Source organism: Gilliamella sp. Occ4-3 (assembly GCF_001690675.1).
GTDB classification, from domain to species: Bacteria; Pseudomonadota; Gammaproteobacteria; order Enterobacterales; family Orbaceae; genus Gilliamella; species Gilliamella bombi.
The window spans coordinates 115,344-170,172 of the sequence record NZ_LZHR01000022.1; the positions used below are offsets into that span (position 1 = coordinate 115,344).

Sequence of the window (54,829 nt, forward strand, 5' to 3'; positions counted from 1 at the left end):
CAAAAAGCATTAAATACGAAGCTATTGAAATTCCTGCTTTATTAAATACCCACACAAATGGGCTAATTTCAGAATGAACCGTTCCATATGGATAAACAAGGGCTAAAACAGCAATAGCCAGAACATAAAATAGAATAATGCGAAAAGCAACACCAGTAATAATTTTGGGTAACACAGACTGTGGAGATTGCGCCTCACCAGCTGCACTACCAATTAATTCGACGCCTTGAAAGGAATAGGTCACGATAGTCATACAAACCAATATGGCTAAAAAACCATTAGGAAACCACCCTTTTTCGGTTTTAAATGTTGGTAAGATATGCGTTTCGCTATATTGGTGATTAAGTAAATAAATCCCCACCCCAATAAATGCAATAATCGCAAGAACCTTAATAGTTGAAAACCAATACTCACTTTCTCCAAATGCACGAACAGAGGTTAAATGCACTGAAGTAAGAACAATTAGAATTAATAGACTAAAAAGATAAATAGGAATCGAAGGGAAGGTTTGGTGAGCAATCATTGAAGCAGCGGTTAAATCTGCCGCCATAGATAGTACCCAACTAAGCCAATACAACCAACCGATGGTATAACTCCAAATCGGATTGGGTATAAACATCAACGCATAGTGTTGAAATGAACCTGCATGAGGAAATGCACAAGAAAGTTCACCTAAACATAACATTGTTGAAAGCATTATGCTTCCTGCCATTAAATAAGCAATAATTGTTCCTAATGGACCAACTGTGCTAAGTGGAGCTGCAATACCAATAAATAATCCAGTACCAATTGATCCACCTAATGAAATCATCAATAAATGACGATTTTTTAGGTTTTTCTTTAAATTACTACTGGGATAAGGGTTTTCTTGTGATTCAGATGTTGTCATATAAACCGCCTAGTAATTAATAAAAACTGCTGGTTACCCAGCAGTTAACACAAATTAATAAATAAACCGTTTTTCTACACCATTAGTTTGACAAGCCATTAGTAAAGCAGTGTAATCAAGCTCAAATCCAATAACATCGCCAACACGAAGTGTTTGAGTAACATCTTCAATATCAACCAAGGTATGATCACTGGTTTGACCCAATACAGTAATATCATCATTGATGGGTATACAGCTTTCTGCTGGCACATCTTGACGTCCAAAGGCAAGAAGTGCTCGTTTGCGTGTACCGCTATCAACAAAGGTTTTGCTGTTTAAAAAAGCATCTACACCTAATTCACCAACAGGAACTGTTGGTTTACTATTGAGTTCAATGATTTGCGCATATAATTTATAAATATTACTACATGCTTTATCAACGGGTTTATTTGAATGATGAAACTCGTCAAGATATTTCATATCCACATATTCAATACCAAACTCGTGTAAACCACCAATTCTCAAATGATTTAATCCTTCTGGCCAAATACCTTTATCCAATAAGTGGTAACTGGTACAATTACCGGCCGATAAATACTTTATTTTAATATTACAAACTTGCTCTACTTTACGCGCTATTTTTAAAAAGTCTACTCCATTTTTAACTGTAGGTAGTACAGTACCATAGCAATTAAAATTGGTGCCGAGCCCATAGAGCTCAACACCGGGTAAAGAAAGAATAAGTTTAACCGTATCAATGATTTCATCAATATGTTCAAACCAAATACCTTCGCGTAAATCCCCCATATCAACCATTAATAAAACTTGATGTACTTTTTGTTGTTTAACGGCTTCATCAGAAAGTGCCTGAATTACTGCTTTTTCGCTGTTTAAGCTAATATCAGCATATCTAACAACATCACTAATTTCACTTAAACAAGGGCTCCGTAATAAGCAGGTTTTACAATTTAAAGCATCTTTTAATTTCTTTAAATTGTATGTTCTTGATTCAGCAATCACATCAATACCGCCTTCAAGTACTGCTTTGGCCGTTTCAACACAACCATCAAAAACTTTATTAACAGCCATAACCTCAATACCGTGTTTAGCTAATAAATCTTTTTCAACACGAGCATTATTTCTTAATTTGCGTAAATCAATTTCTAATATAGGTTTGTACATAATTTTACTCCTCTATATATTATTACTACTGCAAACGGTTACGTTTTTGGGCTCGATAATAAATCCATTCAGCTAAACCAATGGCAAGTACTGCACCACCAACAATTTTAGCAATATATTCGACATACCCCCCCATATCTATTTGCGCAGGTGGAATAAACACTAATACCACAGCAAATAGAGTAGATAAGAAACCAAGTGCTGGTAACACAATTGGCAACACCTTACCCGGAATTTTAAAACTACGAGCAACATCTGGTTGAGTAATACGTAAACGATAATATGCAATAAACATCACTAAGTACGGAATAAAGTAACAAATTGTCGTTAACGCTGTTAACATCCAATATGCTGCTGCAATACTTGGCGACACAAAAGTTGAAAAACAAAGTACTGTAACAATAACAGCTTGAATAATTAACGCAAACGCTGGTGTTTTATATACTGGATGTAAACGACCGATGCGTTCTCCAAGCAAATTATCTTCTTTTGATGCTTCTTGTAGCATATAAATCGGACCAACTAACCATGAGTTTATTTGTCCTAATGCACCAAAAAACAAACAAATTGCCATTACTGGTAATAACCAAGGCATATGCAATTCTTTAGCTGCAGCTTCCATTGCTTGCATAACACCCGCTACGATATCAGTATCGGCTGCTGGTAATAAAGTATTAATAGCCCATGTTCCGACCATATAAATACCAACAATAACCACTGCTGAAACCAACATTGCTTTTGGAAAGTCTCGTTGTGGATCTCGTGTACGCCCTGCAATCATCGGAGCCACCTCAAGACCAGCAAATGCGAACATCATGCTAGATAGAAAAACAATAGTATCCCAACTACTTAAATCAGGTAACCAATCACTAACATGACTATAGCTTGTAGCCATAGGATGCCCTGTGAATAACCATACAACAGCTAATAGCACAATAATAGCGGCTGGAATAAACACACCAAGCCATGCACTCACACTATTAATAATCTTAGTCCATTGCATCCCTTTAATATTCATCAGTGTTAAAATCCAGAATACCACCATAGAGCCAACACCAATAAATACTTGATTTTGAGCTAACTCAGCGCTAAACATATACCCAATTGCAGTAAAACCAAATTGCAACATTAACGGGAAGAAAAGAACGCAAGAGAACAAAAAGCAAACAACAACTATCCAACCGATACGTTTACCAAATGCTTCTTTTACCCAAACAAAAATTCCACCATCTTTTGGCCAACCGGTTGAAAGTTCTCCACAAACCATAGCTAATGGGAAGAAAAGACAAAATGCAGCAAGTAACCAAAGTACCATTGCTGACGCCCCATAAGGAGCAACATTAGGAATTTGACGCAAACTTAGTATTGCAATGACATTCATAAAAACAATGTCTTTAATACCAAGTAGACTTGAATCTTTAGAATCACTCATAATAACCTCACTTTATCATATCTGGAGCATAAAATGCCCCAGATATTGATGATTAATATATGTCGTATCCAACCATATCTTCGTAAGTGTCCTCACGGCGAATCAATCTATCCTTGCCTTCTTTATCTATCATTACAACAGAAGTACGAGGACGATTGTTATAAACAGTTTGGCTTTCGATGGTATAAGCACCAGCATCAAGGAAAGCAACAATATCACCGATTTGAGTGTCTTTTGGCATTAAGAATTCTTCACCTTTAACACCGACATGGAAATAGTCACCACCATCACATAAAGGACCTGCCAATTTGATGTATTCATCATGTGTTTCATTGATTTTTGAAGCATTATAAACATAGAAGAACCAATCAAAATGTTGACTATCAGATAGCACACTATAACCAGCATCAACAAATTTCCACTCAACATGCTCTTCAATATTGCCATCTAAATCATAATTGGTTTTACGTTTTTCACAGGCAACTTCAGTTACAAGCACACCTGCTGAGCCTGTTACTTTACGGCCTGGCTCAATACAGATTTCAACATCAGTGCGCCATTTGTGTACTTCACTAATAACAGCATCAGCAAAATCTTGTGCAGTAATACCTGCATACATATTATCTTCTAATGGATTACCATTTTCTTCATCATATTTATAAGGAACAGGGATCCCCCCACCTACGTTGATTAAATCAAATTTAATACCAAGCACTTCTTCTAAGCGACGTGATTCATCAACTAAAACTTTCGTAGCTTTAGCAAAAGGCTCTGATTCTGGAACTTGATCACCAACGTGCATATGTAAACCGCGTAAATGAACATATGGCATTTCTAAAATACGACGACATGTTTCTTCTGCTTGTTCTAAATCGATACCTGATTTAGCATGATAAGCAGTGACTAATTCTGCGTGAGTTGCTGACGGAACATTTGGTTCAACACGCACACAAACATTTGCTACCTTTTTCAAACGTCTTGAAATCTCATCAATAATATCAAGCTCATATAAGCTATCTACGTTGATAATATACAGATCATTTTGAATAGCAAACTCTAAATCCACTGGCTTTTTAACAACACCATTAAACACAATTTGGCTACCAGAGAAACCGATATCTAAACATTTACGCACTTCAAACATTGAGTTCGCTTCGGCATAAATTCCTGCATCTTTAATCGCTTTAAGAACACCCATTACTGAACAAGTTTTTGATGCATAGAAAATTTTTGTTTTTGGATGAGCTTTAAATGCCTCTTTAATTTCTTGCACATTACGATCAATCTCCTTTTCAGAAAACACATAAAAAGGCGTTGGATATTTTTTGGCTAACTCTTCTAAATTAACACCATCAAAACAAAGTTTGCCACTTTCAGCGCTAAAACGACGATCTTTAGTTACAAGATCAGTGCGTAATTTGTTATAATTTGACATAATTTTGTCGGACATATAGCCTCCAGTTAATGATTACATAAAAAATAAGTAAAATGGCTTCTCACTTGTTGTGCAATCAGCATGCCAACTTTAAAAACAAAAATAATCAATATATTAACAAACAAAGCGCAAGTAAAAATTTAGTCATTTAGTATAAAATCAATTTTTATGACAAAAATTTGTCATTTTTATATGATAATTAACAGGCGTTTAAATTAAACAAAGCTAAATATAACAAATCACCCTAGTTCAAAAGGCACGAATATCATGACAATCGACCCTGAATTATTACAATCATTGGAAATATTTAAACATTTTTTTGATTTAATCCATCAACCAATGGCGATTATTGATAAAGAAGGCAAATATGTTTATTACAATCAGGAAAGTGCTGAACTTGATGGTTACCCTATAGAACAAGCTATAGGAAAACCAATGCTTAAAGTTTATCCCAAGATGCGAAAAGAAGACAGCACGATGTTGCAAGCCCTACAACATGGGAAAGAATATCAAAACAATTACCAAAGCTATTATAACCATGTAGGTAAACTTGTAGATTATATGCACACAACAGTTCCTCTTTATAATAAAAATCAAAAAATTATCGGCGCAATAGAAATAGGTCGAAATTTATCTACTGTTAGGCAATTACAAGACCAAGTATTCAAGCTCAATAGCAAGTTATATCAAAATAAAGAACAACCATTACCAGAAATTGTTTTTGTATCAAAAACAATGCAAGAGGTTATCGATCAAACTAACATCTTGGGAGCAAATGATGTTCCAGTATTAATAGTTGGCGAAACAGGAACAGGTAAAGAGCTATTTGCTCGTTTAATCCACCAAACAAGCCAACGCCGTGACAAAGCATTTATCTCGCTCAACTGTAGTGCACTACCAACCACACTGATTGAAAGCACCCTATTTGGTACGGTCAAAGGCGCATTTACGGGGGCTGAAAACCGACAAGGTTATTTAGAACTGGCTAACGGAGGCACATTATTCCTTGATGAATTAAATGCTATGCCTCTTGAAATGCAAAGTAAATTATTACGATTCTTACAAGAAAAAACCTACTGGCAATTAGGTGGTAATAAAGAAATGCATTCAGATGTTCGTATTGTTGCTGCCATGAATGAACCACCTACAGAACTATTAAAAACAGGAAAAATGAGAAGTGATCTGTTTTTTCGCTTAAACGTTGGTTTAATAAAACTCCCCGCTTTACGCGACAGAACAGAAGATATTCCAGTGTTAGCACGCTATTTTATTGATAAACATAAAAACGACGTCAATGTTGTAATTAGCGGTATCAGTGAACATGCACTACAACAATTAATATCAGCTCCTTGGCCCGGTAATGTCCGTATGCTTGAAAATACAATTGTCAGAAGTATGGTATTACAAAACGAACCGGGTGAATTACAGAATATTGTCCTTGATGAAGATCTATTCGATCTTAATAGTTCATCTTCTCAAAAAGATGATATCAATAAACCAGAAAATTTACCTATCAACACATCTACTGATGGAAACAACTTAATTGAACAAGTTGAAAACTATGAACGACAACTCATCATTAACGCATTAAATCAAGCCAACGGCAAAATTATAACGGCGGCAAAACTATTAAACATTTCACGCACAACGTTACAATACAAAGTAAAAAAATACCATATTCAAATGGGCGTAATTAATTAAACGATCGAGCACAAGCAAATGCACTGCTCCATGCCCATTGAAAATTATAGCCACCTAACCAACCTGACACATCAACAACCTCACCAATAAAATAGAGGTTGGGGTGTGTTTTAACTGCCATAGTTTTGGAAGACAACGCATCAGTACTTATACCACCAAGAGTCACCTCCGCAGTACGATAACCCTCAGTCCCATTTGGAGTAATATGCCAATGTGTTAAAGCATTATACAAGTCTTGCTGTTGTTTGGGATTAAGTTGCTTAACTATTATATCGTTTATCAAATTGAGCTGTATTAACACCTCAACAAGCCTTTTAGGTAAAACCTGTGCTAAACAATTTTTTATAGTTTGATTACGATTCTGCTCTAATAATGGTTTAAACGATGATTCGAATGTGAAATCAGGTAATAAATTAATAGTAATTGACTCTCCAGCCTGCCAATAGCTTGATATTTGCAAAATAGCTGGTCCTGAAATTCCTCGATGAGTAAATAATAGATTCTCCTTAAAACTAACTCTTTCATTAGAAACTTCAACAGCAACAGCAATACCTGACAAGGTTGATAATATATCAAGTAAAGGTTTATGTAACGTGAACGGTACTAATCCTGCTTTGACTGGTATCACTGGAATAGCCAATTTTTCGGCAATTTTATAACCAATTGAAGTCATGCCAAGGGCAGGCATCGATAAGCCTCCCGTAGCAATAATAAGATTATCACTATCAATAATGCCTTGAGAAGTATGTAATTTAAATCCTATTTTATCACTGCTAATATCTTCAACCTGAGTCTGCATCATAAAATGAACATGCCCTTTTTGACACTCGTTTAATAGCATATCAACAATATCTTGCGCTGAATTATCACAAAATAATTGCCCATGATCTTTTTCATGGTAAGCAATACCATACTGATTTACTAATTGGATAAAGTCCCACTGAGTAAATTGTTTCAAAGCTGATTTACAAAAATGAGGATTACAAGAAATATAATTACTAGGTTCAACCATTAAATTAGTAAAATTACATTTACCACCACCAGACATTAGAATTTTGCGTCCTAACTTTTTACCATTATCAATCACAGTAACATCATACCCTTTTTGCCCCAGTAAACCTGCGCAAAAAAGCCCAGCGGCGCCAGCACCCACAATCGTAATTTTAGTTTGCATTATTAATAGATCAAAAATAAAAGATAACAAATTATAACAGTATACAATTGTCACTCATAGTTATTGAATCAAATAACTTATTTTATACTCAAACACATAGTTACCTGAAACTTTTTAACAAGAAAGAAAAAGAACTTATATCCCATTTTCTAAAGCCAAATTTAAAAGCAACACCTTAACTTATAAAAAACAAAATAAATCATAAAAGTAAATACTACTATTAGCTTTATTAATGACGTTTATATAACTTATTAAAAGATCGACTTATAAATAATATTTATTAAGCCAGCATTCTTTTTATTTTTCATCCAATTATAAAGGTATGATTATGCAATTTTTATAAAAGGAGGGGAAATATATCAAAATAATCTTTATTACTTATTTAAACTTAATTAGTAGTAAAAAGCTTGTATTATTAAAATAATTAACTAATTGATTTTAATAATATATTGATAAACCAGCGACAACTATCACCGATTTATCATTTTTAATATCTTTAATAGTATTATTCTATCTTCTTATCCGCTCTTTTTTATTCGCATTTTATTAAAAAATAGATAAGCAGATATAGCAACAACAAAATTTCCTAGTGCAGCCAATATCGTTACAACATTAAGAGCAAAATAGTTAAATAAAATAAATCCTGTCAAAATTGCACCAATTGCCGCACCAAAAGTATTAATCGCATAAAGATGTCCTGTTGTTTGACCAATATTTTTCCAAAACTGTGCTATATAAGTAATTAAAATTGGAAGTGTTGCTCCCATCAAAAGGGCTGGAATAAGCACCAATAAGAAATTAACAATTGCAACAACAATTAAATTATAAACAATAAAGATATCACCGACAAATAAAATAAGTTGATAACTAATTATTCCAAATAAACCAATTCCAAATTCACTAAAACAAAAAAACTGTAGTGCTTTATTTGGGTATTTATCAACAATTTTTCCTCCTCCAAGAGCCCCTAAACCAAGTCCTAACATAAATGCCGATACAATAATTGCTACAGAATCAGCATCAGATCCAAAAGCCGAATAAAGAGCTCGTTGCCAAGCAACTTGATAAGTTAAGCCACTCATTCCAGAAATAAAAAATAGCGTGCTTAATAGTAGTGATTGTTTCTTACTTAACATAAAAGCGTCCTTAATTATTTGTCCAAATAACCATATTTATATTCAGTTATCATATTACTATCGGTGATAATTTCCGTATCTCGTCCTAAGTTATAAAGCTTTTCAACTTCATCTAGACTTAACAGTTTGGTTGCTAATGTTTTTTGGTAAGCACCGTTTTTAACTTGTTTAGACGCTTCATTAAACAATGGTTTGCCATCTAAAACCAACTTATCAAGGCGATTTTTAGCAACATTGTCATCAATGTTAATCTCTGAATCCGAGGCATAAATAAAGCCCATTGTACCCCAATAAGCATACTTAAATACCGATTGTGCCGTTTTTAATGTATCTAGCGAACGAGTACTATTAAATGCCAAAATACCATTAGGATTTAATGAATTATGTAATATATTCATCATTTCTTGCGATAATAGATTGGTTATTCCTGAACGCCAATGGTAAGTAGTATTCATAATAATTAAATCATACTTTTTATCACTATTTCGTTTAAGCCAACGTCGACCGTCATCAATATAGATATTAATTCGATGATCATCTAGTATTGGAGAAACAACTGGGTATTGTTTAATAATATCCAAGTAACCTTTATTAATTTCAATGGCGTCAATCGTTTCTAATGTAGGAAAACTTGATAAAGCACGCGTCCAAGCCCCACCACTAACCCCAATAACCAGCACTTTCTTAGGATTTGGATGAATTGCCGCTAATAAATAAAGCCGATTTAAGTCATTTATATCACTATCTGGATCTATATTTAAAATGCCATCATACATTCGATTTCCTACTACAATATTTTTCTGTCCATTCTTATTGTCATCGGCGATATGAATTACACCATAGCGATTTTCAATATAAGAATTGATAGATATGTCTTGTCCTAGGCTATCTCTGAAAATATAATCAGTGTGTTTATCTACAAAATAAAAGCAACTAATACCAAGTATAGCAAAGGCAGAAACAGAAACTGCCGATTTTTTAATTATCATCAAGCCACCTAATAAGATACAAACAATACCTATTAAAATAAACATTGATGAAATAGAAATATAATCAAGAAGAACTCCGCCAATTAATAAACTACCAAGCGTTGAGCCAATAATATTAAAAAAATAGACTTTAGAAACTGAAGCACCTACTTTTCCATTGCCAATATTCGTACCTAAATGGTGCACAATTGGAAATAATATTGCCTTTAAAGCTGCAACGACAAATATTAAAATACTACATATACGTATACATTGAGTTAAGCTATTTGGTTGATTTATGCTTTGAATAATAAATGGAATTAATATATCAATAAAACCAGCAAAAATTAAAACCATTCCTCCGGCCAATAGTAGGTTCGAATAGCGTGTACAAATTGCTTTACCTCGACTTGCACCAAAAGCAATACCTAATAGAAAAAAGAACAGTACAAGTGCAAAAGCATAGGGAGCACCACCTAACATAAAGCTAACGATTCTAAACCATAGCATTTCTTGACCTAAGCTCATCAATCCAACTAAAAGCGAAATGCACCAAGCAAAATATTTCATAGCGATTTTCCTACTCCTAACTAACTATTATTATTTAAGCTAATTATAGTTAATATATAATTAATTGCTAATATTTTAGACAATTATTCATTTTGCATCAAATACAACTAGATATAAACGTAATACAAACCGCCATTAGCTTTATTAATAACGCTATATTTGGAAGATTGACTTATAAATAATATTTATTTGACCAAAAACTAATTTTTGATTAACTTCACACGCAATATGGAATTAAAGCCTATTCCTTCTTAAATTATAAAACGATGAATTAGAGGCAATGATATGTTATATAACCAGCATCATGAAAAAGATAACTGTGGATTTGGTTTAATTGCTCACATTGAAGGACAACCAAGTCATAAAGTGGTGCGTACTGCAATTCACGGACTTGCCAGAATGCAACACCGTGGTGCCATTTTATCAGACGGTAAAACTGGCGATGGCTGTGGACTTTTATTACAAAAACCCGATCGATTTTTTAGATTAGTGGCACAAGATGCGGGCTGGCGTTTAGCAAGTAATTATGCCGTTGGTATGTTGTTTTTGAGCCAAGATGAAAAAGAAGCTCAAGTTAGCCGTGATATTGTCGAAGAAGAATTAGCCAATGAAACCTTATCTATTTTAGGTTGGCGTGAGGTACCAATTGATAAAAGTGTGCTTGGTGAAATTGCCCTATCATCATTGCCTAAAATTGAACAAGTCTTTGTTAATGCACCCGCTGGATGGACAAAAATTGATTTAGAACGCCGCCTATACATGGTGCGCCGTCGAATTGAAAAACGGGTACAAGACGATACATTTTACGTTTGTAGCTTCTCAAATCAGGTCAATATCTATAAAGGCTTATGTATGCCTAAAGATTTACCTCGATTCTATCTAGATTTGGCTGACATCCGAATGGAAACAGCAATTTGTTTATTTCATCAACGTTTTTCAACCAATACTGTACCTCGTTGGCCATTAGCGCAACCTTTTCGGCATTTAGCTCATAATGGTGAAATCAACACTATTGAAGGTAATAGACAATGGGCACAAGCACGTTCCTATAAATTTAAAACGCCACTCATTCCGGACTTACAAGATGCGGCACCTTTTGTTAATGTCACAGGTTCTGATTCAAGTTCATTAGATAACATGCTTGAGCTATTTCTTGTAGGAGGAATGGATATTGTACGAGCTATGCGCTTATTGGTTCCACCTGCATGGCAAAATAATCCTGACATGAACGAAGATCTGCGTGCTTTTTTCGACTTCAACTCAATGCATATGGAACCTTGGGATGGTCCTGCCGGTATTGTAATGTCTGACGGTCGTTATGCCGCATGTAACTTAGACCGTAACGGATTACGTCCTGCACGTTATGTAATAACGACAGACAAACTCATTACCTGTGCATCCGAAATCGGTATTTGGGATTATCAACCTGACGAAGTCGTCACTAAAGGACGCGTTGGTCCAGGTGAATTGTTAGTTATCGACACTGAAGAAGGTCGCATTTTACAATCGTCTGAAACAGACAACGATTTACAAAAACGTCATCCATATAAAGAATGGATGGAAAAAAATGTTAAAAGACTGATCCCTTTTGAAAACCTACCTGATGATAACATTGGCTCTCGATATTATGACGATATCTTGCTAGCAACTTATCAAAAACAATTTGGTTATAGTGCTGAAGAGCTCGACCAATGTATTCGAGTGCTAGGTGAAAACGGTCAAGAAGCCACCGGCTCAATGGGCGATGACACACCATTTGCGGTACTATCAACAAGGCCTCGCTCAATTTATGATTATTTTCGTCAAAAATTTGCTCAGGTAACAAATCCGCCTATCGACCCACTACGCGAATCACACGTTATGTCACTTTCAACCAGTATTGGCCGTGAAATGAACGTGTTTGCCGAAGCAGAAGGTCAGGCGCATCGTGTTGCGTTCAAATCCCCTGTTTTGGTCTATTCAGATTTTAAACAATTAACAGCATTAGAGTCACGTTATTACAAATCAGAATCCTTAGATATCACTTATGAAATCGATGGTAGCCTGCGCGATGCCATTGAACAATTATGTGGTGATGCTGAAGCAAAAGTTCGCAATGGCACGGTATTATTGATTTTATCAGATAAAAATATAGCACCTGATCGCTTACCAATTCCTGCGCCTATGGCAGTTGGAGCTGTTCAGCAACGCTTAGTTGAAAAAAACTTACGTTGCGATGCTAATATCATTGTCGAAACCGCAAGCTGCCGTGATCCACATCAATTTGCGGTACTTCTTGGTTTTGGTGCAACCGCAATTTACCCTTATTTAGCCTACGAAATCTTAGGCCAAATGATCGATAATAGCACAATAAAAAAATCTTACCGTGAAGCCATTCTTAATTATCGTAATGGAATTAACAAAGGCTTATATAAAATTATGTCAAAAATGGGCATTTCAACCGTCGCCTCTTACCGCTGTTCAAAACTATTTGAAGCAGTTGGTTTAAATAAAGAGGTTGTTGAACTTTGTTTCCAAGGAGTTACTAACCGTATTAATGGTGCCAATTTTGATGATTTTGCACAAGATCAATTTAACTTATCAAAAAGTGCATGGCTGAAAAGAAAACCATTAGAACAAGGTGGGTTACTTAAATATGTTCATGGTGGTGAATATCATGCTTATAATCCTGATGTAGTACAGTCACTACAAAAAGCAGTCAATAATGGCAATTATGAAGATTACAAACGCTATGCCGATATCGTCAACAACCGCCCTATTGCCACCTTGCGTGATTTATTAAAGCTCAATCCACCTGAAAACACAGCTATTCCACTTGATCAAGTCGAACCAGAAGAATCACTGTTCAAACGCTTTGACTCGGCAGCCATGTCAATTGGTGCGCTAAGCCCTGAAGCACATGAATCCCTTGCCGAAGCAATGAACACGCTCGGTGGTTTTTCAAATTCAGGCGAAGGCGGTGAAGATCCAGCTCGCTACAACACCATAAAAGTATCACGCATAAAACAAGTTGCATCAGGTCGTTTTGGTGTAACACCAAGTTACTTAATGAGTGCCGATGTTATTCAAATCAAAGTAGCACAAGGAGCAAAACCGGGGGAAGGTGGTCAGTTACCTGGCGACAAAGTCACCCCATATATTGCTAAATTGCGTTTTTCTGTACCGGGTGTCACACTTATTTCACCACCACCTCATCACGACATTTACTCGATTGAGGATTTGGCACAATTAATATTTGACCTAAAACAGATTAACCATAATGCCATGATTTCGGTTAAATTAGTATCAGAGCCAGGCGTTGGCACAATCGCAACTGGAGTTGCTAAAGCCTATGCCGACTTAATTACCATTTCTGGCTATGATGGTGGAACAGGCGCCAGCCCATTAACTTCAGTCAAATATGCTGGTTCTCCTTGGGAATTAGGGTTAGTTGAAACTCAGCAATCATTAGTCGCCAATGGGTTACGTCACAAAATACGTTTACAAGTAGACGGTGGTTTAAAAACGGGCACTGATATTGTCAAAGCAGCTATTTTAGGTGCTGAGAGTTTTGGATTTGGAACAGGGCCAATGGTTGCCTTAGGTTGTAAATATCTGCGTATTTGCCACCTTAATAACTGTGCAACGGGTGTTGCAACGCAAGACGAAAAACTGCGTAGCGAACATTATCATGGCCTGCCAGAAAAGGCGATAAACTATTTCCGCTTTATTGCGCGTAACACGCGAGAAATTATGGCCGAGCTAGGTGTCAGTCGTATCGTCGATTTGATAGGACGCACCGATCTGTTATTAGAACTTGATGGCATCACGGCAAAACAACAAAAACTTGACCTATCAGGACTGCTTGAAACAGCAAAACCTATTGATGGCAAACCAGTTTATTGTATTGAAGACAATAAACCATTTGATAAAGGTGTGCTAAATAAAGAGATCATCACACAAGCACAACAATTTGTTGATAATCGCCAAAGCCAAAGCTTCTATTTTGATATACAAAATACCGATCGCTCTGTAGGTACTAGTTTATCTGGCTATATTGCCAAAAAATATGGTGACCAAGGTCTTGTTGCTGATCCTATTTCGCTTAACTTTAACGGCACTGCGGGTCAAAGTTTTGGTGTTTGGAACGCTGGAGGTGTGGACTTAACACTCACAGGCGATGCCAATGATTATGTTGGTAAAGGCATGGCTGGCGGTCGTATTGTGATTCGACCACCGCAAGGCTCAGCATTTTTAAGCCATGAAGCAACCATTGCCGGTAATACCTGCTTATATGGTGCAACTGGAGGAAAACTCTTTGCCGCTGGACGTGCTGGAGAACGATTTGCGGTACGTAATTCTGGTGCAATTAGTGTTGTTGAAGGCATTGGTGACAATGGCTGTGAATATATGACAGGCGGTATTGTCTGCGTATTAGGCAAAACAGGAGTTAACTTTGGTGCAGGTATGACAGGTGGTTTTGCTTATATTTTAGATGAAGATAGTGATTTCCATAAACGCATAAATAAAGAGTTAGTGGAACTATTGAATGTTGCTGATTACTCAATTCACGAAGAACATTTACGTGGTTTAATAATGGAGCACGCTCAACTTACCCATTCATCACGCGCGGAAGAGATTTTGGCTAATTGGGATGATTATTCAAAACAATTTGTATTAGTCAAACCAAAATCGAGTGATGTAACAGCACTACTTGGGCACCGCAGTCGCTCATCAGCAGAATTACGTATTCAAGCACAGTAAGGAGAACACGAAAATGAGTCAAAATGTTTATCAATTTATCGATTTACAACGTGTTGATCCGCCTAAAAAATCGTTAAATATTCGCAAAATTGAATTTGTTGAAATTTATGAAGGATTTTCTGCTCCACAATCACAAGCACAGGCTGATCGTTGCCTTGCTTGTGGCAATCCATATTGTGAATGGAAATGCCCTGTGCATAACTATATTCCCAATTGGTTAAAATTGGTTAATGAAGGCAAAATATTAGAAGCGGTTGAACTCTCACATCAAACCAACAGCCTGCCTGAAGTTTGTGGTCGAGTTTGCCCACAAGATCGCCTTTGCGAAGGCTCTTGTACTTTAAATGCTGAATTTGGCGCAGTTACCATAGGTAATATAGAGCGTTATATTACTGATGAAGCATTTAGAATGGGTTGGAAACCTAATTTATCAAACGTCGAAAAAACAGGATTGAAAGTTGCAGTTATTGGTGCTGGTCCTGCTGGCCTTGCTTGTGCCGATGTCTTAGTCCGCAATGGCGTAACGCCAGTTGTGTTTGACCGTCACCCTGAAATTGGTGGACTACTCACCTTTGGCATCCCGGCGTTTAAACTTGATAAAGAAGTATTAATCAACCGAAGACATATTTTTACTGAAATGGGCATTGAGTTCCGTCTAAATACTGAGGTCGGTAAAACGGTACAATTAACCGATTTAATCAACGAATTTGATGCAGTTTTTGTGGGAGCTGGAACTTATCAATCAATGCGAGCGGGTCTTCAAAACGAAGATGCCAACGGCGTTTATGATGCCTTACCATTTTTAATTGCCAACACTAAACACATAATGAAACATGCGCAAACCCAAGATACTCCTTACATTGACATGAAAAACAAACGTGTTGTGGTATTAGGTGGTGGTGATACTGCAATGGACTGTGTACGAACATCTATTCGTCAAGGTGCAACTGAAGTTACTTGTGCTTATCGCCGAGACGAAGCCAACATGCCGGGCTCAAAACGAGAAGTCAAAAACGCCAAAGAAGAAGGCGCACAGTTCCAATTTAACGTACAACCTCTCAGCATTGAAATTAACAGTACAGGACAAGTAACAGGCATAAAAATGGTAAGGACAGAACTCGGCGAGCCAGATGCAAAAGGACGACGCTCGCCAGTAATTATCGAAGGTTCTGAATTTATTCTTCCTGCCGATGCAGTAATTATGGCTTTTGGATTCAAACCACATGCCATGCCTTGGCTTGCTCAGCATGGTGTCGAATTTGACCCACAAGGCAAAATTATCGCACCCGAAGCTAACAGCTACCAAACCACCAATCCAAAAATCTTTGCTGGTGGCGATGCTGTTCGTGGTTCTGATCTAGTTGTCACTGCCATTAGCGAAGGTCGCAAAGCGGCTGAAGGTATCTTAGATTACTTAGAGATTTAGCGACTATCTTGCTTTCAATCAAAATTACTTTAAATAAAAAACAAACCCGCTTTAAAACAGCGGGTTTTTAATGATTCGAGTTTTTATTTTTAATTTTAGTAGCTCAGATTTAATCTAACAGATACTTATTACTCATTAGCATTCATTTCAACAAAATCGAGTTAACTTGTTGTAATATTATATGCTTCTTCTATTTGCAGAATAAATAAGAAAACAGTAAAATTAGCGATTTTACTATTATCGTTACACTAAAAATTAACGTTACATCAATTATCTACTGCATCAGGTATGAATAATATTTATAAAAAGCATTAATTATTAATAAAAACATAAGTTAATTATAAAATGGAGATAGTATGAAAAGTAAAGGTGTCGCATATTTATTATGGTTTTTTCTTGGAATGTGGGGAGCCCATCGCATGTACTGTGGAAAATGGATTACAGGCTTCATTTGGTTTTTTACTGCTGGTTTATTAGGTATTGGATGGTTTTTAGACCTATTTCTAACTAGCGGTATGGTTGACTATGCTAACTGTATCTACAAAAGTAAATATAATCTGTCACCAAATAATATTTCAATTCAAATTAATAACGCTTGCCACACTGAACCATCAACACAGGCTATAAATGAAAAAAATTCATAGTATGTAAAAAAGGCTATTTACACTTTATGATTAAAATAATCCTTTAAAACTCATAAGGCGTTTTTCCCTGAAATTACTTTATGGGGTTTAAAGGTATAATAAAAATTAATAAAGCATTTGAGCCTTTATTTTCTATCTTTTGCATCACTAAATATTTGTTGATTACGCTACATATTAACTCAAAACCTAGATTACACCATGAAGTGCAATTCTTCTTAACTCCTTAGAATAAAAATCGGCAGAGCTTTTAAACTTATGCCGTTTTCTTGGGCGTGTGTTCAATAGATATTGTATTTTCTTTATCTGTTTGTCGTCAACTAATGAAATGGCCGCTGACTTTGGTATAAACTGACGTATTAAGCCATTGGTGTTTTCATTTGTGCCTCTTTGCCAGCTTTTATAAGGCTCCGCAAAGTACACGGTAGTATTTAAATAATGCTCAATAGCATGATGATAATTAAATTCGGTTCCATTATCAAAGGTGATGCTTTTAACCATTTTTTTAAACGGCGTTAGCAATTTTATTATCATATCTCTCGTTTCGGAGGCGGTACGTTGATTGAGGCGCCCAATTAATACTAGCTCTGTTTTGCGTTCAACTAATGTCACCAATGCTTGCTTGTCTTTACGGCTAATAATCGTATCGCCCTCCCAATGTCCTCGCGTTTTCCGGCTTTCTACATAACTTGGACGTTGTTTAATTGACCGTTTATATCGGCGGTCTCCTTCTTTGCTTGTAATAATACGAAAATCTGGTATCTTTCCTTCCTAGAAAGGTGATTATAATACATAGCAATCTCCAAACTGTGGTGGTGCGAAGGTGCTAGTATAAATCGCCTTTCTACTTTCTTCACTCCACCGTGTTTAAAATTGCACTTCATGTTTTAATTCAGGATTGTATTGATTTTAGAATTTAAATTAATAATTAACTATTCTTATCATTTGCCACTAACGATATAACCATAAACAATTAATCCCAAAATGATACTTATTGAAACCGTAACGATCATATATTTAGTGCTAGTATCATATTTTTTCATTTCACCAAGTGATAGCGCTTTATTTTTATTTCTTATATGATAATAGTAATACACAGGCAAACCAATTAAGGTGACCACTATTGATGCTATACCATTTACGGTTTGATAAATTAACATTCCGTAAATAACATATATTGCACCTAACATAGCGATGATAGGAATAATCGGATAACCAATTACTTTATAAGTTCTAGTCACATTCGGGTATTTTCTTCGAGCAATTATTACACCAATGAAATTTAATAAATAAAATACCCATATGGAAAACATCGATATTTCAGATAGACGATCAGCATCGAGTAACACTGAATAAAGGAAAGAAAAAATAACTAAAACGATAATCGCATTAATTGGTGAGCGACTTTCTTCATCAATAGTACTTAAATAACGTGCACCAATGATAGTCCCTCGTTCTCCCATGCTAAAAATTGTGCGAGATAGCGTCATAATATAGCCATTAATGCCGCCTAAGATGGAAATCATAATACCAACTGCAACTAAATTACCACCAAAATGCCCAAACATCCGCTGTGAAGCAACCGCTGAAGTATCATGTCCTAGTGATACCATTTCTTTAACAGGAAAAATTTTGAATAATGCAATATTAATACAGGCATAAACTATAACAAGGAAGATTATGCCTAAAATTATGGCTCGGGGTAAAACTTTCGACGGATTACGAATTTCACCAGCTACCGATGCGACCTGCGCCCAACCGTCATACGCAAATAACGTAGCTAAAATAGCGACAGCGAAAGGCGCATAGCTTTCAATCCCTTGCCCACTAGCACTGAACAATACCACTTGTCCACTACCTTTCCATAATCCAAATATAGCTAATAATAGTATTGGAATAAGTTTGCATATAGTGGCAATAGTTTGCAAATAACCTGCTTTTTTAACACCTACTGCATTGATTGTTGCAATAAACACTAAAACGCCAGCACTCACAGCCATTCGATAAGCATCATTGATATGAAATAATAAGCAAAATACTGAGCTAAAATATCCGACTAGTGCTCCAATAAGTGAAGGCGCAAATAAGACAGTTATCATCCAACCATAAAGGTGAGAAACTTTCGCACCATAGATTTTTTCTAAATATACTAACATTCCACCAGTTCGAGGAAACATGACTCCTAGTTCACAAAGAGTTAAACCACCACAAATAGAAAATACACCACCTATTACCCAAGCTAGCAACGCAAAATTATAATCACCAGCAACTTCTAACACAGCAGGAGGTTTCATAAAAGCTCCTGCACCTAAAACCATTCCAACGACTAGTGATAATGCAGAAACTAAACCAAGATCCTTGCGCAAATTATTCTCTAAATTATGATCTGCCATGAAGTTCCTCTTGAAACATATAAAATTAATTAGCAAAATCTGATTATGATAGGGATTTATTTATAAAACACAAGAAAAGATTAACATTATCTACATAAAAACTTATATAAATCAAATAAATAATTTTTTGATTTATAAAAAAGCCAGCATATAGCCAGCTTTTTGAATTACAAATAAGGTTAATTTATTTAGACTTCTGCATTTTCATATCAACAACCATACGACCTCGAATTTTACCTGCTTTCATTTCGTCGATCATATCATTGATATCTTCCAAAGGTCTTTTTTCAACTATCGGCACGACCTTTCCTTCTGCACTAAACTGAAATGCTTCTGCTAAATCTTCACGAGTTCCAACCAATGAACCTAAAACTTGAATACCATCTAACACGGTTTTAGGAATACTTAAATCCATATTTTCTGAAGGCAAACCTAAGGCGACCACACGCCCTAAAGGTCGCACTGAATTGATGGCCTGATTGAATGCTGTTTTAGTCACAGAAGTTACAACAGCACCGTGCACTCCTCCTCCAGTGTGTTCTTTAATATAAACGCCCACATCCTCAACTTTTTTAGGATTAACGACCAAATCAGCACCTAGTGTTTTACATAATTCTAATTGGCTATCGCTGTTACTAATAGCAACCACTTTATTATTAAACACTTTTTTACCATATTCGACAGCAAGTGTTCCCAAACCGCCAATCCCAAATACTGCAAGCCATTGTCCTGGTTTAGTAGCAGCCACTTTAATACCTTTATAGGTAGTCACACCAGCACAAGTTACACTTGTTGCTTGTGCAGGATCGAGCCCTTCTGGCACTTTAACCGCATAATCAGCTTTAACAATGCACTGCTCTGCCATGCCTCCATCAACAGTATATCCTGAGTTTAATGCATTACGACAAAACGTTTCTTGCCCAGAGATACAATATTCACAAGTACCACAACCAGCATGGAACCAAGCAATACTAACCCGATCACCAACTTTTAAGCTTCTTACATCTGGGGCAACTTTAATCACAATCCCTACACCTTCATGTCCAATAACACGACCTGGTTTTTTACCAAAATCGCCAGCTGCAACATGAAGATCAGTATGACAAAGGCCACAATACTCAACATCAACTAAGGCCTCTCCTGCTTTTAAAGAACGAATAGGAATATCTTTGATTTCGACTTGACCATCGCACTCTTGCTTAATAACTGCTGCTTTCATTTTTTCTCCTAGGAAATTTTAAAATTAAAATATCATTGGTTTTATTTTAACCTAATCCCACTTAAAAAATTTGAGTTATTTCACAATTTTATTAAATAGCATTGATTACTTAATGAACTATACTAAAACGTAGTCTTTCCTGAAACTTTTTAACAAAACGAGGGAGCTATTGTTTGGATGAATAAACCTGAAAAGCTGGAATATAAGGTAAGTAAGTTAAATGGAAAACAAAAATAAATTCTTATACTTTCCATTTAGCATATCATATAAATAATAGTTAGAGGCTATTGACTTTTTGTATTAACCATAAGCCTCCTTTATATTTTTAACCACATCGTATAACAAGATAACAAAACCAATATAATTTCTTGATAAATTATCGCATTGGTGAATCATTAATATGATTAACTAGTTGTATTAATAAAACTCTTATTGAGTAGAAATTAACAGTCGGAAAATTCTTTAAAGTCTATGGTTGTAATTTGTTATGCAATATCTTTAGCTATATACTTTTGACTGTTATCCTTTATAAATAAATATAATCCAACCAATGCACCAAATCCAAATAATCCAATAACATAAATAGCTGGCGCCATTTTGCTAACAAAATCACTCAAAAAGGAGATCAACAGAGGTGTTAATCCGCCCGCAATAGCGTAAGCCATATTAAATGAAAATGATACACCACTGTAACGAATCTGGGTAGGAAACACTCTCACCATAAAATAAGCAAAAGAGCCTACAATACCAACACTAAAACCTGCTAAAGAATAAGTAATAAATAAAAGATGTGGGTTATCTAATGAAAGATAAAAAATAGCAATAACAATAGTTGCAATAACACAACCTATTAACATCACTTTCCCCATAGCAAATTTATCCATCATCATTCCATAAAATGTACAACTTATAATTAGTCCAATGATGGCTAATATATTTCCTTGCAACGCATCAATCGCTGAATAACCAAATTGCTTTTGTAATAAAATTGGTGTCATTAGCATAATAACCATAATACCAGCAGACAACACCCAAGTGAGTAGCATGGATAAAATAGTTTGAGGCAAATACCCCGTTAATACAGTGAGCACTGGTATTTTTTTAGCTAATTCTTGTTGTTTACGATTTTGCATTTCCAGAAAAATTGGTGTTTCTTTTAACCAACGACGTAAATACATTGCTATCAATCCAAAAACACCGCCAACTATAAATGGTATGCGCCATCCCCAATCAATAAGTTGTTCCGAAGATAAGCACTTATTCATGGCCGTTGAAACTAGCGAACCGAGCAAAATACCTAGGCTTAATCCACTTGTTAATATTCCACATGCCAATCCAATTTTATTTTTCGGTACATGCTCAGATACAAAAGTCCAAGCGCCAGGAACTTCTCCTCCTACAGCTAGGCCTTGACATAATCGCATAAGCAGTAACAATAAAGGTGCAAAAATACCAATATTAATATACGTAGGTAAACAACCTATAAATAGTGTTGGTAATGCCATAAGCAGTATACTTAACGTAAACATCCTTTTGCGACCAAATCGATCGCCAAAGTGCGCCATAACAATTCCACCCAATGGGCGTATTAAATATCCAGCAGCAAAAATACCAAAGGTCTGTACTTGGCTCAGCCAATCAGGCATATCATTCGGGAAAAAAAGGTGACTAATGGTTATAGAAAAAAAGACAAAAATAATAAAATCATAAAATTCTAATGCTCCACCTAATGCAGAAAGCGACAACGTTTTATAATCCTGAGCATTTAGAGTTCTTGTCGGTGTATGGAGTACTTTTGGCATGTTCATCCTTGTAAATTATTGTTTACAAACAGTTTAATATTTTTAACTACTATACTCTAACACTTAATCTTTTAAAAGAAGATAACAAATTAAGTAATAATTTAACTCAATCATAATGCCACTATATAACAATTGAATTTATTAAAATTAAGCATATCTTTAAAACTAGCACAAATGATTAATAAACAACCAAATAAAAGAACTACAATAATACATCTTACTAAACGGAGAGCTATAAAATGGCTAAAAAATGTATTTCTCGTGGTAAATTTACACGTATGCAGCAGTTATCAAACCAAGATGGCATTATTGCAGCATTAGCGATTGATCAACGCGGTTCAATGGTTAAAATGATGGAATCTGCTGTGGGGAAAGATCGTTATCATATCGATATGGTGTATGAATTTAAAGAACTTGTCTCTCAAGAATTAACTAAATATGTTAGTGCAATTTTGTTAGATGAAGAATATGGTTTTAAAGGCATGGCGGCTAAAAATAGCAATGCTGGATTAATCATGTCATACGAAAAAACAGGATATGATGCTAGTACTCCAGGACGATTACCCGATATTTTGCCTGAGGATTCATTACAACGCCTAATAAAAAAAGGTGCCGATGCTGCAAAAGTATTGGTTTATTATAATCCAGATGATCCTCAAGATATTTTAGACAAAAAACATGCTTTTTTAGAACGTTTAGGCAATGAAGCTAGAGCTGCTGATATTCCTGTATTTGTTGAACCGATTGTATATGACAACGTGATAACCGATGATAAAAGTCCTGAATTTGCAAAAATCAAACCTCAAAAAGTCATCAATACAATAAAAGAGTTCACTAAAGAGCAGTATTATATTGATATTTTAAAAGTCGAAGTTCCCGTATTGTTTAAGAATGTAGAAGGCTTTAACGACAACAATGTAGTTGTTTACACACAAAAACAAGCTGCTGACTATTTTAAACAAGCAAGTGAAGTAGCAACCCGCCCCTTTATCTATTTAAGTGCTGGCGTACCAACAAAGACCTTCCACCAAGAACTTATTTTTGCTGGTGAAAATGGCGCTAAATATAGCGGCATCCTTGGAGGTAGAGCAACATGGTTTGAAGGTGTTGCGGCCTATGCTAATGGAGGCAAAGAAGGTTTAAAACTTTGGTTAGATCAAACTGGTCGTGAAAATGTTGAGCATCTCAATAAGATATTAAAACAATATGCAACACCTTGGTACGATATCTATGGTGGTAAAGATAATATTGAAGTGATTGATGTTAAATTAGGTAATTAATTGCTAAAACAAAAAAGAACAGGTTTATTCCTATTTTTCCTGTTCTTTTTAATACCTCGTTTTAGAACCATGATTTAATATCAAACAAAAATAGCAAGATCCGCATTTTTAATCATTAAATAGCTTTATCAAAAAATAGATCAACTTTACTAAATTTAGCCATTGATTGTAGGTAATCCTTAATTTTAGATGAAAAAGTTAAGCTTTTAACACACGTCAAATTCCGTAAAACTGGAAACAAACAGATATCATCTAAAGATAATTGTCCATTACATGCATCTGGTGACACAATCAATAACTCAAGTTTATTTAATATAGCAGATACGGCAGACACTAATGAATCCGTTTGCATCAAACATTCATCAAACGATCCCATTTTTTTTGATTTACTATTAACAAAAGAATCGATAGCACTTTGTGTCGCAAACTCAGCTAAACCTAGTTTTATATAACGTGGACACACTAACTTATAATCATATTGTTGCAACTGTTTTATTAAATCTGTGATATCTGGCGATCTAGGACCTGTTAAAATGGGTTTATCGCCATAATTGTTATCAACATAATCAACAATGTCTAAACTTTCAGGCATATAGCTACCATCATCTTTTTGTAAAATAGGCACCATTTTTTCACCAATCATACGCTCTGGCGATTGATAATCATCACTCAATAATACCTGTTTTTCAACCGGTATATTTTTTAGACCAAAAACCATTCTAGCCCTAACACAAAAAGGGCAATGCTCATAAATATACAGTTTCATTTTCGCTTCCTTAAGCGTTCAACCGCCCATAATAAAAAAACTAACCCCAAAAATAATAAAAAAACAATACTTGAAGCATACAAAGCTTTGGGATAACCGATTCGTACAACATTAATAAAAGGGTATGGATATTGATTAGTATAATAACCTCGGACAAAAATATAAATGCCGTAAGATAGCATTGATAATATTGATCCTATAATGACATGAACGTTGATGCGTCTAAATGGCCCCCAAATCAGCCAACTTAATAAACCCAAAGCAGGTATAACAGCATGTAAACTTTCGTTAGTGATTTTCATTAATACATTAGGCGGGGTATGGATACCTCTTAACACTAAATTATACACAATAGCCGTTATAATCACACCAGCCAAACCATTTAAGCGAATAACTTTAAAACTATATCGATTACAATTGGGGTTAACAGATAGCCACAAACAACTTAATGCCAGCATCAAATTTGATAACACCGTAAAAAAGCTATAATAATAAATTAATCGACCTATGGAAGATTCTGGTTGCCAAGGACGAAACTTTGTATGCCAATAAATATAAGTTTCCATGGCAATAATTGCGATAGCAAACAGTGCTATAAAAAGATTAATACTTCGCTTTAGCATAAAAAATAAATATAGATAAAACAGTACATCAGTATATACCAAACAGTATAAAAGCAAAAAGTTAACTGATTATTTTAAATTAATGCAAATAATTTAAAATAATCAGTTTTTAATATATAAATAAAATGCAATTCAACTAAAGCATACTAACTAATGTCTACTGAGTGATATAAAAATAAATAGGTAATTAAATGATTAATCAATTGTTGTTTAAACTTGACGACAAATTTTTTCATCATAGTCGTTTATTTTATAATTTTTAACTATACCATAGCAGCATTTGTCCGATTTTTGAGTAAGACTCAATCTTTAGTTTTAATTTTCAGTGCGATATTTTATTAAATGTCTCATTTAATAAGTAATACATCCCTTTATAATGCTGTTCAAATTCTGCCAAATAAGTCGGGAGGATTAAAGGATATCATATTCTATAAGATGCCTTAACGTTATCACGGTAAAAATACAAATAAAAATCAAAAATTTGACATGGCTATATATATTACCTTAACGCTTAATCAGTGTTATTTTCTTGCAAATATGACACAACCGAAGCGGTAAGTGGTGTTTTACCTACCATGATCAATTGTTTATCTTTTTTCATAGATACATTTTCAATGGCTAATACTAATGCCAACCAATACGAACAATAACCAGCATAACCAATTGAATTATCGATATTAAAATAATTTTTTGCTTCAAACTGAATTTGATTAAAGTGGTGCATAATTTTATTTTTAAAATCTGGCGAAATACCGCTATACCAAACCCCGCCATACTGGTTATCATTGGCACTACCCCACAATAAAGCATGTTCAATAGTTTGCGTGAATTCCGTTTTTTGTTCACTACGATAAACTTTTATTAATGGCGAATTAACAGTAGGAAAAAATGGCGCTCTATTTACGTTTTCCCCTGCTAGAACTAGCATTGACGCAAACTCACCTTCGTCTTTAATTGGAGCAGAAAACAGATGTGTATTAATCACCAAAAGCAACTCATCATCATGAGCACTATCGTCTAACCATGTTTCTATAAATGTGGATGAATGGCTGGGCTCTTCAATTTCAAAGCTAGCAGGATGACAAATTCTTTTTCCCAATGTTTCCATCCATAATGCCTTTATTTTATCGTTTGAAATTTCAGCATCAATAAATAACCTAACATGCAAATTTGATTGTGTTAACGCAGTTGCAAATTTAGCTTTGTATTCTTTTTCAAAACGACTAAAAATGGCCTTTAAACGCTCATCAAAGCTTTCAGATTTCATACCATCAATCACAGATAAAGTCGTATGGGGAATAACAATGCCACTATTGCGGTGTAATTTACTTGTAATAAGAAAATCATTATTAACAATAGCGGCGGCATTTCCTGCATCACCTTGTTCACTAATAAGTGAAAACCCTAAAACATATAACCCTCTTTGTCCATAATTAATCAATTTTTGTTTACGCTTTTCTATGCATAAATTCCACTGTTCAATATAAGCTAGACGATTACCATAGAGATAAACACCATATAAAAATATAAACAGCCAAGAAACAACAGGGAAAGCAAACAGGCCTGAAATAAAGAGGATATCTGATATGTCATAAAAAAAGCTGAGTGTAACAGTAATAATACAACCAAGCAGAATGAACACGATAAGCAAAACACCCCAGAACCAAAAATTCATTTTTTTAGCATCAGACAACGGGGCTGGCAGTGATGTTAAATCGATAGACATTAGCTTTTTCCTACCTCGGATAATGATGAGATTAAAGAACAACCGCAAATGCTTTTATGACCATCTAAAGCAACTTGCTTACCTTGAATGGTAAAAGTTGATTCACCCTCAATAATAGGATTAATTCCATGGCCTTTTATTGGACAACTGACTAAATCCCCCACTCGAGCAACAGGTTTGCCAAAAACTGTCATTGTCGATGAAGCGGTAATTACTTTTCCACCATGATTTGTCAAATCACCTAGCCGAATAACTCCACGTAATTTACTCATGTTTTATTTCCTTTATTTTTTATATTATTAATTTCCACCTTTTGATATTGTGCATCTATTTTCTGATACTCTTCAAGCGAGCTGGCTTTGGATTTTTTGTCGAGTTCTTCGGACCAATTGATTTTTACCGACCACTCATATTCATCTGGCATCTGTTCGGTATCTAGGTTTTTATCCGAAAATGCCATAAAACTATTTACCCACATCCACTCATCGTAACTTAAACTACTATCTATACAAAAAGTAAAGTGGTCAATTACATTAGTGGTATTGGGCTCACATACCACACACTCTATGCGGTAAGTTCTAACCATACCACCACCAGAAATCGGTGCCGATACTGACGTCATGACTCCTTGAATATCTGCCCAATCAAACTCTTTCATCGTTATCTCTTTCACTCTAAATGGTGAGCGAGTAAATGTTTCTAACGAACCAAAATATAAAAGAAAATGGTCATAAATATAAACTTTACCTGTTTTACGATTAAAACGGATTGGGCAATCCTCAGGAGCATATAATAGATAGAAAACAAGCTGTAAGAATAAATATATTAGATAAAGACACAATAACCAAAAAGGTATAAATATAAGTTTCCCTTCAGTTTCAAAAATAATAACATAAGATGTAATATATACTACGAAAAACGACAATAAAATAAGCATTATTAAACAAATAATAGTAACCCAACGTGGAACCCACTCCCATCCTATTGTTCGCCGAGAAAATTCACAGTAATCATCATTAGCATAACGTAATTTTTTATTATTAGTTAAAGGCAATTGCGTTGTATAAACCCCTTTATATAAATCCTCGCGCCATGCGGAAACTTGCGGTTGATATTTGGATGGCATTATTCGTTCTCCTTTTTAATTGATAATATGTTCAATGCGTAGTGGCGATTTGGCGTCTTTACCTTGCCAGTAATGTAATATGCCAATCACTTTTTTGGCTTTTACCCTTAATTCAGCAACTTTTTGGTCTATCGCCACGGTACTTTGGAGATTATTTATTCCTTAATTTTTTTATACTCGGCATCTATTTTCTGATACTCTTCAAGCGAGCTCGCTTTGGATTTTTTGTCGATTTCTTCTGGCCAGTTAACTTTGATGGGCCATGTAAACTCATCTTCTGGCATCAATTCTCCATCCAAATTATTATCCGAAAACGCCATATAGCTATTTATCCACATCCATTCGTAATAGTTTAAACTGCTATAGGCTGCTAGTAGAAAGTGGTCAATCACTTTAGTGGTATTAGGCTCGCATACTACACATTCTAGACGATAGCTTCTAACCATTCCGCCACTAGCAAGAGGCGCTGATACTGAGGTCATACACCCTTGAATATCTGTCCAATTAAACTCTTTAACCGTTATCTCTTTAGCTCTAAAGGGCGAGCGAATAAAGGTCGACCATGCTCCAAAATATAATAGGAAATGGTCATAAATATAAACCTTACCTATTTTACGATTAAAACGTATTGGGCAATCTTCAGGAGCAAAAAAAATATTCGAAGCCATTAGAAAAAAGATATACATACCAAAAAATACTAATAGACAACATGGTATAAATATAAATCTAGTTTTACTTTTTTCAAAAAAAATAATTGGTATAACAAAGTACAAGACTACTAATGATAATAAAACAGTTGCAGAAGCAATAGTTATCATAAGTATACGAAGCAAAGGACTCATCCCACTTAAACGCCTAGAAAATTCACAATAATCATCATTAGCATAACGTAATTTTTTATTATTACTTAAATGTGATTTTGTTGTATATATTCCTTTATGCAAATCCTCGCGCCATGCGGAAACTTGCGGTTGGTACTTTGATGGCATTATTTATTCCCTAACTTTTTATATTCGGCATCTATTTGTTGATATTCTTCAAGCGAGCTGGCTTTGGATTTTTTGTCGATTTCTTCTGGCCAGTTGACTTTGATTGGCCAAGTAAAGTCTTCTTCTGGCATAAATTCGGCATCCAAATTATTATCAGAAAATGCCATATAGCTATTTATCCACATCCATTCGTTATAACCTAAACTGGTACTGCCCGCCAACAGAAAGTGGTCAATCACTTTAGTGGTATTAGGCTCGCATACCACACATTCTAGACGATAGCTTCTAACCATTCCGCCACTAGCAATAGGAACTGATACTGAGGTCATACATCCTTGGATATCTGCCCAATTAAACTCTTTAACACTGATCTCTTTGGCTCTAAAGGGCGAGCGAGTAAAGGTAGCCCATGAACCACAATATAACAGAAAATGGTCATAAATATAAACCTTACCTGTTTTACGGTTAAAGCGAACAGGACAATCTTCAGGACAGAATAAAAAAGTAAGAAAAAATTGAATAAATATTTGACTGCACATTAAAAACACAAAAAATAAAAAAATAAATAGTGCTTTATAGGTATCAAAATAAAATATAGCAAAAAGTACAGCAACTAATCCAGAATTTGCTATCAATACACATATAAAGAAAAGAATAATAACAATCAATCTAATTAATAAGCTTCCCATCCCTGTGAAGCGCCGAGAAAGCTCACAATAATCATCATTCGCATAACGTAGTTTTTTATTATTGCTTAAATGTAATTGCGTTGTATATATTCCTTTATGCAAATCCTCGCGCCATGCGGAAACTTGCGGTTGATATTTGGATGGCATTATTCGTTCTCCTTTTTAATTGATAATATGTTCAATGCGTAGTGGCGATTTGGCGTCTTTACCTTGCCAGTAATGTGATATGCCAATCACTTTTTTGGCTTTTACCCTTAATTCAGCAACTTTTTGGTCTATCGCCACGGTACTTTGAACATTATTTATTCCTTAATTTTTTTATACTCGGCATCTATTTTTTGATACTCTTCAAGTGAGCTCGCTTTGGATTTTTTGTCAATTTCTTCTGGCCAATTGACTTTGATTGGCCATGTGAATTCTTCTTCTGGCATAAATTCGGCATCCAAATTATTATCAGAAAAAGCCATATAGCTATTTATCCACATCCATTCATAACCTAAACTGCTACCGGCCGCCAACAGAAAGTGGTCTATCACTTTAGTAGTATTAGGTTCACATACCACACACTCTAGGCGATAACTTCTAACCATTCCGCCACTAGCAAGAGGAACTGATACTGAGGTCATACACCCTTGAATATCTGCCCAATTAAACTCCTTAACCGTTATTTCTTTTACTTTTAAAGGTGAGAGAGTGAAAGTTGCCCACGACCCAAAATATAAAATAAAATGGTCATAAATATAAACTTTACCTGTTTTACGATTAAAACGTATTGGGCAATCTTCAGGAGCATATGACAAATAGAAAAAAAATTGAGTAAGAAGGTAAAACATAAATAATACTAAAACGCAGCTAGGTATAACCAAAGCTTTATGCGTGCTAACAGGAATATGCGGAATTACGATATATAATACAAAAACTGATAGTAAAATAAGTATTGATAAACAAATAATAGTTATCCAACGAGAAAAATATCCTAAACCCATTGAACGCCGAGAAAATTCACAATAATCATCATTAGCATAACGTAATTTTTTATTATTACTTAAATGTGATTTTGTTGTATATATTCCTTTATGCAAATCCTCGCGCCATGCGGAAACTTGCGGTTGGTACTTTGATGGCATTATTTATTCCCTAACTTTTTATATTCGGCATCTATTTGTTGATACTCTTCAAGCGAGCTAGCTTTGGATTTTTTGTCGATTTCTTCTGGCCAGTTGACTTTGATTGGCCATGTAAACTCATCTTCTGGCATCAACTCCCTATCCAAATTATTATCCGAAAACGCCATATAGCTATTTATCCACATCCATTCGTAATAGTTTAAACTGCTATAGGCTGCTAGTAGAAAGTGGTCAATCACTTTAGTGGTATTAGGCTCGCATACCACACATTCTAGACGATAGCTTCTAACCATTCCGCCACTAGCAAGAGGAACTGATACTGAGGTCATACAACCTTGAATATCTGCCCAATTAAACTCTTTAACCGTTATCTCTTTAGCTCTAAAGGGTGAACGAGTAAAAGTAGCCCATGATCCTAGATATAAGATGAAATGTTCATAAAGATAAATTTTCCCTGTTTTACGATTTAAGCGTATTGGGCAATCTTCTGGCATGAATAAAGTTGTTAGAAAAATTTGAAGTACAACAAAGCTAATAAAAATAAAAATAATTCCCAAAAAAATAAATAAAATATCTATCCCCCTTAACTGCATGATATTAATACTAGAAAAACTTACAAATACTCCAAATATTGTAAGTAGTAGCGAAAAAAACGATATAAAAATTAGAAAGGAACGGAGAATTACACCGATTCCGTTTGGGCGTCTTGAAAACTCACAATAATCATCATTCGCATAACGTAGTTTTTTATTATTGCTTAAATGTAATTGTGTTGTATATATTCCTTTATGCAAATCCTCGCGCCATGCGGAAACTTGCGGTTGGTATTTGGATGGCATTATTTATTTCCTAACTTTTTATACTCGGCATCTATTTTTTGATACTCTTCAAGTGAGCTCGCTTTGGATTTTTTGTCGATTTCTTCTGGCCAGTTGACTTTGATGGGCCATGTAAACTCATCTTCTGGCATCAATTCCCCATCCAAATTATTATCCGAAAAGGCCATATAGTTATTTATCCACATCCATTCGTCATAGCTTGGGCTACCAGCAGTCAACAGAAAGTGGTCAATCACTTTAGTGGTATTAGGCTCACATACCACACATTCTAGACGATAGCTTCTAACCATTCCGCCACTAGCAAGAGGAACTGATACTGAGGTCATACAACCTTGAATATCTGCCCAATTAAACTCTTTAACCGTAATTTCTTTTACTTTTAAAGGTGAGCGAGTGAAAGTTGCCCACGACCCAAAATATAAAATAAAATGATCATAAATATAAACTTTACCTGTTTTACGATTAAAACGGATTGGGCAATCTTCAGGAGCATATAAATAATGCAAAAACATTTGAAAGGAAATATAAAGAAGGAATATCATTAGAAATTCAATAAAAATAGCTAGAATTCTTAAATCTTGAAAATAAATAATAACCAAACTTGTAATAAATACAAAAGCAATACACATCAAGTTAATTACAAAGAGAGCTAAAATAAAAATAATTCTAACAAAATATCCCATTCCTGTTATATGACGAGAAAACTCACAATAATCATCATTAGCATAACGTAATTTTTTATTATTACTTAAATGTAATTTTGTTGTATATACCCATTTATGCAAATCCTCGCGCCATGCGGAAACTTGCGGTTGATATTTGGATGGCATTATTACGTTCTCCCTTTTTTGTTTTTTTAATTGATAATGTGTTCCACACGCAGTGGTGATTTGGCGTCTTTACCTTGCCAGTAATGTAATATGCCAATCACTTTTTTGGCTTTTACCCTTAATTCGGCAACTTTTTGGTCTATCGCCACGGTACTTTGGAGATTATTTATTCCTTAATTTTTTTATACTCGGCATCTATTTTCTGATACTCTTCAAGCGAGCTGGCTTTGGATTTTTTGTCGATTTCTTCTGGCCAGTTGACTTTGATTGGCCATGTGAACTCTTCTTCTGGCATCAACTCCCTATCCAAATTATTATCCGAAAACGCCATATAGCTATTTATCCACATCCATTCGTCATAACTTAAACTGCTATCTGTACATAAAATAAAGTGGTCAATTACATTAGTAGTATTAGGTTTACATACCACACATTCAATACGGTAAGTTCTGACCGTACCAACACTGGCCAAAATTGAGCTCATTACCCCTTGGATATCCATCCAATCAAATTCCTTAACAATGACTTCTTTTATTTTAAAGGGTGAGTATTTTAAAGCTCTCCAAGCTCCCAAATGCATTATAATATTTTCGTAAATATAAACTTTTCTTGTTTTCCTGTTTAAACGAATGGGACAATCTTCGGGGGCAAATAAACCACATAAAAATATTTGTATGAAAAAATAACTAATTAGTATAAATATACATTCTAAAAAAATAGCTAATAACCTTATTTCATCGACATAGATGATGGCATAAATAGCAAAAAAAGCCGAACAAATAAAAAGCAAACATGTAAAAAATATAATAATTACTATAAACCATCGAAGATAACCTCTCATTCCTTTTGGGCATCTTGACAGTTCACAATAATCATCATTAGCATAACGTAATTTTTTATTATTACTTAAAGGCAATTGCTTTGTATATACACCTTTATACAGATCTTGAAGCCATTCAGGCACTTGCGGTTGATACTTTGATGGCATTATTACATTCTCCTTTTTTTGTTTTTTTAATTGATAATATGTTCAATGCGTAGTGGCGATTTGGCGTCTTTACCTTGCCAATAGTGCAAAATGCCAATCACTTTTTTGGCTTTTACCCTTAATTCAGCAACTTTTTGGTCTATTACCACGGTATCATTTATATTTGATTCGATAGGGTAATCTTTCGATTCGACCCAGCGCACTAAATCATGATTACATTGATTGGGTGATACCGTAACATTCAGATTTTTATCGTCTTTACCTTTTTCAATTTTGACCTTAGCCGATTGCTCTTCAGAATCTGTTAGATAGACCATACAGACATAACGGCTTTGTGCATCAAAATTGGGCAGTTTAATATGCACATGCAGCCCACCGGCATAAATTAATGCAGCGTTTTCATCAGTATCATTACGAATATCATCCAAAAAGAACTCCATATCATAAGATTGATAATTTAAAGCTAAATAAACACCTGAAAGATAGGCAAAATAGTCATTTAATGCGGCACTGGTGCCAACCGCGGTGAGTGGGTAAGGTTGCCCTTTTTCTGGATGTTTATGGTTACCAAAATAGCAACGGTTAAACCATACTTCCATGGGCGACCAACGATCTGCTTCTGAGCCTATATACACTAAAATTACACCAATAATAGCTATTGCTATGGCTAAAAGCGCAACAGATAATGCAAGTGCACTAAAAATTTCTAATGAATTAATAAACGCAAATATGCCTGCTCCCATGGATAATGCCCCTCCAAATCCAACAAGTAAAGCATCTTTCTTATCACCATTTTTCGCATAACGATATCCTTTATAAATATCCATCGCCCCATCTAATATCGCAATAAGCGCTAGCGCTCCCCCAGTGACTTTTATAAATTTCTCACAACCCGGTATCATGGTGGTAAAGATATTGGTTTTGGGTAATACACTACCGACTAGTTTAATCGTGTGGGCCATTACTTCGGCCGACATTAACGACATAATTACACCAGTTTTTGCCATATCATTAAGAATTTCCTCTTTCACTTCTTGCCGCATTTCACGCCCTTCAGCCTCGAGTGCTTGCCTATTTTGACTGAATAGGTGACCTTGTAAAAATATCATTATCCCATTCATCAAAATCCCTTTGGTGGCATCGAACTTAATTCGCCGTTTGGCGACCTGCTCTATTGCTATTTCAAGTTTATCTAGAGTTAGCTCACCACTAAATTGGTGGGCGTGTTTAATTTCAGCGTCTAACACCTTTTTGGCTTTGGCAAGGGTGGGTTCTTTTAAATTGCCGCCTTTTTTCAACTCATCAATCATGTTATTCATTGAGGCTATATCATCAGCCAACACCATAAACTCCATTTGAACCGTTTTTTCGAGCTGTTTTTTAGTCAGTTGGCTTTCAAATTGCCAACGCTTATCGGCATCCGATACTCTTGATAGCTTATACAGCTTGGAATTTTTATCAATGCTCACCGTTGATACATCTGAATGATCCATCAAAATTTCATAAACTTTGGGTAGGTTTTTAATTTTTACCGGTAAACTTATACGCCTATGCTCAATACCCGAAAAAATTTTAAGCAGTTCTGTGCCATGATCTTTCATTAAAATGTCGTTAATTAACTTCGCATTCTTGGGTGGATTAGCAACACCAGCAGCCATCCAATTCATTAATACTTCCATTTGATCCACAAATAAGGTCGTATTTTTCGCATCAATTGGCAAATTCAAAATATCGTTAATTTTGCCCACTAATTCATTGAGAATTGTTACTTTCGTTTTGTGGTTTGCTGCATCTTGATTTTGCTCCATTTCAACAATCCGTTGTTTTAGTAACCATTCATACAGGTTATTATCCTGACCTTTTAATAGATGAAAATAGATGGAGTTTTCGTCTCGTAATAGGCTGTCCCATAAGCCAAACTGTTCAGGTAGCTTCGCCATTGTTATATTACCTTGTAATATGGCGGTAACATCTTCAAAATAGCCTAAGTGGTCTTTAGAGTAGTCGTTTTCTTGTTCCCGTTTCCAAAACTCAACTTGGTTATAGTTGGTCAGTCCTGCTGGGGCATATTTAGACGGTTTATCTTTTGAGCCAAAAAGCCAAGTAACATAAACTAAATAATCGATTGATATTTTGCGGATGTCTTTAACTATTTCGTCAAATAGTTGTTTTTCTTCTTGGCGAAATGCGCCTAGTTTACCCTTATCCAGCTGTGCAGACAGTTTTGCCCATTCTTTATCAAATTTAGATTGTACAGCACCTTCTTTCGTTAATGAAAAACGATGTACATCGTCATATTTTGTATAAAATTGGTTTTTTTGTTTTAATAATGCTGTTTTCTCCTCATTAGTTAAGGCAACTTCTTTCCAACCTTCTGATTTTAACTTTTGCATCCGTAAGCTGTAAGCATATAATTCGTTACCCCTATTATTGCTCATATTTATTACGGGTTTATAAACATCCTCATATTGTGTTTCATTATATTTACCGTCTTTTTCATTTTCTTGCTCTATTTGATTCGCACAATAGTTCTTTAATCCTTTTTTATAAGCATCAATACAAGACACAATCCTGCGTTTATAGCCACGCTCAGTAGAAAAATATTTATGATAATATTTGGAGGTATTTGTATTGGGTCTTAGGGGGACTGTTATTGCTTGTGACTGTGCGGTGTCACTTTGATTGTCATCAATATTAGGATTTATAAGGCTTTGAAAATAGTCTTTTGCATATGGAAACAGCTGTGGTAACTCATCAGACGCATTTAACCAGTTATCCGATGGCGTATAATCTGCTATTTTTTCGTTATAGGCATCAGTTAATTTTTTCTCTATTTCTCGTTCGTGCTCTAAAAAGGCATTATTAATAGGATCAAAGTTCCGAAATCGTTGAGCATTCAGCTCTTCGGCTATGCCGAAGGTGTCTTCTAGCACAATGCAACCTATTGTACATTGATACTGCTTTTCAAATTTTGCGGCTATATTTGCAATTGCGTTTAAATTATCTTTATCTGAATAATCATAAAATTCATGTGCGCTAGGAAAACGTACGTTAAAATCTTTTTTGTCAAAAAAAAACTCAGGTAAATAAGGCGCTTTATTCTCGTCAAGTAAATCGTTGAAAGCAAAACTACGCCCGTCGGTTAAAGCAGTAGGGTCGTTTCGGGTTTTATCGTTTATCGTTACTTTGGTGAATCGTCTTAAATCGGCATCTGGAGAACGGTAATAATCTTCAATATCTTTTGACCAAGCTCGACGGCTATAAGCTATCCATACCGTGGCATTTAATACATCAATATTGGCAAAAATAGCGGGGATATTGTGGTTCTTTTCAGTGCATTTTTCAGCTAAATCTTCAATTTCGTATTTTTTCATATGGTAAATGGATCGATGCCGTAATGCTCCTTTCGAGGTCACTTCGTAGCCTAATAATTTTCGAATGCCATTTTGTTCCATTAATACATAAACATATCCTTTGCGTAGCATTCTTAAAGCGTATTTATGCTTCGTTAGTGCCACGTTAGGGCGCCTATCAGTCAATTTAGGTACACTTTCTGACCAGTCTATACCGTGGTAAGCATTGGGATTAATAACCGATTGGCGAACTAAAAAAAATGGCATGCCGTTTCGTTGACAAGTACCACATCCACCATCGGCCATTGCTGAAGTGTTTTTTGCTTCAGTAAAAATATTAGGGTCGATTTTTTCCATGATATATTCCTTTGTTATTATTGTTCTAGCTCTATTTGACTTAAATGCTGTGCTAAAGTACCCGGTTCATCTATTGCGTTCGCTATCGCGGCTTTTAACGATTTGGGATCTAATCGGTTTTTATAGCGCATAAGCACTAATGATAAAGTAAATAGATCGTTGCTATCTTCTAACCCTTCTATTTTTGCTTTGTTATAAAAATCTGCTAATAATAATATGTCTGAATCTTCAATATTTTTATTTTGATTTTCACAGATATTTTGCCAAGCCACGGTTAAATGATATAGCTTAACCGATTGTTTTAAAAAAGTTTTAGTTTCTTCTGTTACAAATAGATCAAAGGGTTCAGGGGTATAAGATAATGATTGAATAACCTGCAAATGATTGGTGAAGGATGTAAAACAGTAAGTACTACAGCAATTTAATAAAGTTGGTAACCAATCAGGACAAATTTTATTGCCTTCTTGCAATAAAAACATTCTAAACGGTTCATAAAAAGGAACAAAACGAACTCCAATTAATTGACCTAACTTTAAACCGATGTTAATCAGTTGCTCACTTAAAAACTGGGGGGCGTTTTCGCTAACTATACAGCCACACAAATATCGTTTTGGTAGCGAACCTTCTTCCTTTAGTTGATTACTAATAAAATGAACTAATCTTTTATTGATTGGTTCATCAGGTTTTGCGATCACAACTAACTTTGGGCAATGACGTGGATCGTGGGCTAAATCAGGTCTTAGCACAACTTGGATAGCTTCTTTACCTAGATTTTCTTGTAAACTTTCCATCGATAATAGATGAAAATAACTTAGCGAAACTAAATTATCAATTAGTAGATAACGATACTGCTTGCGTGCCTTTTCATTATCTAAAAGAGTGAGTATTTGCTTTTCCATTATGCTGACTCCGAACAAGTATCGCCTTTTGGCAAATTGGGGATTGGTACTTGGTAATTTGCAGGTCCTAATATACGAAAGCTAGCCGATTTAACCTGAACATCACCCGGGGCGAGCATTTTTATCCCGCCATTTTCAATTACAATAGCAACATCATCACATGCCAATACGAGTTTTTTCTTGGCTGATATAATCACTTCGCTGTCGGTGCTGGTAATTGTCATATTCTGTTTTGAACTTAATTGCATTTCATCATTTTGTGCCTGTATGTTGATATTACCTTGCGAGGCAAATAGCTTTATGCCCATTTTGTTGGCAAATAGGCTTATCATGTTACCCGCAGTGACCATAAAGCGTTTAAACGCACTAATATCAACGGTGTTTTGTGCTGTTTGGATAATGTTTTCACCTGCGGTATGTTGAATTGAACTTGGGGTGACATCAGCCATGCCAGCTGGTGCGTAAGTAAGTATTCCCGGTTGTTTTAGTTCTTTTAAGCTTTGCTCAAATAGCTGTTTTTGGGTTTGTAAATCAGCCAGTTCAGCTTTGGCGGCCTCGGCAAGTTCATTGAGCCGTTTAACCATTTCAGCCGCTTGCGCTAGTTCTTTAACAGCATTGTCCATTTGTAGCTGTATATGACTTGCTTGCGTTTGTTCTTCACTGGTAATATACAGCCCTTTACCCGCTCTTATCGCGCCCCATTCGTCGGTTCTCAGCTCAAAGCCTTCACCACGTTGTGCTTTTTTTTCGTTAACAAGGTGACCGAGGTTAAGTTGGGTTTTTCCGTATTCGGTGGCTAGCTTAATATGTTCTTGCCCACGTTTGTCATCCATGCGCAGTTTGTTGTTGGCGGGGGTACGAATGACATTGCGGTGTTTATTAATGGTGGTAACAAGGTCGGGATGAGCACTGTCATGCATTGCATGAGCGATATACGGCCTATCGGGGTTGCCCTGCATAAAGGCGATGGCCACTTCAGTGCCATCAATTAACGGGAAGTGAAAACCATAGGTGTTGCCTGAATAAGGTTTGGCTAAGCGTACCCACAAGCTTTCCGTGCCACTTTTCCATTGTTTCAGGTCGACATTAAATTTAACCCGATAGCGCCCTTGCGGGTCAATATAACCATAGGTGTCATGGTTGGGACTGGTGACACGGGCAGGTAATGTGCCACTAACTTGTGGCCAGCGTATGGGCGCAGGGCGATAGGGTTTTAAAGCTTGATAGGGAATGGCGGTAAAGGTGAGTTCATAAGCATCAGTGCGATTACCCTGTCCCTGCACACTTAAAATAATCACACCGTCATTGATATCTGTTAGCGGACTACCGTTGAGGTTAATCCATTGACCGGGAGCAAGGTTATAGTGATTACTCTTGCCTTTGAGGATAATTTTCTGGCTAATAGCCTGCTCATGGCGAATACGCGCATACCACTGACCGCTTTCAATCTGATTATCGTCATGCCTGTTATTCTCATTAGGATTATTGCCGTTATCACGATTATCATTATTAATATTGTTATCATCATCGTTATTATCGCCACTATTTTGCGGGTTTTCTTGGCCGTTGCTATCTAAGCCTTTATAGTGCTCGGCATAACGGTAGTCAGTGCCATAGGTGGTAAGGTCTTTAGGTTGGGTATTAATCTCGCCCTGTAAATCGGCTAGGGCATCACGGTAGTTATAGTCTTGTACCTTGACTGAGGAGACCACCACTTCACTATGCAGGCTGATATCCCACACACTTTCAACGCCCGTATCTGCCATGCCACTGGGTTGTTTATAGTCGATATCAGCGACCTGCGCATAGCCTTGTTCATAATCACTTAACACCATCACATCACAGTGGTGCTCAGCGTGCGTTTCAAAGCGAAACCAGATACCGACATCGGCCAATAAGCGTTGAATAAATTCAAGGTCACTTTCTTGCCACTGCGTAATAAACTCCCGCTCAGGGTAGCTATCTTTTAGCTCTAAACGGTAATCAATGCCCGTTAAACCATGACTGCGTAGCACTTCTTCAACCACACTGACCACGCTTTGATTTTGAAATATGGCATTATGTTGCCCCACAGCCAACCGTGCTAAGCACGAGGATAACACCACTTGATAATGGGCTTCATCTTTATTGACCGATAACTGACTAAACTCAGTAATCACCCCATGCAAGGTGCGTTTATTACTCAACGTGGGCAAGTCACTTAATGAGCGGATAGCGGAAGTTAATGGTTTGTTGATAACAGGATTAAAGGAGAAGGTCGATTTTTGATTAAGAAAGGAATCAGGCGATAAGGTTTTATCAGTACTGGTAAAAGTAATCACATAACGCCAAGGCTGGTTTAACGACTCATCACCATCAACATGCAAAACCGAAATCGGCGCCTCCAGCCCGTCAACCGTTAAGGTATAGCGATTATGGCAAACCCCACTCAACCCCGCCATTAAATCGCCAAAACCTTCACCGAGTTGCTCCAGAAGACGATTAAGTTCGTTCGACATGTTTTCCTCCTCCTTATATCCAATTTTAAAATCAGTCTGTCTATTTTAATTATTTTTTATACTCAGCATTACTGAGTTCAAGGAACAGACATCTTATCTAAAAAGCATACACAATTTTAGTGTAAAATTTAATCTTTTTTTTAAATGTTAAATGAATGTTGTTTAATATGAATAATTTCTGTTAGTTAAGCCAGTAATTGACAGCTACTTAACCTTTTTATTGAATAAGTGATTTAAATAACCTGACTTTTGTTAATGTGTAGAAATTTGTACAACTAAAAATGGCAAGTTAGCTTAAACTGCAACTTATTGACAGCTAGTATATAATATAATGAATAAACGTAATGTAGAGATAATTTTGATGTCTAGCCAAGATACACCAGCCCAAAATAAAATGTTAATAGACCGTTTTCTAGATTCATTGTGGCTAGAAAGGAACTTAGCTGAAAATACCATTGCTTCTTATAGACTTGATTTGTTGGCACTAAGTCAATCTTTACAACAACAAAATGTCACATTCCTAACAACTCAAACACTTAATTTACAAAACTTTTTAATGCAACGAGTAGAAGATGGGTATAAAGCAAGTAGTTCAGCACGTTTGCTTAGTGCAACTAAACGTTTTTTTCAGTATTTATATCAAGAAAATTATCGCACTGATGACCCTTCTGCAGTATTATCATCCCCCAAACTTCCTAAAAAATTACCTAAAGACTTAACTGAATCGCAAGTCGATGCGCTACTAGAGTCGCCAAGCATAGAAGATCCCATTGAACTTAGGGATAAAGCGATGTTGGAAGTACTTTATGCCACTGGTTTACGCGTATCTGAATTAGTAAATTTAGAAATTAGCGATGTTAGCTTACGTCAAGGTGTAGTAAGAGTAATTGGTAAAGGTAATAAAGAACGCTTAGTCCCACTTGGAGAAGAAGCAATTTATTGGCTTGAATATTATTTTAAATATGCCAGAAATGATCTTTTAAAAAATGGACCTATTGATGTGCTTTTTCCAAGCCGATTAGGAAAAAAAATGACACGACAGACTTTCTGGCATCGAATTAAATATTATGCCATACTAACTGGTATAAATATTGATGCACTTTCTCCTCATGTGCTTCGACATGCTTTTGCAACACATCTTCTTAATCACGGAGCGGATTTGCGCGTCGTTCAAATGTTGCTTGGGCATAGCAGTTTATCAACTACACAAATTTATACACATGTTGCAACGGAAAGGTTAAAACAGTTACATAGTAAACATCATCCTCGAGCATAGGATTGACAAAAATAAGGATAATTGAATGAAAAAATTAGTTATATGTTTAGGCTTAGCGTTAATTTCAAGTTCAGTATTAGCAAGTAATAATGAAATTGCAAAATCTTTAGATAAATTCGGTTACGATAGCAAAGAATCAAAAATTTTTGATAGTCCAATTAAAGATTTTAAAAGCGTTAGCACGCCAGAAGGTATTGTATATGTTACTAAAGATGGTAAATACTTAATTCAAGGTTCTATTTTTGATTTACAAGGTGATGAACCAGAAAACATTGCTAACAGCATCAATCTTAGCCTAATAAAATCAATTGAAAAAGATGCCATTATTTATAAAGCTAAAAATGAAAAATACATTATTTCAGTATTTACTGATTATACTTGCCATTACTGTAAACTACTACATGAAAATATTGATAAGTATTTAGAAGCAGGTATTTCAGTTCACTATTTCGCATTCCCTCGTGCAGGTGCTGACAGTGATGTTGGCAAAAACATGCAATCTATTTGGAGCATGGCTGATCGCAAAGCTGCATTTGACAATGCATATAAAGGAAATACAATTTCGCCAGCAAGCAGTATGATACCTTATGTAACACAACAATTTAACGTCGGTAAAAAGTTAGGGATTGGCGGCACACCTGCAATTGTCTTACCTAACGGCCAACTTGTTTCAGGTTACGTGCCTGCAGATAAACTAATTGAATTTCTTGATCACAAAAACTAAATAAAAATTAGCAGTTATTGTTGCTAAAATGTAAATATAAAATGAAAACACATGTTAGCGCAAATGCGCTAACATATAAATTATGAAAAAAAGTAAATTAAAACATCGCAAATTACCTGAAGTACTTCCAGAATTTTCTGATGATATTCCGTTATTATTACAACGGATTTATGCATTGCGTGGTGTTACTAGCATGCAAGATCTCGATTACACCACACGCAATCTATGTAATTACAATAAACTAGATGGTATTGAAAAGGCAGTCGAAATTCTTTATTCAGTAATGAAAAATAATCAGCAAATCATGATTGTTGGTGATTTTGATACTGATGGTGCCACCAGTACTGCTTTAACCATCAGAGCCTTAAAAAATATGGGGTACCAATTTGTTGATTATATCATTCCTGATCGCTTTAATGATGGATATGGATTAAGTGTTTCGGTTGTTAAAAAAGCCATTTTACAAAATGCACAACTTATTATTACCGTTGACAACGGAATATCTGCTATTGAAGCTGTGGATTTTGCTAAGGAATCAGGATTGTCAGTCATTATTACTGATCACCATTTATGCCCTGAGCTACTACCTAATGCCGACGCCATAGTCAATCCTAATTTACCTAATTGTATATTTCCATCTAAGCATTTAGCTGGGGTGGGTGTAGCTTTTTACTTTATGCTAGCTTTACGTGCGAAATTACGGCAAGAAAATTGGTTCTCCGACAATAATTTAGATGAATATAATGTAGCAAATTTATTAGATCTAGTTGCTTTAGGCACTATTGCTGACGTGGTTAGACTTGATCATAACAACCGTATTTTAGTTCATCAGGGTATAAACAGAATACGAGCTGGATATTGTTGTGAGGGCATCAAGGCCTTATTACAAATATCTAAAAAAGATCCTATTAATCTTACGTCTACTGATTTAGCTTTTTATATAGCGCCACGATTAAATGCAGCAGGTAGAATGGATAATATGTCATTAGGAGTTGAATTACTACTTTGTGATAATTATGATTCAGCAATCAACAAAGCTATGGATTTGGATAATCTCAATAGTGATCGAAAGTTAATTGAGCAAATGATGCATAAAGAGGCCTTATCATTTATTCAAGAAATTGAAAAACAAAATATCACAATTCCTAATTTACTCGTGTTTCATCATCCAGAATGGCATCAAGGCATTATTGGGATCTTATCTTCACGTTTAAAAGATAAATATCATCGACCAGTCATATCTTTCGCTTCAACAGAAGATGGTTTTCTAAAGGGCTCAGGACGTTCAATTAAAGGCGTTCATTTACGCGATCTTCTTGATGAATTAAATCAGAAAAATCCTGATCTAATAATCAGTTTTGGAGGTCACGCAATGGCTGTTGGGTTAACTATTCGAAAAAAAGATTTAGAACGTTTTAAAAATAACTTTGAAATACTTTTAAATGAACGCTTAGAACCTGATTTGCTAGAACCAATTATTGAAACTGATGGTGAAATAGATAGCCAAGATCTTACTTACGAAATCGCTAAGCAATTAAAAGAATCAGGACCATGGGGAGAAGGATTCTACACTCCCATTTTTGACGGTGAATTCATTATTCATCAACAGCGATTATTTTCAGACAAACACCTAAAACTAGTACTAGAACCCCAAAACGGTGGTCCACTTATTGAAGGGGTCTTTTTTAATGTAAATAGACAACTATGGCCTGATCAATCGATAAAAAATGTGAAAATAGTTTACCATTTAGATGTAGATGAATTTCGTGGTAACCAAGCTCCACTATTAATGGTTAAACATCTATGGCCTCTCGCATAAACAATCAGAATCGATTATAATTACAAGGTTGCTCTGAATTTACATCTGTTTACCAATCAAATAAGCAATGGTTACCCAATACTATCGATATAAAGTTTATACAATGTTAAGGATTCAAAATGCATATTCATATTCTTGGAATTTGTGGCACATTTATGGCAGGGATTGCTTTGATAGCTCGCTCTCTAGGTCATAAGGTAACGGGTTCAGATAAAAATGTTTACCCACCAATGAGCACACTTTTACAAAAAGAACACATTGATATTATTGAAGGATATGATCCATCACAACTGATATCAAAACCTGATTTGGTCATTATTGGCAATGCGCTATCAAGAGGTAACCCTTGTGTAGAATATCTTTTAGATAATAACATTCCTTATATTTCAGCTCCTCAATGGTTACACGACAATGTATTGCGAGATCGTTGGGTCATAGCTATTGCTGGAACTCATGGTAAAACTACAACTGCGGGTATGGTCAATTGGATTTTAGAAAAGCAAGATTATAAGCAAGGATTCGTTATTGGTGGTGTACCAGGTAATTTTGATGTATCAGCAAGATTAGGTGAAAGCAATTATTTTGTTATAGAAGCAGATGAATATGATTGCTCGTTCTTTGATAAACGTTCAAAATTCATGCACTACTGCCCCAAAACACTTATCATGAATAATCTAGAATTTGATCATGCAGATATTTTTGATGATCTCAGTTCTATTCAAAAACAATTTCACCATTTGGTTCGTTTAGTGCCGAGTAACGGATTAATTATCACACCACAAGAGGATGTAAATTTAAAACAAGTATTAGCTAAAGGTTGCTGGAGTAAAAAAATATTCACAGAATCAGAAAACGGCTGGCTAGCACAACGTATGAATAATGATGCGAGTCATTTTGCGGTTTACTTTAACAATAAAAAAGTGGGTGAAGTAAAATATTCATTAGTTGGCGAACATAATATGCATAACGCACTAATGGCAATTGCTGCCGCCCATAATGTAGGTATTGATCCTGTTGATGCTTGTTTAGCACTAAGTTCTTTTGTCAATGCTAAAAGACGGTTAGAACTTTATGGTGAAGTTAATAATATTGAAATCTATGATGACTTTGCCCACCACCCAACTGCAATTTTAGCCACATTAGAAGCATTACGCAGTAAAATAGGAGCTAATCGTCGCATTCTAGCCGTACTTGAACCACGCTCAAATACGATGAAATTAGGAGTATCTAAAGATGAACTAGCCCCATCACTTGGTCGAGCTGATGAAATTTTTATATTCCAACCAGAACAACTACCTTGGTTAGTGGCTGATGTGGTTGATGCTTGTATTCAACCCGCTTACTGGAGTGGTGATATCGATTTGTTGGTTGAAATGATCACAAAATCAGCTAAACCAACCGATGCAATTTTAATTATGAGTAATGGCGGCTTTAATGGTATCCATAAAAAGATTTTAGAAAACTTAAAGAAGAAACAAATAAAAAACCAAGAACAATAACCGCTAGTCTAAAAATAATATAAATAGCAATATGATATATGCCACATCATGTGGCATATCAAACAAAAAGGACATTTCATGAATGAAACTACCGACATGATTGCTATGCTATGTCGCAGAATAAAATTAGCCAGAATTGAGAAAAATTTATCCCAACTAGAACTTGCGCAAAAATCCGAAATAGGCATTGCAACAATAAAACGTATTGAACAAGGCGAATCAATTACATTACAAACATTAATTTCTGTCCTTCGTGGATTAGGAGAACTTGATCAACTTAATAATTTACTTGCCTATAACGAAGTTATCCATATTGCCTCAGCAAAACAACCAAAACGAAAAAGAAAACAACGAAAAGTAAAAACTGAACGGGTAGATGTACTAACAGAAAATGATTTCTTGCGCTCTAAAGTTAACACCATGCACTGGAAACATTAAATACAATCTAATGTTTCGCCGATTTTGCAATCGGCGAATTCGACAGAAAAATAGCAACAACCTAATTACAATGAACCGTAATTGCTAGCCCTCCACGCGACGTTTCTCGATATTTTGCATTCATATCCTTTCCTGTTTCATACATCGTTTTAATAACTTTATCTAAAGATACTTTTGCTGCAGTAATTCGTCTTAAAGCCATTCTTGTCGCATTTATCGATTTTACTGCGGCAATGGCATTGCGCTCAATACAAGGAACCTGAACTTGGCCTGCAACTGGATCACAAGTCAATCCTAAGTTATGCTCCATTGCTATTTCTGCCGCCATGCATACTTGTTGAGGATTACCGCCTAAAAGCTCAGCAAGTCCTGCCGCAGCCATAGAACAAGCAACGCCAACTTCCCCTTGACATCCCACTTCTGCACCAGAAATAGAGGCATTTATTTGATAAAGTTGTCCTATTGCGCCACAAGTTAGAAAGAAACGAATATAAATATCAGGTGTAACTGGATTAATAAATTTATCATAATAAGCAAGCACAGCAGGTATAATGCCACATGCACCATTTGTTGGCGCAGTAACTACCCGTCCTCCTGCTGCATTTTCCTCACTAACTGCAAGCGCAAACATATTTACCCAATCAATAATCACCATTGGATCACTAATAATTTTATCTTTAGTGGTAGACAATTGACGGTATAACGAAAACGCACGGCGAGGAACTTTAAGTGGTCCTGGTAATAGCCCTTCTGTATTCATGCCTCGTTTGATACATTCCAAAATAGTTTGCCCTACGCGAGAAAAATAGGATTCAATTTCTTCATAAGAGTGTATTTGCAACTCATTTTTCATCATAATACTAGAAACTGATAATGAGTTATCTTCACAATGTTTTAATAATTGCTCAGCTGAAGCAAATGGATAAGGAAATTTTACTGAATCCTGCTCTTGTTGACCAAACTGCTCTTCTTCAACAATCTGACCACCGCCAACAGAATAATAAGTTTTCTGAAAAACTAATTTATCGCCGCTATATGCACTCAAAGTCATACCATTTTCATGTAATGGTAAAAATTTAGAATGAAACACCATACAACTTTCCAACGGAAAATCGATTTCATAACGATCATTGTAAATAGATAACCGCTGAGTTTGGCTAAGTTTTTCGATAACACTTGGAATACTATCAATATCAACAGAATCAGGTTTTTCGCCAGCTAATCCCATAATAATAGCAATATCTGTTTGATGACCTTTGCCTGTTAACGACAAAGAGCCATAAACATCAGCCACAATTTTTGTTACTGACGCCATCATGTTATTACTGATTAACTGATCTATGAATGCCTTCCCTGCCCTCATTGGTCCTACTGTATGTGAGCTTGAAGGTCCAATCCCAATTTTAAATATTTCAAATACCGAACTCATATTTTTCCCTTTTGATGCAAAACTTAAATTAATACTGCTATCCTAGTGATATCTTTACGAATTAACTTTTGCTAATAAAATAGCCAATAATCATCTTGCCACTTACCCCATACTGATACCTAGGTATCACTTTTGAGATTATGAAAATAAGTTTTAATACCCATTAATAGTTAATTCTTGCTATATCGGTAGATTATTTTACTAGTAGCTGTATTTACCTACCAACGAATGCCAGTAGGTTTTATATATTAAATAAACAAGTAAGTGGTAATTACCCATGAATTAAATTTTTATAATAAATTATAGATAGCGGCTGAAATTGCAACTAATCCCATAACAACAATAAACACATTACTTAACCTTCCTTTATATTTTGCTAGTACAGGTAATTTATGAATTGCATACATTGGCATTAAAAACAACAACACAGCTAAAATTGGGCCACCAAGTGATTCAATAAGGCCTAAAATACTTGGATTTAATGTTGCAATCCCCCAAGCAGTTACAAACATAAAGGCAATAGCTAATTTATCAAGTTTGTTTTCTGAAATTGTTTTATTACGGCTACGCAAAAATTTATTAACAACACCATTAAACCCTTCTTTACCACCTAGATAGTGACCTAAAAACGATTTAGCCATTGCAATAAATGCAATTGGAGGACCAATATACTCAATAACAGGTGAATTAAATCGATTAGCCAAATATGACAACGTTGAGATATTTTGAGCTTTTGCATCTAAAAGTTCAGCAGGCGACAAGCAAAGCGCACAACTAAAAACAAAAAACATCACTGTTACAACCATCATGATATTGCTTGCTGCAATAATTCTAGTACATTTAGGTTCAGCATAAACGTCACCATATTCTTTACGTTTAGCTACCGCTAAAGATGAAATAATTGGTGAATGATTAAAAGCAAAAACCATAACAGGAATAACTAACCAAAGTGTCATTAAAATACTTTGTCCTCCGTCACTACTACCAAAAGACAAATTGGTAAAAATTTCACCATTCCACTCAGGAATTAAAAATAACGCTAAAATCATTAAAACTGCAATAAATGGAAAAACTAATATTGACATAACTTTAACAATAAGTTCTTCGCCAAAGTGAACAATTGACATTAAAAATGCAACTAAAATAAATGAAAGTAAAGCTCGTGGTAATGACTCCATTCCTAATTGATGAACCATAAAGCTATCTACTGTATTTGTAATACCAACGCTATATACTAATAATATTGGGTAAATTGCAAAAAAATAAAGTACAGTTATCCAGTTTCCTGCTGTGCGGCCAAAAGCCTCTTCAACAACAACGGTAATATCGCCATCTCGACTTTTACCTGATAATACAAATCGACACAAAGCTTGATGAGCAAAAAATGTCATAGGAAAGGCAAGAACCAACATAACCAGCAACGGAATTAACCCACCGACACCGGCATTAATTGGTAGAAAAAGTACTCCAGCACCAATTGCTGTACCATAAAGGCTAAGCATCCATAACGTATCACTTTTTCGCCATTTAGGTAATTTTGATTCTTTACATGAATCTATTACATTTTCGTTAGTCATTAACGTACTCATTTTGAACTACTCCTCAATCTAAAATTCTGCGCATATGATATCAATTTAATAACTTTTACAAAGTGATCTTTATCACACAAACAACAAAAAATTAAATATAATCAATATGATGAAAAATATCCAATTTGATACCTAGCAAAATAAAAATTAATAAAGTATTAATATTGATACCAAAAAGTAAAACATACTGCCATTCTATAGCCAAATAATCTGTATTTAGCGACTATAATTTAAAAACATACTTTATTAATGCTGAGTTGGAGGTATTACAAGAATTCCATATTAAAAATAACAATAAAATTACTTTAGTGTTACGCTTGGTACTGCTAAACTAGCTCACATTTTTATCATATATATTTATAAATAAATTTTTTTAGGATAAATTTATGCGAACCAGTAAATATCTTCTTTCTACGTTAAAAGAAACCCCTGCTGATGCTGAAGTCATTAGCCATCAATTAATGTTACGTGCAGGCATGATCCGCAAAGTGGCTGCTGGATTATATACCTGGCTTCCCACTGGTTACCGCGTACTTAAAAAAGTAGAAAATATTGTCCGTGAAGAGATGAATAAAGCCGGTGCAATAGAAGTATTAATGCCAGTTGTACAGCCTGCTGATATTTGGCAAGAAAGCGGACGTTGGGAACAATATGGCCCTGAATTATTACGTATTAAAGATCGTGGCGACCGTGATTTTGTTCTAGGCCCAACTCATGAGGAAGTCATTACAGACTTACTACGTAATGAAGTTAGCTCATATAAACAATTACCACTTAACGTGTATCAGATTCAAACCAAATTTCGAGATGAAGTACGCCCTCGCTTTGGTGTGATGCGTTCACGTGAATTTATTATGAAAGATGCATACTCTTTCCATACTACACAAGAATCATTACAAGAAACTTATGATGAGATGTATAAAGCCTATAGCGCAATTTTTACACGTGCAGGTTTAAACTTTAGAGCGGTGCGTGCTGATACAGGATCAATTGGTGGCAACTGGTCACATGAGTTCCAAGTATTAGCCGACAGTGGCGAAGATGATATTGTTTTTTCAACCGAATCTGATTATGCGGCTAACATAGAAATGGCTCAAGCATTAGCACCAACACAAAAACGCACTGAACCTACAAAAGCAATGGAGTTAGTCGATACTCCTAATGCCAAAACTATTGACGAATTAGTCGAACAATTCAATTTGCCGATTGAAAAAACTGTAAAAACCTTGATGGTTAAAGCCACGAAAGAGAGTGGCCATCAATTAGTCGCTTTACTGGTTCGAGGTGATCATACATTAAACGAAATCAAAGCCGAAAAAATCGATATCGTTGCCTCACCACTAGAATTTGCAACCGAAGAAGAAATCCGTACGATTGTGAATGCCGGACCAGGCTCATTAGGTCCAATTAACTTAAATATGCCAGTTATTATTGACCGTGACGTGGCTGTGATGAGCGATTTTAGCGCTGGTGCCAATATCGATCATAAACACTATTTTAATATCAATTGGGAACGTGACACTGCTTTACCTCGCATTGAAGACATCCGTAATGTGGTTGAAGGAGATCTTAGCCCTGATGGCAAAGGCACATTACAAATTAAACGAGGTATTGAAGTGGGACATATCTTCCAACTTGGCACAAAATATTCACAAGCAATGAAAGCAACAGTCCAAGGTGAAGATGGACAAAACCACGTTATGATTATGGGTTGCTACGGCATTGGTGTAAGCCGAATTGTAGCTGCTGCAATTGAACAATGTCATGACGATCGTGGTATTGTATGGCCAGAAGCGATTGCTCCATTTAGCGTTGTCATTATTCCAATGAACATGCACAAATCCGAAAAAGTTCAAGCAACAGCCGAAAAGCTTTATGCTGATTTACAAGCTGCTGGCATTGAAGTTTTATTTGACGATCGAAAAGAGCGCCCTGGCGTGATGTTTGCTGATGCGGAACTAATCGGGATCCCTCACACTATCGTAATTGGTGAACGCAATCTAGATAACGGAGAAGTGGAATACAAACACCGTTTCGGTGGTGATAAAGAAATGGTGAAAGTTAACAACATCATTGAATTTATCCAAAACCGCCGTCAAAAAGCATAATAAATCCAAGCATAAAAATCAAAATAACAACAACGCATTAATATAGTTGTTGTTATTTTGCCAATTCAAGAATAAGTATTATTATTCATAACACTCATTACATCAAATAAGTTAAACCCTAATTATAAATTCAAAGTGATATTGTTGTTTTTTTCAGCTAGAATAAATCAACGCAACTCTTATTTTAATTGGTTAGAATAATGTTAAAAAAAACAATCGCATTGGTATTATCCACCTCATTATTATTACAAAGTACATCTATCGTTTATGCTGATAATATTAACCTCCCTGATATTGGTACTGCGGCAGCCACAACGCTTAGCATTGGCCAAGAAATGGAAATGGGCGATTATTATATGCGAATGTTACGAGCAAGTGCTCCCATAATAAACGACCCTGTTTTAAACCAATATATTAATGATCTAGGCAAAAAATTAGTATCAAAATCAGAATCAGTAAAAACGCCATTTCATTTTTATATTATGAAAAGTGACGTACTTAACGCATTTGCTTTTTTTGGTGGGAATGTCGTCATTCATTCTAAACTAATATTAGACACCGACAATGAAAGTCAATTAGCCTCTGTTATGTCTCATGAAATTGGCCATGTCACCCAACGCCATTTAGCCAGAGCAATGGAAAACCAAAACCGTAATAGCCCTTATGTTTGGGGTGCAACATTAGGCTCTCTACTACTAACATTAGCCAATCCCGAAGCTGGTATGGCGGCGATGACAAGCACCATGGCAGGATCAGCTCAAAATATGATTAGTTTTACGCAAAGTAATGAACAAGAAGCCGATCGTGTTGGTTTAAGAACGCTTGCTAAAGCAGGGTTTGATCCTTATGCTTCATCAGAGTTTCTACAAAAACTTGCCGATCAAAGCCGATTTAGTAGTAAAGCTCCCGAAATTTTACTTACTCACCCATTACCTAACAGCCGATTAACCGATATTCGAAATCGTTCATTGCAATATAGCAAAAAAAATGTATCTCCGTCATTAAACTACTATTTAGCGAAAGCTCGATTGGCCATATTAATGGCTAAAAATAAAAATACCGCAAAGCTATTAGTTGAAGATTATAAAAAACTAAACAATGAACAAAGTAAAACAGCTATTATTTATGCTAATGCTTTAGCAGATAATCTAAGTGGAAATAATCAAAAAGCGAAACAACAACTACAGCCATTATTAGATAGTGATCCCAATAATATTTGGTATATTGATTTAATGACTGATATTGATTTAGCGCTCAACAATAGCAGTACAGCAATCACTCGCCTACAAGCAGCATTAAAAAAAGCACCAAATAGTTCTGCATTGCAACTAAACTTAGCTAATGCGTATATAAAAAACAAAAACTATCAACAAGCCGTAAGCTTGTTACATCGCTATACTTTTGACCATAATGATGACTCAAATGGATGGGAATTGCTCGTCACTGCTTACGGAGGATTACATGCAAGAGCAAAAGAAATGAGTGCTAGAGCGGAATTAATTGCATTAGAAGGTCAATTTCAACAATCCATTCAACTACTACAAAATGCTAAGAATCAAACAAAAGGCGATCAGACAATGATTTCTAAAATTGATGCAAGAATTAATCAATTAAAACAGCTACAAAAACGTTATGCAGCTTATAAACGATAATTTTATTAACAAAACCTTCTCGACTAATTATTTACACAACCACTAGTCGAGAAGATAACAAAATACTTATTTATCAACTAAATGATCCACATTATTGAAAAATTTTACAGTAAATATCCCTTCAGATTGATCATTACCTTGCTTATAATTAACCACACTAATGCTAGTATTTAACATTCGAGGAAAATAATCCTCATCACGATGTAAACGCCAATCACCACCATTTAAAACACAAAGTAATATACGTAATACCGTTCCATGTGACACAACCAAAATATTACCCGTATCTTGAGGTGCATTTTTTACAATAGTATTTAACCCCTGCTTCATACGCGAAAGGATATCAAGATAATTTTCACCTTGATTGACCGAAGCATCAAAATTAGCAGGATCTGTCAAATAAGTAGTAAATTCTGGAAACTCCTTTTTCAATTGAGGGACTTTCTTGCCTTCCCAAATGCCAAAATCCATCTCACGCAAATCAGCAAGCTCAAAAGTAGGAATAACTATATTATTTTCTTTAACAATATAATCTCGAGTTTCCATAGCTCGTTGTTGTGTACTTGAGTATGCTTGCATAAAAAGAACATTTTTTAAATGTTGTCCTGTCACTTTAGCACCCAAAATACCTTGATCTGTTAAAGGTGAATTTTGAGAACCTTGCATCTGATCTTTAATATTCCACTGCGTTTGACCATGTCTAATTAAATATAAATTAATATCTTTCATTCGTACTAACTACCTTTTTTATTTTAAGATTCTGTTTTTTCATACCTAGATTACACCATGAAGTGCAATTCGTCTTAACTCCTTAGAATAAAAATCGGCAGGGCTTTTAAACTTATGCCGTTTTCTTGGGCGTGTGTTCAATAGATATTGTATTTTCTTTATCTGTTTGTCGTCAACTAATGAAATGGCCGCTGACTTAGGTATAAACTGACGTATTAAGCCATTGGTGTTTTCATTTGTGCCTCTTTGCCAGCTTTTATAAGGCTCCGCAAAGTACACGGTAGTATTTAAATAATGCTCAATAGCATGATGATAATTAAATTCGGTTCCATTATCAAAGGTGATGCTTTTAACCATTTTTTTAAACGGCGTTAGCAATTTTATTATCATATCTCTCGTTTCGGAGGCGGTACGTTGATTGAGGCGCCCAATTAATACTAGCCCTGTTTTGCGTTCAACTAATGTCACCAATGCTTGCTTGTCTTTACGGCTAATAATCGTATCTCCCTCCCAATGTCCTCGCGTTTTCCGGCTTTCTACATAACTTGGACGTTGTTTAATTGACCGTTTATATCGGCGGTCTCCTTCTTTAATACTCGGTGCCTTACAATGCCTATAGGCTTTGCCTTTTCGTCTTAGATAAGGTTTGAATTGTTCATAGCGCGCTTTATTTTGATAAAGATAGTTATAGATTGATTGGACGCTGACTTTCTTTAAACGTGCAGCAATCTGCTCTGGGCTGTAATAAAGCATGAGGTATTTTTCAACTTGGCGCCATACCGAAGA

44 protein-coding genes (1 of these 44 running past the window's edge) are annotated in these 54,829 nt (G+C 35.4%); 12 read left to right on the top strand and 32 right to left on the bottom strand.

The genetic code is table 11. The annotated features are described in order from the left end of the window. The 4 genes in view from A9G44_RS02650 to lysA are tightly spaced (at most 54 nt apart) and all read right to left on the bottom strand, a layout consistent with a single transcriptional unit that may run on beyond the window. Positions 1 to 889 carry the 5' portion of an amino acid permease gene (locus A9G44_RS02650; protein WP_034913741.1) on the bottom strand. It extends 518 nt beyond the left edge of the window, so only the first 889 of its 1,407 coding nucleotides appear in the window; the start codon lies at positions 887 to 889; its stop codon lies off the left edge, out of view. A gap of 54 nt (positions 890 to 943) precedes the next feature. After that, the gene (locus A9G44_RS02655) at positions 944 to 2,050 is read right to left on the bottom strand and encodes an alanine/ornithine racemase family PLP-dependent enzyme (RefSeq protein ID WP_065589379.1); all 1,107 of its coding nucleotides are present in this window, start codon (positions 2,048 to 2,050) and stop codon (positions 944 to 946) included. A 25-nt stretch (positions 2,051 to 2,075) separates the two neighbouring features. Beyond that, positions 2,076 to 3,482: an APC family permease gene (locus tag A9G44_RS02660; protein WP_034913748.1), complete on the bottom strand. Its 1,407-nt coding sequence runs from the start codon at positions 3,480 to 3,482 to the stop codon at positions 2,076 to 2,078. Between the two features lie 52 nt (positions 3,483 to 3,534). Continuing rightward, positions 3,535 to 4,932 (bottom strand): diaminopimelate decarboxylase, encoded by a 1,398-nt coding sequence (gene lysA, locus A9G44_RS02665; RefSeq protein WP_065575037.1) that lies wholly within the window; start codon positions 4,930 to 4,932, stop codon positions 3,535 to 3,537. 249 nt (positions 4,933 to 5,181) lie between these two features. Between lysA and A9G44_RS02670 the strand changes: the two genes are divergently transcribed. Then, positions 5,182 to 6,618, top strand: coding sequence for a sigma 54-interacting transcriptional regulator (locus tag A9G44_RS02670; protein WP_143426289.1), 1,437 nt, complete (start codon positions 5,182 to 5,184; stop codon positions 6,616 to 6,618). Here the strand turns inward: A9G44_RS02670 and A9G44_RS02675 are convergent. The 3 genes from A9G44_RS02675 to A9G44_RS02685 form a co-directional block, all read right to left on the bottom strand. Beyond that, positions 6,611 to 7,792, bottom strand: a complete 1,182-nt coding sequence (locus A9G44_RS02675) for an NAD(P)/FAD-dependent oxidoreductase (protein ID WP_034913757.1) — start codon at positions 7,790 to 7,792, stop codon at positions 6,611 to 6,613. The two genes, A9G44_RS02670 and A9G44_RS02675, sit on opposite strands and share 8 nt — an antisense overlap. 518 nt (positions 7,793 to 8,310) lie before the next feature. After that, positions 8,311 to 8,928, bottom strand: coding sequence for an MFS transporter (locus A9G44_RS02680; RefSeq protein WP_065609118.1), 618 nt, complete (start codon positions 8,926 to 8,928; stop codon positions 8,311 to 8,313). Between the two features lie 14 nt (positions 8,929 to 8,942). Next, a complete protein-coding gene (locus A9G44_RS02685; protein ID WP_065609119.1) occupies positions 8,943 to 10,466 on the bottom strand; it encodes a fused MFS/spermidine synthase in 1,524 nt (507 codons plus the stop codon). 285 nt (positions 10,467 to 10,751) lie between these two features. Here A9G44_RS02685 and gltB point away from each other — a divergent pair, with 285 nt between their 5' ends. From gltB to A9G44_RS02700, 3 genes are all read left to right on the top strand, one after another. Beyond that, on the top strand, positions 10,752 to 15,209 hold the full coding sequence (gltB, locus tag A9G44_RS02690; RefSeq protein ID WP_065609120.1) for a glutamate synthase large subunit: 4,458 nt from the start codon (positions 10,752 to 10,754) through the stop codon (positions 15,207 to 15,209). A 13-nt stretch (positions 15,210 to 15,222) separates the two neighbouring features. Continuing rightward, positions 15,223 to 16,635: an FAD-dependent oxidoreductase gene (locus A9G44_RS02695; protein ID WP_065589372.1), complete on the top strand. Its 1,413-nt coding sequence runs from the start codon at positions 15,223 to 15,225 to the stop codon at positions 16,633 to 16,635. Between the two features lie 356 nt (positions 16,636 to 16,991). Next, positions 16,992 to 17,279, top strand: a complete 288-nt coding sequence (locus A9G44_RS02700) for an NINE protein (protein ID WP_065609121.1) — start codon at positions 16,992 to 16,994, stop codon at positions 17,277 to 17,279. 186 nt (positions 17,280 to 17,465) lie between these two features. On the opposite strand, the gene A9G44_RS02705 is transcribed toward A9G44_RS02700, so the two are convergent. The 4 genes from A9G44_RS02705 to A9G44_RS02720 form a co-directional block, all read right to left on the bottom strand. Further along, positions 17,466 to 17,981, bottom strand: coding sequence for an IS30 family transposase (locus A9G44_RS02705; RefSeq protein ID WP_257006574.1), 516 nt, complete (start codon positions 17,979 to 17,981; stop codon positions 17,466 to 17,468). Positions 17,982 to 18,217: 236 nt separating this feature from the next. Further along, positions 18,218 to 19,669, bottom strand: coding sequence for an APC family permease (locus A9G44_RS02710; RefSeq protein WP_065609123.1), 1,452 nt, complete (start codon positions 19,667 to 19,669; stop codon positions 18,218 to 18,220). A 184-nt stretch (positions 19,670 to 19,853) separates the two neighbouring features. Next, a complete protein-coding gene (adhP, locus tag A9G44_RS02715) occupies positions 19,854 to 20,888 on the bottom strand; it encodes an alcohol dehydrogenase AdhP (protein WP_065609124.1) in 1,035 nt (344 codons plus the stop codon). Between the two features lie 485 nt (positions 20,889 to 21,373). Beyond that, the gene (locus tag A9G44_RS02720) at positions 21,374 to 22,690 is read right to left on the bottom strand and encodes an MFS transporter (protein WP_034915150.1); all 1,317 of its coding nucleotides are present in this window, start codon (positions 22,688 to 22,690) and stop codon (positions 21,374 to 21,376) included. A gap of 239 nt (positions 22,691 to 22,929) precedes the next feature. Between A9G44_RS02720 and A9G44_RS02725 the strand changes: the two genes are divergently transcribed. Further along, a complete protein-coding gene (locus tag A9G44_RS02725; protein WP_065560449.1) occupies positions 22,930 to 23,970 on the top strand; it encodes a tagatose 1,6-diphosphate aldolase in 1,041 nt (346 codons plus the stop codon). A 115-nt stretch (positions 23,971 to 24,085) separates the two neighbouring features. Here A9G44_RS02725 and grxB read toward each other — a convergent pair whose 3' ends face one another. The 17 genes from grxB to A9G44_RS02795 all read right to left on the bottom strand — a co-directional run bounded on the left by grxB (position 24,086) and on the right by A9G44_RS02795 (position 40,780). Beyond that, on the bottom strand, positions 24,086 to 24,736 hold the full coding sequence (grxB, locus tag A9G44_RS02730) for a glutaredoxin 2 (RefSeq protein ID WP_065609125.1): 651 nt from the start codon (positions 24,734 to 24,736) through the stop codon (positions 24,086 to 24,088). Further along, a complete protein-coding gene (locus tag A9G44_RS02735) occupies positions 24,733 to 25,359 on the bottom strand; it encodes a Pr6Pr family membrane protein (RefSeq protein ID WP_065560451.1) in 627 nt (208 codons plus the stop codon). The genes grxB and A9G44_RS02735 overlap by 4 nt, the downstream gene beginning before the upstream one ends. A gap of 511 nt (positions 25,360 to 25,870) precedes the next feature. After that, complete coding sequence (locus A9G44_RS02740; RefSeq protein WP_065609126.1) at positions 25,871 to 27,085, bottom strand: hypothetical protein; 1,215 nt, start codon at positions 27,083 to 27,085, stop codon at positions 25,871 to 25,873. Then, a complete protein-coding gene (locus A9G44_RS02745) occupies positions 27,085 to 27,357 on the bottom strand; it encodes a PAAR domain-containing protein (RefSeq protein WP_065609127.1) in 273 nt (90 codons plus the stop codon). Before A9G44_RS02745 ends, A9G44_RS02740 begins: the two co-directional genes overlap by 1 nt. Further along, entirely contained in the window at positions 27,354 to 28,211 is an 858-nt protein-coding gene (locus tag A9G44_RS02750) for a DUF6708 domain-containing protein (protein WP_065609128.1), read from the bottom strand. Before A9G44_RS02750 ends, A9G44_RS02745 begins: the two co-directional genes overlap by 4 nt. Positions 28,212 to 28,226: 15 nt before the next feature. Continuing rightward, positions 28,227 to 28,349 (bottom strand): hypothetical protein, encoded by a 123-nt coding sequence (locus tag A9G44_RS13785; protein WP_257006569.1) that lies wholly within the window; start codon positions 28,347 to 28,349, stop codon positions 28,227 to 28,229. Positions 28,350 to 28,366: 17 nt separating this feature from the next. Beyond that, on the bottom strand, positions 28,367 to 29,200 hold the full coding sequence (locus A9G44_RS02755) for a DUF6708 domain-containing protein (RefSeq protein WP_065609129.1): 834 nt from the start codon (positions 29,198 to 29,200) through the stop codon (positions 28,367 to 28,369). Beyond that, the gene (locus A9G44_RS02760; RefSeq protein ID WP_065609130.1) at positions 29,200 to 30,036 is read right to left on the bottom strand and encodes a DUF6708 domain-containing protein; all 837 of its coding nucleotides are present in this window, start codon (positions 30,034 to 30,036) and stop codon (positions 29,200 to 29,202) included. Before A9G44_RS02760 ends, A9G44_RS02755 begins: the two co-directional genes overlap by 1 nt. Before the next feature lie 15 nt (positions 30,037 to 30,051). After that, positions 30,052 to 30,174: a hypothetical protein gene (locus A9G44_RS13790; protein WP_257006570.1), complete on the bottom strand. Its 123-nt coding sequence runs from the start codon at positions 30,172 to 30,174 to the stop codon at positions 30,052 to 30,054. A gap of 17 nt (positions 30,175 to 30,191) precedes the next feature. Next, positions 30,192 to 31,016, bottom strand: coding sequence for a DUF6708 domain-containing protein (locus A9G44_RS02765; protein ID WP_065609131.1), 825 nt, complete (start codon positions 31,014 to 31,016; stop codon positions 30,192 to 30,194). Then, positions 31,016 to 31,855, bottom strand: a complete 840-nt coding sequence (locus A9G44_RS02770) for a DUF6708 domain-containing protein (RefSeq protein WP_065609132.1) — start codon at positions 31,853 to 31,855, stop codon at positions 31,016 to 31,018. Before A9G44_RS02770 ends, A9G44_RS02765 begins: the two co-directional genes overlap by 1 nt. Next, positions 31,855 to 32,685, bottom strand: a complete 831-nt coding sequence (locus tag A9G44_RS02775; RefSeq protein WP_065609133.1) for a DUF6708 domain-containing protein — start codon at positions 32,683 to 32,685, stop codon at positions 31,855 to 31,857. Before A9G44_RS02775 ends, A9G44_RS02770 begins: the two co-directional genes overlap by 1 nt. Positions 32,686 to 32,711: 26 nt before the next feature. Then, the gene (locus A9G44_RS13795) at positions 32,712 to 32,834 is read right to left on the bottom strand and encodes a hypothetical protein (protein ID WP_257006571.1); all 123 of its coding nucleotides are present in this window, start codon (positions 32,832 to 32,834) and stop codon (positions 32,712 to 32,714) included. 17 nt (positions 32,835 to 32,851) lie between these two features. Next, complete coding sequence (locus A9G44_RS02780) at positions 32,852 to 33,673, bottom strand: DUF6708 domain-containing protein (protein WP_065609134.1); 822 nt, start codon at positions 33,671 to 33,673, stop codon at positions 32,852 to 32,854. 26 nt (positions 33,674 to 33,699) lie between these two features. Continuing rightward, complete coding sequence (locus tag A9G44_RS02785; RefSeq protein ID WP_065609135.1) at positions 33,700 to 37,383, bottom strand: toxin VasX; 3,684 nt, start codon at positions 37,381 to 37,383, stop codon at positions 33,700 to 33,702. Positions 37,384 to 37,400: 17 nt separating this feature from the next. Beyond that, complete coding sequence (locus tag A9G44_RS02790; protein WP_065609136.1) at positions 37,401 to 38,282, bottom strand: hypothetical protein; 882 nt, start codon at positions 38,280 to 38,282, stop codon at positions 37,401 to 37,403. After that, positions 38,282 to 40,780: a type VI secretion system Vgr family protein gene (locus tag A9G44_RS02795; RefSeq protein WP_081298228.1), complete on the bottom strand. Its 2,499-nt coding sequence runs from the start codon at positions 40,778 to 40,780 to the stop codon at positions 38,282 to 38,284. The genes A9G44_RS02790 and A9G44_RS02795 overlap by 1 nt, the downstream gene beginning before the upstream one ends. Before the next feature lie 361 nt (positions 40,781 to 41,141). Here A9G44_RS02795 and xerD point away from each other — a divergent pair, with 361 nt between their 5' ends. From xerD to A9G44_RS02820, 5 genes are all read left to right on the top strand, one after another. After that, complete coding sequence (xerD, locus tag A9G44_RS02800; protein WP_065609137.1) at positions 41,142 to 42,056, top strand: site-specific tyrosine recombinase XerD; 915 nt, start codon at positions 41,142 to 41,144, stop codon at positions 42,054 to 42,056. A gap of 25 nt (positions 42,057 to 42,081) precedes the next feature. Next, positions 42,082 to 42,780 (top strand): bifunctional protein-disulfide isomerase/oxidoreductase DsbC, encoded by a 699-nt coding sequence (dsbC, locus tag A9G44_RS02805; protein WP_065575422.1) that lies wholly within the window; start codon positions 42,082 to 42,084, stop codon positions 42,778 to 42,780. An 82-nt stretch (positions 42,781 to 42,862) separates the two neighbouring features. Further along, positions 42,863 to 44,599 carry a single-stranded-DNA-specific exonuclease RecJ gene (gene recJ / locus A9G44_RS02810; protein WP_034913924.1) on the top strand — a complete coding sequence of 579 codons (1,737 nt, stop codon included), beginning with the start codon at positions 42,863 to 42,865 and terminating at the stop codon, positions 44,597 to 44,599. 119 nt (positions 44,600 to 44,718) lie between these two features. Beyond that, the gene (mpl, locus tag A9G44_RS02815; RefSeq protein WP_065609138.1) at positions 44,719 to 46,098 is read left to right on the top strand and encodes a UDP-N-acetylmuramate:L-alanyl-gamma-D-glutamyl-meso-diaminopimelate ligase; all 1,380 of its coding nucleotides are present in this window, start codon (positions 44,719 to 44,721) and stop codon (positions 46,096 to 46,098) included. 78 nt (positions 46,099 to 46,176) lie between these two features. Then, complete coding sequence (locus A9G44_RS02820; RefSeq protein WP_065575425.1) at positions 46,177 to 46,536, top strand: helix-turn-helix domain-containing protein; 360 nt, start codon at positions 46,177 to 46,179, stop codon at positions 46,534 to 46,536. A gap of 61 nt (positions 46,537 to 46,597) precedes the next feature. Here A9G44_RS02820 and A9G44_RS02825 read toward each other — a convergent pair whose 3' ends face one another. Beyond that, positions 46,598 to 47,965 carry an L-serine ammonia-lyase gene (locus tag A9G44_RS02825; RefSeq protein WP_034913931.1) on the bottom strand — a complete coding sequence of 456 codons (1,368 nt, stop codon included), beginning with the start codon at positions 47,963 to 47,965 and terminating at the stop codon, positions 46,598 to 46,600. 290 nt (positions 47,966 to 48,255) lie between these two features. Continuing rightward, positions 48,256 to 49,554 (bottom strand): serine/threonine transporter, encoded by a 1,299-nt coding sequence (locus A9G44_RS02830; protein WP_081298230.1) that lies wholly within the window; start codon positions 49,552 to 49,554, stop codon positions 48,256 to 48,258. A gap of 386 nt (positions 49,555 to 49,940) precedes the next feature. Here A9G44_RS02830 and proS point away from each other — a divergent pair, with 386 nt between their 5' ends. After that, positions 49,941 to 51,662 (top strand): proline--tRNA ligase, encoded by a 1,722-nt coding sequence (proS, locus tag A9G44_RS02835; protein WP_065609139.1) that lies wholly within the window; start codon positions 49,941 to 49,943, stop codon positions 51,660 to 51,662. 200 nt (positions 51,663 to 51,862) lie between these two features. Next, the gene (locus tag A9G44_RS02840) at positions 51,863 to 53,314 is read left to right on the top strand and encodes a beta-barrel assembly-enhancing protease (protein WP_065609140.1); all 1,452 of its coding nucleotides are present in this window, start codon (positions 51,863 to 51,865) and stop codon (positions 53,312 to 53,314) included. Positions 53,315 to 53,380: 66 nt separating this feature from the next. Here A9G44_RS02840 and A9G44_RS02845 read toward each other — a convergent pair whose 3' ends face one another. Beyond that, complete coding sequence (locus A9G44_RS02845) at positions 53,381 to 54,043, bottom strand: histidine phosphatase family protein (RefSeq protein ID WP_065609141.1); 663 nt, start codon at positions 54,041 to 54,043, stop codon at positions 53,381 to 53,383. 45 nt (positions 54,044 to 54,088) lie between these two features. Continuing rightward, on the bottom strand, positions 54,089 to 54,829 hold a 741-nt coding region (locus tag A9G44_RS02850; RefSeq protein ID WP_143426291.1), incomplete at its 5' end, for an IS30 family transposase.

Coding starts and splice junctions, on each gene's coding strand:
- dsbC (WP_065575422.1), top strand. CDS start 42,082: ATGAAAAAATTAGTTATATGTTTAGGCTTAGCGTTAATTTCAAGTTCA.
- grxB (WP_065609125.1), bottom strand. CDS start 24,736: ATGAAACTGTATATTTATGAGCATTGCCCTTTTTGTGTTAGGGCTAGA.
- A9G44_RS02765 (WP_065609131.1), bottom strand. CDS start 31,016: ATGCCATCAAAGTACCAACCGCAAGTTTCCGCATGGCGCGAGGATTTG.
- A9G44_RS02830 (WP_081298230.1), bottom strand. CDS start 49,554: ATGAGTACGTTAATGACTAACGAAAATGTAATAGATTCATGTAAAGAA.
- A9G44_RS02675 (WP_034913757.1), bottom strand. CDS start 7,792: ATGCAAACTAAAATTACGATTGTGGGTGCTGGCGCCGCTGGGCTTTTT.
- A9G44_RS02755 (WP_065609129.1), bottom strand. CDS start 29,200: ATGCCATCAAAGTACCAACCGCAAGTTTCCGCATGGCGCGAGGATTTG.
- A9G44_RS02735 (WP_065560451.1), bottom strand. CDS start 25,359: ATGCTAAAGCGAAGTATTAATCTTTTTATAGCACTGTTTGCTATCGCA.
- adhP (WP_065609124.1), bottom strand. CDS start 20,888: ATGAAAGCAGCAGTTATTAAGCAAGAGTGCGATGGTCAAGTCGAAATC.
- A9G44_RS02685 (WP_065609119.1), bottom strand. CDS start 10,466: ATGAAATATTTTGCTTGGTGCATTTCGCTTTTAGTTGGATTGATGAGC.
- A9G44_RS02780 (WP_065609134.1), bottom strand. CDS start 33,673: ATGCCATCAAAGTATCAACCGCAAGTGCCTGAATGGCTTCAAGATCTG.
- proS (WP_065609139.1), top strand. CDS start 49,941: ATGCGAACCAGTAAATATCTTCTTTCTACGTTAAAAGAAACCCCTGCT.
- A9G44_RS02655 (WP_065589379.1), bottom strand. CDS start 2,050: ATGTACAAACCTATATTAGAAATTGATTTACGCAAATTAAGAAATAAT.
- A9G44_RS02760 (WP_065609130.1), bottom strand. CDS start 30,036: ATGCCATCCAAATATCAACCGCAAGTTTCCGCATGGCGCGAGGATTTG.
- A9G44_RS02770 (WP_065609132.1), bottom strand. CDS start 31,855: ATGCCATCCAAATACCAACCGCAAGTTTCCGCATGGCGCGAGGATTTG.
- xerD (WP_065609137.1), top strand. CDS start 41,142: ATGTCTAGCCAAGATACACCAGCCCAAAATAAAATGTTAATAGACCGT.
- lysA (WP_065575037.1), bottom strand. CDS start 4,932: ATGTCCGACAAAATTATGTCAAATTATAACAAATTACGCACTGATCTT.
- A9G44_RS02820 (WP_065575425.1), top strand. CDS start 46,177: ATGAATGAAACTACCGACATGATTGCTATGCTATGTCGCAGAATAAAA.
- A9G44_RS02825 (WP_034913931.1), bottom strand. CDS start 47,965: ATGAGTTCGGTATTTGAAATATTTAAAATTGGGATTGGACCTTCAAGC.
- A9G44_RS02725 (WP_065560449.1), top strand. CDS start 22,930: ATGGCTAAAAAATGTATTTCTCGTGGTAAATTTACACGTATGCAGCAG.
- recJ (WP_034913924.1), top strand. CDS start 42,863: ATGAAAAAAAGTAAATTAAAACATCGCAAATTACCTGAAGTACTTCCA.
- A9G44_RS02795 (WP_081298228.1), bottom strand. CDS start 40,780: ATGTCGAACGAACTTAATCGTCTTCTGGAGCAACTCGGTGAAGGTTTT.
- A9G44_RS02775 (WP_065609133.1), bottom strand. CDS start 32,685: ATGCCATCCAAATATCAACCGCAAGTTTCCGCATGGCGCGAGGATTTG.
- A9G44_RS02740 (WP_065609126.1), bottom strand. CDS start 27,085: ATGTCTATCGATTTAACATCACTGCCAGCCCCGTTGTCTGATGCTAAA.
- A9G44_RS02845 (WP_065609141.1), bottom strand. CDS start 54,043: ATGAAAGATATTAATTTATATTTAATTAGACATGGTCAAACGCAGTGG.
- gltB (WP_065609120.1), top strand. CDS start 10,752: ATGTTATATAACCAGCATCATGAAAAAGATAACTGTGGATTTGGTTTA.
- A9G44_RS02750 (WP_065609128.1), bottom strand. CDS start 28,211: ATGCCATCCAAATATCAACCGCAAGTTTCCGCATGGCGCGAGGATTTA.
- A9G44_RS02710 (WP_065609123.1), bottom strand. CDS start 19,669: ATGGCAGATCATAATTTAGAGAATAATTTGCGCAAGGATCTTGGTTTA.
- mpl (WP_065609138.1), top strand. CDS start 44,719: ATGCATATTCATATTCTTGGAATTTGTGGCACATTTATGGCAGGGATT.
- A9G44_RS02745 (WP_065609127.1), bottom strand. CDS start 27,357: ATGAGTAAATTACGTGGAGTTATTCGGCTAGGTGATTTGACAAATCAT.
- A9G44_RS02680 (WP_065609118.1), bottom strand. CDS start 8,928: ATGTTAAGTAAGAAACAATCACTACTATTAAGCACGCTATTTTTTATT.
- A9G44_RS02695 (WP_065589372.1), top strand. CDS start 15,223: ATGAGTCAAAATGTTTATCAATTTATCGATTTACAACGTGTTGATCCG.
- A9G44_RS02790 (WP_065609136.1), bottom strand. CDS start 38,282: ATGGAAAAGCAAATACTCACTCTTTTAGATAATGAAAAGGCACGCAAG.
- A9G44_RS02700 (WP_065609121.1), top strand. CDS start 16,992: ATGAAAAGTAAAGGTGTCGCATATTTATTATGGTTTTTTCTTGGAATG.
- A9G44_RS02660 (WP_034913748.1), bottom strand. CDS start 3,482: ATGAGTGATTCTAAAGATTCAAGTCTACTTGGTATTAAAGACATTGTT.
- A9G44_RS02840 (WP_065609140.1), top strand. CDS start 51,863: ATGTTAAAAAAAACAATCGCATTGGTATTATCCACCTCATTATTATTA.
- A9G44_RS02785 (WP_065609135.1), bottom strand. CDS start 37,383: ATGGAAAAAATCGACCCTAATATTTTTACTGAAGCAAAAAACACTTCA.
- A9G44_RS02720 (WP_034915150.1), bottom strand. CDS start 22,690: ATGCCAAAAGTACTCCATACACCGACAAGAACTCTAAATGCTCAGGAT.